Source organism: Billgrantia desiderata, from assembly GCF_900108215.1.
Classification (GTDB): Bacteria; Pseudomonadota; Gammaproteobacteria; order Pseudomonadales; family Halomonadaceae; genus Halomonas; species Halomonas desiderata.
Genome location: NZ_FNVC01000033.1, coordinates 1 through 50,907, shown reverse-complemented (window position 1 = coordinate 50,907; position 50,907 = coordinate 1). Strand labels below are relative to the sequence as shown.

General features: G+C 62.0%; 61 protein-coding genes and 2 pseudogenes. 16 read left to right on the top strand and 47 right to left on the bottom strand.

The window, feature by feature from the left end; translation table 11 throughout:
• Positions 1–121 precede the first annotated feature (121 nt).
• The 3 genes from C4S71_RS20910 (at position 122) to C4S71_RS22390 (ending at position 4,946) form a co-directional block, all read left to right on the top strand.
• Positions 122–1,477, top strand: a complete 1,356-nt coding sequence (locus tag C4S71_RS20910; protein WP_086511096.1) for a site-specific integrase — start codon at positions 122–124, stop codon at positions 1,475–1,477.
• Between the two features lie 95 nt (positions 1,478–1,572).
• Positions 1,573–4,482, top strand: a complete 2,910-nt coding sequence (locus tag C4S71_RS20905) for a site-specific integrase (RefSeq protein WP_160113392.1) — start codon at positions 1,573–1,575, stop codon at positions 4,480–4,482.
• Positions 4,479–4,946, top strand: coding sequence for a hypothetical protein (locus C4S71_RS22390; RefSeq protein ID WP_140162521.1), 468 nt, complete (start codon positions 4,479–4,481; stop codon positions 4,944–4,946). Before C4S71_RS20905 ends, C4S71_RS22390 begins: the two co-directional genes overlap by 4 nt.
• Positions 4,947–5,057: 111 nt before the next feature.
• On the opposite strand, the gene C4S71_RS22925 is transcribed toward C4S71_RS22390, so the two are convergent.
• The 6 genes from C4S71_RS22925 to merT all read right to left on the bottom strand — a co-directional run bounded on the left by C4S71_RS22925 (position 5,058) and on the right by merT (position 8,149).
• Positions 5,058–5,192 carry a hypothetical protein gene (locus C4S71_RS22925; RefSeq protein ID WP_255408533.1) on the bottom strand — a complete coding sequence of 45 codons (135 nt, stop codon included), beginning with the start codon at positions 5,190–5,192 and terminating at the stop codon, positions 5,058–5,060.
• A gap of 81 nt (positions 5,193–5,273) precedes the next feature.
• Entirely contained in the window at positions 5,274–6,923 is a 1,650-nt protein-coding gene (gene merA, locus C4S71_RS20900; protein ID WP_082051506.1) for a mercury(II) reductase, read from the bottom strand.
• A complete protein-coding gene (merF, locus tag C4S71_RS20895; protein WP_027965777.1) occupies positions 6,916–7,155 on the bottom strand; it encodes a mercury resistance system transport protein MerF in 240 nt (79 codons plus the stop codon). Before merF (C4S71_RS20895) ends, merA begins: the two co-directional genes overlap by 8 nt.
• Before the next feature lie 73 nt (positions 7,156–7,228).
• The gene (gene merF, locus C4S71_RS20890; RefSeq protein ID WP_033988342.1) at positions 7,229–7,486 is read right to left on the bottom strand and encodes a mercury resistance system transport protein MerF; all 258 of its coding nucleotides are present in this window, start codon (positions 7,484–7,486) and stop codon (positions 7,229–7,231) included.
• Between the two features lie 2 nt (positions 7,487–7,488).
• A complete protein-coding gene (gene merP / locus C4S71_RS20885) occupies positions 7,489–7,785 on the bottom strand; it encodes a mercury resistance system periplasmic binding protein MerP (protein ID WP_022519794.1) in 297 nt (98 codons plus the stop codon).
• A 13-nt stretch (positions 7,786–7,798) separates the two neighbouring features.
• Complete coding sequence (gene merT / locus C4S71_RS20880; protein WP_027965778.1) at positions 7,799–8,149, bottom strand: mercuric ion transporter MerT; 351 nt, start codon at positions 8,147–8,149, stop codon at positions 7,799–7,801.
• Positions 8,150–8,222: 73 nt separating this feature from the next.
• On the opposite strand from merT, the gene merR reads away from it, so the two are divergent.
• Together merR and C4S71_RS20870 are read left to right on the top strand one after the other, a co-directional pair.
• Complete coding sequence (gene merR / locus C4S71_RS20875) at positions 8,223–8,669, top strand: Hg(II)-responsive transcriptional regulator (protein WP_006911920.1); 447 nt, start codon at positions 8,223–8,225, stop codon at positions 8,667–8,669.
• 78 nt (positions 8,670–8,747) lie between these two features.
• A complete protein-coding gene (locus C4S71_RS20870) occupies positions 8,748–10,049 on the top strand; it encodes an ISL3 family transposase (protein ID WP_033988338.1) in 1,302 nt (433 codons plus the stop codon).
• A gap of 70 nt (positions 10,050–10,119) precedes the next feature.
• On the opposite strand, the gene C4S71_RS20865 is transcribed toward C4S71_RS20870, so the two are convergent.
• From C4S71_RS20865 to C4S71_RS20830, 8 genes are all read right to left on the bottom strand, one after another.
• Positions 10,120–10,578, bottom strand: coding sequence for a c-type cytochrome (locus tag C4S71_RS20865; protein WP_176342808.1), 459 nt, complete (start codon positions 10,576–10,578; stop codon positions 10,120–10,122).
• Positions 10,571–11,434: a beta propeller repeat protein gene (locus C4S71_RS20860; RefSeq protein WP_086509365.1), complete on the bottom strand. Its 864-nt coding sequence runs from the start codon at positions 11,432–11,434 to the stop codon at positions 10,571–10,573. Before C4S71_RS20860 ends, C4S71_RS20865 begins: the two co-directional genes overlap by 8 nt.
• A 23-nt stretch (positions 11,435–11,457) precedes the next feature.
• Complete coding sequence (locus C4S71_RS20855; protein WP_086509366.1) at positions 11,458–12,201, bottom strand: cytochrome c biogenesis CcdA family protein; 744 nt, start codon at positions 12,199–12,201, stop codon at positions 11,458–11,460.
• A gap of 29 nt (positions 12,202–12,230) precedes the next feature.
• Positions 12,231–12,524 (bottom strand): hypothetical protein, encoded by a 294-nt coding sequence (locus tag C4S71_RS20850; protein ID WP_086509367.1) that lies wholly within the window; start codon positions 12,522–12,524, stop codon positions 12,231–12,233.
• A 235-nt stretch (positions 12,525–12,759) separates the two neighbouring features.
• Entirely contained in the window at positions 12,760–13,776 is a 1,017-nt protein-coding gene (locus tag C4S71_RS20845; protein ID WP_235014438.1) for a L,D-transpeptidase family protein, read from the bottom strand.
• A 74-nt stretch (positions 13,777–13,850) separates the two neighbouring features.
• Positions 13,851–15,353, bottom strand: a complete 1,503-nt coding sequence (gene lnt / locus C4S71_RS20840; RefSeq protein WP_086509369.1) for an apolipoprotein N-acyltransferase — start codon at positions 15,351–15,353, stop codon at positions 13,851–13,853.
• Between the two features lie 4 nt (positions 15,354–15,357).
• Positions 15,358–15,861 (bottom strand): signal peptidase II, encoded by a 504-nt coding sequence (gene lspA, locus C4S71_RS20835; protein ID WP_086509370.1) that lies wholly within the window; start codon positions 15,859–15,861, stop codon positions 15,358–15,360.
• Entirely contained in the window at positions 15,858–18,053 is a 2,196-nt protein-coding gene (locus tag C4S71_RS20830; protein ID WP_086509371.1) for a heavy metal translocating P-type ATPase, read from the bottom strand. The genes lspA and C4S71_RS20830 overlap by 4 nt, the downstream gene beginning before the upstream one ends.
• 85 nt (positions 18,054–18,138) lie before the next feature.
• Between C4S71_RS20830 and C4S71_RS20825 the strand changes: the two genes are divergently transcribed.
• Positions 18,139–18,597 (top strand): MerR family transcriptional regulator, encoded by a 459-nt coding sequence (locus C4S71_RS20825; RefSeq protein ID WP_086509372.1) that lies wholly within the window; start codon positions 18,139–18,141, stop codon positions 18,595–18,597.
• Positions 18,598–18,618: 21 nt separating this feature from the next.
• On the opposite strand, the gene C4S71_RS20820 is transcribed toward C4S71_RS20825, so the two are convergent.
• The 4 genes and pseudogenes from C4S71_RS20820 to C4S71_RS20805 form a co-directional block, all read right to left on the bottom strand.
• The gene (locus C4S71_RS20820; RefSeq protein ID WP_086509373.1) at positions 18,619–19,401 is read right to left on the bottom strand and encodes a ZIP family metal transporter; all 783 of its coding nucleotides are present in this window, start codon (positions 19,399–19,401) and stop codon (positions 18,619–18,621) included.
• Positions 19,402–19,508: 107 nt separating this feature from the next.
• Complete coding sequence (locus tag C4S71_RS22650) at positions 19,509–20,768, bottom strand: M23 family metallopeptidase (protein ID WP_200825301.1); 1,260 nt, start codon at positions 20,766–20,768, stop codon at positions 19,509–19,511.
• Positions 20,765–21,442, bottom strand: a complete 678-nt coding sequence (locus C4S71_RS20810) for a DsbA family protein (RefSeq protein WP_086509374.1) — start codon at positions 21,440–21,442, stop codon at positions 20,765–20,767. The genes C4S71_RS22650 and C4S71_RS20810 overlap by 4 nt, the downstream gene beginning before the upstream one ends.
• Before the next feature lie 101 nt (positions 21,443–21,543).
• Positions 21,544–22,391, bottom strand: a pseudogene (locus tag C4S71_RS20805) (cation diffusion facilitator family transporter).
• Between the two features lie 224 nt (positions 22,392–22,615).
• Here C4S71_RS20805 and C4S71_RS20800 point away from each other — a divergent pair.
• Positions 22,616–22,849: a S1C family serine protease gene (locus C4S71_RS20800; RefSeq protein WP_086509375.1), complete on the top strand. Its 234-nt coding sequence runs from the start codon at positions 22,616–22,618 to the stop codon at positions 22,847–22,849.
• Positions 22,850–23,059: 210 nt separating this feature from the next.
• Here C4S71_RS20800 and C4S71_RS20795 read toward each other — a convergent pair.
• Positions 23,060–23,494: pseudogene (locus C4S71_RS20795) on the bottom strand (Y-family DNA polymerase); the annotation flags it as partial.
• Positions 23,495–23,496: 2 nt separating this feature from the next.
• Positions 23,497–23,937 carry a LexA family protein gene (locus tag C4S71_RS20790; protein WP_103970428.1) on the bottom strand — a complete coding sequence of 147 codons (441 nt, stop codon included), beginning with the start codon at positions 23,935–23,937 and terminating at the stop codon, positions 23,497–23,499.
• Positions 23,938–24,068: 131 nt separating this feature from the next.
• Here C4S71_RS20790 and C4S71_RS20785 point away from each other — a divergent pair, with 131 nt between their 5' ends.
• A complete protein-coding gene (locus C4S71_RS20785; protein ID WP_103970427.1) occupies positions 24,069–24,419 on the top strand; it encodes a S24 family peptidase in 351 nt (116 codons plus the stop codon).
• A gap of 164 nt (positions 24,420–24,583) precedes the next feature.
• Here C4S71_RS20785 and C4S71_RS20780 read toward each other — a convergent pair whose 3' ends face one another.
• Genes C4S71_RS20780 through C4S71_RS20750 form a run of 7 tightly spaced genes read right to left on the bottom strand, consistent with a single transcriptional unit; the run spans position 24,584 to position 30,888 of the window.
• The gene (locus C4S71_RS20780; RefSeq protein ID WP_103970426.1) at positions 24,584–25,612 is read right to left on the bottom strand and encodes a contractile injection system protein, VgrG/Pvc8 family; all 1,029 of its coding nucleotides are present in this window, start codon (positions 25,610–25,612) and stop codon (positions 24,584–24,586) included.
• 7 nt (positions 25,613–25,619) lie between these two features.
• Positions 25,620–26,063, bottom strand: a complete 444-nt coding sequence (locus C4S71_RS20775; RefSeq protein WP_103970425.1) for a phage tail protein — start codon at positions 26,061–26,063, stop codon at positions 25,620–25,622.
• A gap of 14 nt (positions 26,064–26,077) precedes the next feature.
• A complete protein-coding gene (locus tag C4S71_RS20770) occupies positions 26,078–28,681 on the bottom strand; it encodes a phage tail tape measure protein (protein WP_103970424.1) in 2,604 nt (867 codons plus the stop codon).
• A gap of 11 nt (positions 28,682–28,692) precedes the next feature.
• A complete protein-coding gene (locus C4S71_RS20765; RefSeq protein WP_103970423.1) occupies positions 28,693–28,812 on the bottom strand; it encodes a GpE family phage tail protein in 120 nt (39 codons plus the stop codon).
• A 26-nt stretch (positions 28,813–28,838) separates the two neighbouring features.
• Positions 28,839–29,135: a phage tail assembly protein gene (locus C4S71_RS20760; protein WP_103970422.1), complete on the bottom strand. Its 297-nt coding sequence runs from the start codon at positions 29,133–29,135 to the stop codon at positions 28,839–28,841.
• A gap of 39 nt (positions 29,136–29,174) precedes the next feature.
• Positions 29,175–29,684, bottom strand: coding sequence for a phage major tail tube protein (locus tag C4S71_RS20755; RefSeq protein WP_103970421.1), 510 nt, complete (start codon positions 29,682–29,684; stop codon positions 29,175–29,177).
• A 34-nt stretch (positions 29,685–29,718) separates the two neighbouring features.
• Positions 29,719–30,888 (bottom strand): phage tail sheath protein, encoded by a 1,170-nt coding sequence (locus C4S71_RS20750; protein ID WP_103970420.1) that lies wholly within the window; start codon positions 30,886–30,888, stop codon positions 29,719–29,721.
• A gap of 128 nt (positions 30,889–31,016) precedes the next feature.
• Here C4S71_RS20750 and C4S71_RS20745 point away from each other — a divergent pair, with 128 nt between their 5' ends.
• Both C4S71_RS20745 and C4S71_RS20735 read left to right on the top strand, forming a co-directional pair.
• Positions 31,017–31,808: a hypothetical protein gene (locus C4S71_RS20745; RefSeq protein WP_146064635.1), complete on the top strand. Its 792-nt coding sequence runs from the start codon at positions 31,017–31,019 to the stop codon at positions 31,806–31,808.
• A 734-nt stretch (positions 31,809–32,542) separates the two neighbouring features.
• Entirely contained in the window at positions 32,543–33,142 is a 600-nt protein-coding gene (locus C4S71_RS20735; RefSeq protein WP_103970417.1) for a hypothetical protein, read from the top strand.
• A 27-nt stretch (positions 33,143–33,169) separates the two neighbouring features.
• On the opposite strand, the gene C4S71_RS20730 is transcribed toward C4S71_RS20735, so the two are convergent.
• Genes C4S71_RS20730 through C4S71_RS20700 form a run of 7 tightly spaced genes read right to left on the bottom strand, consistent with a single transcriptional unit; the run spans position 33,170 to position 37,942 of the window.
• Positions 33,170–33,742, bottom strand: coding sequence for a DUF4376 domain-containing protein (locus C4S71_RS20730; protein ID WP_103970416.1), 573 nt, complete (start codon positions 33,740–33,742; stop codon positions 33,170–33,172).
• Complete coding sequence (locus C4S71_RS20725; RefSeq protein ID WP_103970415.1) at positions 33,742–35,346, bottom strand: tail fiber protein; 1,605 nt, start codon at positions 35,344–35,346, stop codon at positions 33,742–33,744. Before C4S71_RS20725 ends, C4S71_RS20730 begins: the two co-directional genes overlap by 1 nt.
• 1 nt (position 35,347) lies before the next feature.
• Positions 35,348–35,884: a phage tail protein I gene (locus C4S71_RS20720; protein WP_103970414.1), complete on the bottom strand. Its 537-nt coding sequence runs from the start codon at positions 35,882–35,884 to the stop codon at positions 35,348–35,350.
• A complete protein-coding gene (locus tag C4S71_RS20715) occupies positions 35,877–36,869 on the bottom strand; it encodes a baseplate assembly protein (protein WP_103970413.1) in 993 nt (330 codons plus the stop codon). Before C4S71_RS20715 ends, C4S71_RS20720 begins: the two co-directional genes overlap by 8 nt.
• The gene (locus C4S71_RS20710; protein WP_235014735.1) at positions 36,866–37,219 is read right to left on the bottom strand and encodes a GPW/gp25 family protein; all 354 of its coding nucleotides are present in this window, start codon (positions 37,217–37,219) and stop codon (positions 36,866–36,868) included. Before C4S71_RS20710 ends, C4S71_RS20715 begins: the two co-directional genes overlap by 4 nt.
• A 7-nt stretch (positions 37,220–37,226) precedes the next feature.
• Positions 37,227–37,424 (bottom strand): hypothetical protein, encoded by a 198-nt coding sequence (locus tag C4S71_RS20705; protein WP_103970411.1) that lies wholly within the window; start codon positions 37,422–37,424, stop codon positions 37,227–37,229.
• A 2-nt stretch (positions 37,425–37,426) separates the two neighbouring features.
• On the bottom strand, positions 37,427–37,942 hold the full coding sequence (locus C4S71_RS20700; RefSeq protein ID WP_103970410.1) for a phage baseplate assembly protein V: 516 nt from the start codon (positions 37,940–37,942) through the stop codon (positions 37,427–37,429).
• 115 nt (positions 37,943–38,057) lie between these two features.
• Here C4S71_RS20700 and C4S71_RS20695 point away from each other — a divergent pair, with 115 nt between their 5' ends.
• The gene (locus tag C4S71_RS20695; RefSeq protein WP_103970409.1) at positions 38,058–38,360 is read left to right on the top strand and encodes a type II toxin-antitoxin system RelE/ParE family toxin; all 303 of its coding nucleotides are present in this window, start codon (positions 38,058–38,060) and stop codon (positions 38,358–38,360) included.
• Complete coding sequence (locus C4S71_RS20690) at positions 38,357–38,638, top strand: addiction module antidote protein (RefSeq protein WP_103970408.1); 282 nt, start codon at positions 38,357–38,359, stop codon at positions 38,636–38,638. Before C4S71_RS20695 ends, C4S71_RS20690 begins: the two co-directional genes overlap by 4 nt.
• A gap of 61 nt (positions 38,639–38,699) precedes the next feature.
• Here the strand turns inward: C4S71_RS20690 and C4S71_RS20685 are convergent, their stop codons facing one another.
• The 12 genes from C4S71_RS20685 to C4S71_RS20635 all read right to left on the bottom strand — a co-directional run bounded on the left by C4S71_RS20685 (position 38,700) and on the right by C4S71_RS20635 (position 44,555).
• Positions 38,700–39,164, bottom strand: coding sequence for a phage virion morphogenesis protein (locus C4S71_RS20685; protein WP_103970407.1), 465 nt, complete (start codon positions 39,162–39,164; stop codon positions 38,700–38,702).
• Complete coding sequence (locus C4S71_RS20680) at positions 39,157–39,645, bottom strand: phage tail protein (RefSeq protein WP_103970406.1); 489 nt, start codon at positions 39,643–39,645, stop codon at positions 39,157–39,159. The genes C4S71_RS20685 and C4S71_RS20680 overlap by 8 nt, the downstream gene beginning before the upstream one ends.
• Positions 39,642–39,851 carry an Rz1-like lysis system protein LysC gene (gene lysC / locus C4S71_RS23080; RefSeq protein WP_479688562.1) on the bottom strand — a complete coding sequence of 70 codons (210 nt, stop codon included), beginning with the start codon at positions 39,849–39,851 and terminating at the stop codon, positions 39,642–39,644. Before lysC ends, C4S71_RS20680 begins: the two co-directional genes overlap by 4 nt.
• Positions 39,751–40,122 carry a hypothetical protein gene (locus C4S71_RS20675; RefSeq protein WP_103970405.1) on the bottom strand — a complete coding sequence of 124 codons (372 nt, stop codon included), beginning with the start codon at positions 40,120–40,122 and terminating at the stop codon, positions 39,751–39,753. Before C4S71_RS20675 ends, lysC begins: the two co-directional genes overlap by 101 nt.
• Positions 40,119–40,568, bottom strand: a complete 450-nt coding sequence (locus C4S71_RS20670; protein WP_103970404.1) for a D-Ala-D-Ala carboxypeptidase family metallohydrolase — start codon at positions 40,566–40,568, stop codon at positions 40,119–40,121. Before C4S71_RS20670 ends, C4S71_RS20675 begins: the two co-directional genes overlap by 4 nt.
• Positions 40,568–40,843 (bottom strand): phage holin family protein, encoded by a 276-nt coding sequence (locus tag C4S71_RS22540; protein ID WP_160113422.1) that lies wholly within the window; start codon positions 40,841–40,843, stop codon positions 40,568–40,570. Before C4S71_RS22540 ends, C4S71_RS20670 begins: the two co-directional genes overlap by 1 nt.
• Positions 40,840–41,226: a putative holin gene (locus C4S71_RS20660; protein ID WP_103970403.1), complete on the bottom strand. Its 387-nt coding sequence runs from the start codon at positions 41,224–41,226 to the stop codon at positions 40,840–40,842. Before C4S71_RS20660 ends, C4S71_RS22540 begins: the two co-directional genes overlap by 4 nt.
• 4 nt (positions 41,227–41,230) lie before the next feature.
• The gene (locus C4S71_RS20655; RefSeq protein WP_103970402.1) at positions 41,231–41,443 is read right to left on the bottom strand and encodes a tail protein X; all 213 of its coding nucleotides are present in this window, start codon (positions 41,441–41,443) and stop codon (positions 41,231–41,233) included.
• Positions 41,443–41,913, bottom strand: a complete 471-nt coding sequence (locus C4S71_RS20650) for a head completion/stabilization protein (protein ID WP_103970401.1) — start codon at positions 41,911–41,913, stop codon at positions 41,443–41,445. The genes C4S71_RS20655 and C4S71_RS20650 overlap by 1 nt, the downstream gene beginning before the upstream one ends.
• A 95-nt stretch (positions 41,914–42,008) precedes the next feature.
• Positions 42,009–42,689 (bottom strand): phage terminase small subunit, encoded by a 681-nt coding sequence (gpM, locus tag C4S71_RS20645; protein ID WP_103970400.1) that lies wholly within the window; start codon positions 42,687–42,689, stop codon positions 42,009–42,011.
• A 9-nt stretch (positions 42,690–42,698) separates the two neighbouring features.
• Positions 42,699–43,721: a phage major capsid protein, P2 family gene (locus tag C4S71_RS20640; RefSeq protein ID WP_103970399.1), complete on the bottom strand. Its 1,023-nt coding sequence runs from the start codon at positions 43,719–43,721 to the stop codon at positions 42,699–42,701.
• A 15-nt stretch (positions 43,722–43,736) separates the two neighbouring features.
• Positions 43,737–44,555: a GPO family capsid scaffolding protein gene (locus tag C4S71_RS20635; protein WP_103970398.1), complete on the bottom strand. Its 819-nt coding sequence runs from the start codon at positions 44,553–44,555 to the stop codon at positions 43,737–43,739.
• A gap of 122 nt (positions 44,556–44,677) precedes the next feature.
• Here C4S71_RS20635 and C4S71_RS20630 point away from each other — a divergent pair, with 122 nt between their 5' ends.
• The 3 genes from C4S71_RS20630 to C4S71_RS20620 all read left to right on the top strand — a co-directional run bounded on the left by C4S71_RS20630 (position 44,678) and on the right by C4S71_RS20620 (position 48,432).
• Complete coding sequence (locus C4S71_RS20630) at positions 44,678–46,495, top strand: terminase large subunit domain-containing protein (RefSeq protein ID WP_479688561.1); 1,818 nt, start codon at positions 44,678–44,680, stop codon at positions 46,493–46,495.
• Entirely contained in the window at positions 46,492–47,538 is a 1,047-nt protein-coding gene (locus C4S71_RS20625) for a phage portal protein (protein ID WP_103970397.1), read from the top strand. The genes C4S71_RS20630 and C4S71_RS20625 overlap by 4 nt, the downstream gene beginning before the upstream one ends.
• A gap of 132 nt (positions 47,539–47,670) precedes the next feature.
• Complete coding sequence (locus C4S71_RS20620; protein WP_103970396.1) at positions 47,671–48,432, top strand: DNA adenine methylase; 762 nt, start codon at positions 47,671–47,673, stop codon at positions 48,430–48,432.
• A gap of 977 nt (positions 48,433–49,409) precedes the next feature.
• Here C4S71_RS20620 and C4S71_RS20615 read toward each other — a convergent pair.
• Entirely contained in the window at positions 49,410–49,772 is a 363-nt protein-coding gene (locus C4S71_RS20615) for a VOC family protein (protein WP_103970395.1), read from the bottom strand.
• Between the two features lie 86 nt (positions 49,773–49,858).
• Here C4S71_RS20615 and C4S71_RS20610 point away from each other — a divergent pair, with 86 nt between their 5' ends.
• Complete coding sequence (locus tag C4S71_RS20610; protein WP_103970394.1) at positions 49,859–50,281, top strand: MarR family winged helix-turn-helix transcriptional regulator; 423 nt, start codon at positions 49,859–49,861, stop codon at positions 50,279–50,281.
• Positions 50,282–50,907 lie beyond the last annotated feature (626 nt).

Sequence of the window (50,907 nt, the reverse complement as noted above, 5' to 3'; positions counted from 1 at the left end):
CGGTTCGCCAGCTTGGCTCTATACTCCAGAGTGGACTCTTTCTCATCAAAGCTACTGTAGTACAGTCATCGGACATGTGCAGGTAGCAACAGTATTCTTGGCTCTGGGGAGGTAACCGTTTATGCCGGTTTATCGAGTCCTGCATGCCGAAGGTTGCTATCCCTTTCATGTGGTGGATCGCGATGGGTTACCGCACCCGGAGCTGACCCTCTATGCCTGCCTGTCCGTGCGTCATCATGCATCGCTGACGGCAAGAGCCTACACGAGGGAAGTGGTCTCCTTTGCTTCCTGGGCGGCAGATCATCCCGTCGTGCTTCGACAGGGTTGGCAGTTGCTTGGTCCACCTACTCAGGTGCGGGCACTGTTGGCTTTCTTCCTCGCTTCGGAAATGAAGTGCATCGTGGCGTTGGGTCGAGATCGCTGCGGATTCGAAACCCGTCGGATCGAACCGACTTGGCAGACTGGCCGGCGCCTGGAACGGCTCCTGGCGGCGCTGAGATCGTTCTACACGGTACTGCATGAGCACGGTCGCTATCACCATGGCAATCCGATGGATGCCGACGGTGCCCGCCGATACATCGAGGAGGAGCGCCGCCGGCAACTCCAGGTGTTTGTCGATGCCCATGGTCGAATGCCCATGCCGGCTGACAGTGGCGTAGACGGCGTTCGAGAGATGCGCCTTTCCGCCAGTTACTTCCGGCTGAAGGGGAATCAATGGTTACCCGAGATCCTGGATGAACCGGCCCTGATGAACAGGGTCATGTCAGCTGGTGAGCAGTGGGGGTGGACACTACGCGAAACCGGCCTGGTACGTATCCTTTTTGATACCGGCTGCCGTGTGCACGAGGCTTGTCAACTCAGCGTGGCGGACTGGGTGCAGAGTGGTTTTATGCGAGAGATGTTGTCGATCAGCAAGGGAAGTCATGGACGCCGAGTGAAAAGGCTGTTCATTACCGACCGCACGGCCAAGGTCCTGCGACACTATGTGGACGAGCAGCGTGCTCGGCTAGATCCCCGAGGGTATGGGCTGGCGGAACTCACTACACTGCCTGTGGAAGCTCTTCATCACCTTCCGCTGTTCCTGACTCGACGTGGCACATCAATGAACCCGGACCACTTCCGCCGCGACTATTGGGCACCGGCTCTCAACGCCGCCGGCCTACAAGTGCGTTGCCATCAGGTCCGCCACTGGTTCGTGACACAGGCGCTCAACGACATCCACCAGCGTGCCCGATCCGCTGAGGAACTGCTGAGCCTGCGTGGTGCCCTACGTGAACTCATGGCCTGGAAAAGCGACATGCTGCCAATCTATGACCAAGCTATCTGCCGACATAATCTGCCGGAGCTGGCTCATCGCATTCATGCTCGCATCGAACGTGAGCACCGGCATGATCGCGCTCGCCGTTCCCAGCCGGCTTCTCCCCCCGAGTCACTTACCGAGAGCCAGCGAATGTTAGATGAGATGCTGAAACCATGACGCCGCCGGCCCGGCAACACCGCGCCAATCCGGAGCATCGGCGGCTTACGATACGTGCCGAGCTTGATCGTCGACGCGAGCGGGGTGAGGCCTTCGTGAATCGGGAGGTGATGGCGGTTACCGGCTACGATCGCAAGACGATCAGTGGCGTTACCCAGCGTTATGTTCGTGACCTGGCAGCGGAGTTGCTGCAGACGGTGGTCGAGAACCGAGAGGCTCATGAACGCTGGGTACGTGACTACCGCACCTTTCGCCCCTTTATTACGCGCACAACAAGTGGTCCGGTGCTGTTCCGACGCTTTGTGCGGCTGGTCATCGAACAACTGCATCGCGAGAACACGTTGATGACGGTGAACGCAGTTGAAGCCATTACGGGAGGGCGAAGACGGATCCTCAATGAGGAGTTGGTTCTCTGGGAGCAGGAGACCGGTCATCAGGTAGCGCGCACGGTTGCCTGGAAATCTCTCGACACCTACGGTACCACCGTCCTCGTGGGCGAAAATCATGCGCTGAACCAGCGAAACGAATCGATCACGGCGGAACTGGACCGTCGTCGCCGGCTCGGCACTCCCTTCAAGCTGGCCGATATCAGCCGGTGCCTCGGGTACAGCGTAGCCACCGTGTCGGGGTATTCGCGCCATTACGTGGCAGCATTGGCCGATGAACTCCTGAGCACCCCGGTCGACAGTCGTGAGGCCTATGAGGGCTGGCGTCGGGACTTCAATACCTTTCGCTATTCGCTTCCCAATACGCGGCGTTCACGTGAAGTGCTCACGCGGCTCACACGTCTGACCATTGAGCACCTACACCGCGAGGGACATACGGTAGCCTACAGCGAGGTACTGCGGATTTCCGAGCACAATGATCGTCACATTAAACAAGAAATCCGGCGTTGGGAAGAAGAGACGGGGCATCAGGCCAGGCCATTGCGGGTATGGAAGGAGATCACTCTGGAGATGGTGCTTGACAGAGTAACACCGGCACTCCACCACCTGCCGCTGACCTTTCTGGAATCACCGACCATGGGGCGGCCCTTCAATGAGTCCCAGCGCCGAATGATCCACTCCATTTCGCAACCGAAACTACGGGATGTGGCATTCTTCGTCATGACCTTCGCCGATGGCAACCGACGTAACGACATCACCTTCTTTGCCAGCATGTCGCGCTATCTAAAACGGTTGGAACTTGCAGATATCGATGAGCTGGACCCCGAGGCGTTCTATCAAAGATACCATGATGGTGAGGTATTGCCGGAAGAGGGTACGCCCAAGCGCGGCCGATTTCTGCAGACCTATTTCCGCTTGCTGCGCAAACAAGAGGATTACCTACTCAAGTTGACACCCGAGCAGCGCCGGGCCGTAGCGCCTTGGAAACTCATTGCTCTGAAGGATGACCACTTCTGGCACCGCTCCACTATTCATAGAGAAGTAAGAGCCGAGCAGAGGATGCGCCGTAAGGCCGCTACCGCCGTTGTACATGATCGCTTCTATCTGCTCCGTGATATAGCCGAGCGTCGATGCATTCAGGTCGAGCGACTGTACACAGCCTTCCGAGATGCCATTGCCCATCATGAACGGAAGGGAGAGGCCCTGCCGATATCATTCTCGATCACCGATGAGACGGTATCGGCCTCAGGCCGCACTCGACCGACACAGCAGCATTTCAGGCTCTGGGACGCAGCGACATTGCGTTCTGTGCATGAGCCCGTGGCAGAAGACTTCTACTATCATCAGGATCAGCGTCAGCGCATGCGTGCGGCGGTATGCGACCAGGCAGGTTACTTCCTGAGCTATGAGGGCGGCCATGCCCGTGATGACGCTGATGCTGTAGAGCCCTATTGGTTCATCGAACTGCTGCAGGCGAATGTGCTGCGCTCTCAGGTTGTCGATCCTGATTTTCTGACGCGAAATGGCTACTCGAGAAGCTCATTTCAGCTCCCTCCACAATCGACTTGGGGAGCATCAACCAATAACTGGTTGGAACGTATCTCGCGAGATATTGGCATGCTCTTTATTCCACTTGATGCGCTCAAGCTTGGCGCTCTCGTCGGGCATGCGGCCATTCAGATCATGACCAAGACCGGGGCTCGCATGAACGAGTTCCTGCAAATCAGGTTGAGTCAGGAGCATCTATCACGAGTGCTGCTCGCCAAGGGCCGTGAAGCGATCGCCTTTCGCGCAATTCCCAAGGGACGCCGGGCAGAAGAGCCCTACTATATTGACGAGCGCTGCATGAGAGCGCTACACGCTTGGTGGAAGTTCCAGCGAGAGCGGGAGCAGAGCCTGGAGACCATCCCTGCTACTAGGAATTTGCGGCATAAACTTCGACCGGCGCCCTACTTATGGCAGCACGCCGGAAGACATTTCAGCCATAAGGACATCAATGCGACGATGTCCATCATGCTGCACGGTATCTCGCTGCAAACGCCTGACGGTGAGGCCGTGCGGGTCACTTCCCACCTGCTGCGTCACGGCTTTGCCACGGAGATGCGGGCGTTGAACACGCCTGTGGATGTGATCGCACTCCTCATGAAGCAGCGAGATATACGAGTGACCGAATACTATTCCCAGCCGACGCCGGCCAGGCTGGTGGAGCTGCAACGGAAGATCTTTGAAAGCCGTGTGGACCTGTCCCGTACCCACATACGATCCCCAGCGCAAATCCGGCGGCAGGTCGAAGCCGCGCAGGAGCAGGTGGGTGCACTGATCCCGGTTATCGGTGGACGTTGCACAGTGGCCAGTCAGTGTCCCATCAAGTTCGCCTGCATCGGCTGTGCCGGGAATGCGCCCGACTGGCGCAAGCGTGACCAAGTCATCATCTACCGGCAGGCCTGTGCGCAGATGGCGGAAATGGCGGAAGCACAGAATCTGCCCGCTGAAGAGCGCAAGGCAAAGGAAGCCATGGCGAGCTGCAATGATGTGCTGGCCGAGATGGAACTTCTTGAGCGAGCTGATCAGGCGGCAGCAGACCCCGTCATACTGACCATCGGGAGGAAGGAGGGATGACGCGACAATCCAGTAAGGCACGTTCCGAGGCTGCAATGGCCGGTTTGAAACGCAGTCATCAGCAACGTCGCAATCGAAGCGTGGCGATCGTGCGTCAAGCAATCAGCCGGCTACAGGAGACCGGCAGTCCTGTGACGCTGGGACGGATTGCGAGAATGTCGCGTGAACTCTCCGATACGGGAATGGGGATTTCCGAATCCACCATTCTTCGAAATCCTGAATGCTGCCAATTATACGAGGAAGCTGCTCAACCCGTTCGAAGGCGGCGTACCATTGGACGCCTACTGAACAGCGATGTGGAAAGACCCACCGATGCGGAGCGGCGACGTATGCATTATTTGATGCGCCTGACAAAGGCTGAGCTGGCCGCTCGCATTCTCGCTGTTGAGCGGAAGCTGGCTTTATCGGAAAAATCGAATGGCGTCCTGCGCGATCAGATTCTTCGGGAAAACTTGGGTCTATAATCACCTTTTCAATACGGGTATCCGGATTATCTGGTTGGTATGCGAGAGAGAAAGGTGGCCGACAAACTCAACCCACAACGGATTAGCTGGTTGATGGCTCGCTCAGTACGCTCACTTGCTAGAGAGCAGATACTTCACCAAACAGGCGATGCCCAGGACCAGCAGCAATAGTAGGGCAATTCCGATCACTGGCATTATCCAGCCCATCGCCCCCATCATCCCGCAATCGGGTAGTATCGTGTTCATCGTGACAGAGCTCCCTGTGGTGTCCATGCCCAAAACCCGTGGTGCCGCCGCCCAGTGGCACCACGGTCGCGCTCATATCGTTCACCCGGCACAGCAGGACAACTGCGTCACATCCTTGGTGAAAGTCTGGGCACAGAGCTTGAGCCCTTCCACCATGGTCAGGTAGGGAAATAGCTCATTGGCGATGTCGTGTACGGTCATGCGTGCGCGTAGCGCCATCACCGCCGTCTGGATCAGCTCACCGGCTTCCCCCGCCACCGCCTGCACCCCCAGCAACCGGCCCGAGTCGCGTTCGGCCACCAGCTTGATGAAACCACCGGTGTCGAAATTCACCAGCGCACGCGGCACGTTTTCCAGGTCCAGCTCGCGGGTATCGACGCTGAAGCCTTGCTCGATGGCCTCGGCTTCCGTCAGGCCGACGGTGGCCACCTGGGGGTCGGTGAAGATCACCGCCGGCATGGCGCTCAGGTCCAGGGTGGCTTCGCCCCCGGTCATGTTGACGGCAGCCCGGCTGCCCCCGGCGGCGGCGACATAGACGAACTCCGGCTGATCGGTGCAGTCACCGGCGGCATAGAGCCCCGGCACCGTGGTGTGCAGATGCTCATCGACCAGAATCGCCCCACGTGCGGTTTCCACGCCGAGGCTCGCCAGGTTCAGGGCCTCGGTATTGGGTGTCCGTCCGGTGGCCACCAGCAGTTGATCCGCCCGCAAGGTGCCGGCGTTGGTGTCGACAATGAATTCATTGTCGGTGTAGTCCACGCGGCTCGCCTGGGTCTGCTTGAGGACCTCGATGCTCTCGCGGCGAAACGCCGCCTCCACCGCATCCCCTACCGCCGGGTCTTCCTGGGAGAGCAGGCGGCTGCGGGCCAGCACCGTGACCCGGCTGCCCAGCCGGGCGAAGGCCTGGGCCAGTTCCAGGGCCACCACCGAGGCGCCGATCACAATCAGCCGCTCGGGAAGGGTGTCCAGGGCCAGCGCACTGGTAGAGGTCAGGTAGGGGGTGTCGGCAAGACCCGGGATCGGCGGTACTGCCGGTCGGGCGCCAGTACCGATTAAGGCGCGGTCGAAGTGGACGACCTGCTCGCCGCCCTCGTTCAGCTTGACCATCAGGCTATGGGCATCGATAAACCGGGCCTCGCCGTGCAGGACCGTGATGGCCGGGTGGTCGCGCAGAATCCCCTCGTACTTGGCGTCACGCAGTTCCTCGACACGTCGCTGCTGCTGCTCGAGCAGCTTGGCCCGATCCACCACCGGCGCCTGGGCGCTCAGGCCTGCATCGAAGGGACTTTCCGTACGCAAGTGGGCAATATGGGCCGCGCGAATCATGATCTTCGAAGGCACACAGCCTGTATTGACACAGGTACCGCCGACGGTGCCGCGTTCGATCAGGGTGATCCGGGCGCCGCGCTCGGCGGCTTTCAGGGCCGCCGCCATGGCGGCGCCGCCGCTGCCGATCACCGCGATGTGCGGGGCGTCTTCATCACGGCCCTTGGACACCGATGCGCCTGCCGGGGAAGTGGGCCCACTGTTGGCCAGTCGAGCTTGGTAGCCAAGTCGGGTCACGGCAAACGTCAACGCCGAGGCCGGTGTCTCCGGATCAACGGCTACCGATGCCGTCCCCTGAGGATAGGATACCTCCACCGACTGCACGCCGGGCAGCTTCTCCAGGGCTTCCCTGACATGATCCGCACAGCGGTCACAGGTCATGCCACTCACGTTGAGTTCAATCATCACGTTTCTCCGAGTCTTCATTAGTAAAGCCGGCATCCTGCTTCCGCTTGTGGTATCGCGCGTAGAGAGGTAAGCCGATGGCCAGGGCGGCAAACAGCAGGTAATCGAGATAGCCTGCCAACGCGGCCAGGCCCGCCGTACCGAATAGCACCAGGGCGATTGGCGCGGCGCAACACAGCACCATCAACCCGGTGCCAAGCACGACGCTTAAAAATTTCTGCGAATCTTTCACGCTTATTCCTTCACCGTGGCGGGCAAGCTCGTAAACAACTCACCCGATGACCGCGATGTGCAGCTGCTTGATGTCACTCAGGGGGCGTATTCCTTGATTTGATAGAGCCGTTGTCACAACAGGCGTCGAACTGCTTCTTACGCCAAATCGCATAAATGGTCAGGCCGATGAAGAAGGCCAGGGCCGGCAATAACACAACGTCGAGATAGCCCGTCAGCCCCGCCAGGCCCACCGTGCCAAGCAGGATCACCAGGATCGGCGTAAAGCAGCACAATGCCACCAGGACGGTGCCGATCACGCTCACGCGCAGCAGGGGCTTGGGATTCTTCATGATCACTCTCGATCCGCTTGCGAGGATGTCGGGGTTGATGGATACCCAGCGTTGATGGTGGCCTCGGTCAATGCCTCCACCGACGTTCGGGCGTCGTCAAAGGTGACCACGGCCTCGAGATCCGCGTAGCTCACGTCGACTTGCGAGACGCCGTCCACCTTGTTGAGGGCGGCCTTGACGGTGATCGGGCAGGCGGCACAGGTCATGCCCGGCACCGACAGCGTCACGGTCTGCAGGGCCGCTAAGGCGGGCGTGCTGAGCAGGGCGAGTAGCGCGATGAAGGCGAAACGAGCTTTCATGGTAGATCTCCTTTTAATAGAACAGGGGCAAGATGTAGGGGAATACCAGGGCGATTAGCACCAGCAGCGATACGAGCCAGAAGATCGCCTTGTAGCCCGTCCTGACCCGTGGCACGGCACACACCTCTCCCGGCTGGCACTTTTCCACTGGCCGAAAGACGCGACGCCAGGCGAAGAACATCGCCACCAGCGCGACGCCGATAAAGAGCGGGCGATAGGGCTCCAACGCCGCCAGATTGCTGATCCAGGCGCCGGAAACGCCCAGCGTGATCAGCACCAGCGGGCCGAGGCAACACGCCGAGGCCAGGAGGGCCGCGACTCCTCCGGCGGCCAGGGGCCCTCGCCCCGTTTTAGATGTCCGCATTGACGATTCTCCTTTCGGGATGGGGGGAGCTACGATAAGGTTACTTCCGTAGCTTGGTACGGAGTCAAGCATCATGAAGAGACATGCAGATAAAGTGGCGGACACCATGACCATTGGCGGCCTGGCCAAGGCGGCCGGCGTCAATGTCGAGACAATCCGCTATTACCAGCGACGAGGGCTATTATCGGAGCCCGAACGCCCTCCCGGAGGTATTCGACGCTATAGTGCCGCCGATATCGACAGGTTGACGTTCGTGAAAACGGCGCAGCAGCTGGGCTTTAGTCTGGATGAGATCAGTGACCTACTTCGGCTGGAAGATGGCGCCCACTGTCAAGAAGCCAGTGCTCTCGCAGAGCACAAGTTAGGGGACGTTCGCGAGAAGATCGACAGGCTTGAAAGAATTGAGAAGGTGCTGAGCGAAATGGTCGACAGATGCCATGCACAACAAGGCAATATCACTTGCCCGCTAATTGCGTCATTGCATGAAGGGCTCAGAGAAGCAGAAGACCCAAGGGAGTAACTCACCTTCAGTTCGTTGAAAACAACGCGGTCAAAGAGTCGCGATCATCTATGGACCATGTCGACAAGGAAAGTTTGCATGACTAGCTTGCCTGACAACATCCTTCACCTTCCCGAGTACCACGTCCTAGGCACCAAGATGGAAGAGCATGATCTCCACTACCAGGTCGAAGCTCCTGAGCCTCTAGCTTGCGAGGAATGCGGCGTTGAGAGTGAGTTTGTCAGGTTCGGCAAGCGCGATGTGGCCTATCGCGACCTACCCATCCACGGAAAGCGGGTCACCCTCTGGGTGGTCCGTCGCCGCTACACCTGCCGGGCGTGTGGAAGGACGTTCCGGCCAGCTCTTCCGGAAATGGTAGACGATCACCGCATGACGCGGAGGCTTTACAACCACGTCGAGAAGGAAGCCTTCAATCACCCCTACGCCTACGTGGCTGATACCACGGGCCTCGACGAGAAGACTGTCCGCGAGATATTCAAGAAGAAGGCTGAGTTCCTGGCAGCCTGGCATCGTTTCGAGACACCCCGCTGCCTGGGGATCGACGAGCTGTACCTGAACCGCCGCTACCGCTGCATCCTGACCAACCTGGAGGAGCGTACCCTACTGGACCTGCTGCCCGGTCGCCAGCAGGACGCGGTGACGAGGCGCCTCATGAGCATGACCGAGCGCCACCAGGTCGAGATCGTCAGCATGGATATGTGGAAACCCTACCGCCGTGCTGTCCAGGCGGTACTGCCGCAGGCTCGCATTGTGGTCGATAAGTTCCATGTGGTGCGGATGGCCAACGAAGCCCTGGAGAAGGTGCGTAAGGGACTCAGGAAGGATCTGAAGCCAAACCAGCGGCGGACCCTCAAGGGCGATAGGAAGATCCTGCTGAAGCGTGCCCACGACGTTTCAGATCGCGAGCGGCTTATCATGGAGACATGGACAGGGGCCTTCCCTCAGCTCCTGGCGGCCTACGAGCACAAGGAGCGGTTCTACCACATCTGGGACAGCACCACCCGGCGTGATGCCGAAAAGGCGCTGGCCCGCTGGATTGACGACATTCCACAGGGGCAGAAAGAGGTGTGGAAGGATCTCGTCAGCGCCGTCAGCGGATGGCGCGAGGAGGTGCTGGCCTACTTCGAAACCGACACCCCAATCACCAACGCCTTCACGGAGTCGATCAATCGGCTGGCCAAGGACAAGAACCGCGATGGCCGGGGCTACTCATTCGAGGTGATGCGGGCCCGGATGCTCTACACCACCAAGCACAAGAAGAAGGTGCCGCAGATCAAGGAATCCCCCTTCCTGGGCAAGGCCACCATGACCTACAGCATGGGTCTTCCCGAGCCTGAGAAAAACTACGGCGTCGATCTATCAACCTTCTGGGAGAGTTAAGGGTTCGAAGGAGCAAGGGGGCTCCATCTACCACTTAATCCGGATACCCTTCAATACTTAGACCCCACAGCTACTCACTTTGCATCGGAAATGAGGCTCCCTCGCTTTCTTCCGCCTGATGACGTTGTTGCTCTGGCGTCCATAGCGTCTTGAGGTAATTAATTACGGAGCGGATCTCGGCAGGGGTGAGCACGTCCTCGAAGGCCGGCATGGTCAGTCGTTCGGTCTCGTTCCAGGGGTCGCGCCACCCTTCGGAGACCATCCGATACAGCATGGCATCGGAGTGCTTCCAGGTATGCCCTTCTGGCCCATGTGGTGGGGCCGGCAACTCACCCATCGCATTGGGTCGCTGCCAGTTCGGCATCCCCTCGCCATCGATGCCGTGGCAGCTGGCACAATGCTGCTGGTAAATCTGCTCCCCCTCTATCGGCTGAGAGGCATCGTGCGAAAGAGGGGCATCATCCGCCATGGCCTGCCCGGCAGTACTTAACAGCAGCCAGGTTGTGACGAGGACCCCGCGGTTACGCATCGGGAATCGCCCTCCAGTTCCGGCCTTGGTCATTACTGCGCACGAGTTCCCCCACGCGATCCAAACCATAGAGGGTACCTTCTGGCGCCAGAGTGATCGCGACGAGTTCAGGAGCGTCGCCTTCTATCCGTAGCCACGCCTTGCCACCATTGTCGCTGACCCACAGGCCTCGATCCGTGGCCACATAGACACGTTCGGGCTCGTCGAACTCGTAGGCCACATCGTAGACGGTATCGGCATCGAGCTCTCCGGTCGGTCGCCAGCCGCAAAAGCAATCCATCGACAGGCGCACCGCATCGTCAGACACCGCATAGAGCCAACCGGTCTGCATGCTGCCCTCCATATCGGAGTGGACGAGCCGGCGAACAGGTTGGACAGGGCCGCTATCCTTCTTCCGCCATGATTCGCCGGCATCGTCACTTTGGTAGATGCCGTCGTCAGCGATCTTGGCGTAGAGCGTCTCGACTTGATGTCGGTGGGCACTGAAAGCGATGACGTTCCGGCTGGGCAGGCCCTCATCGACCCGGTACCAGCTGTCGCCATTGTCGTCGCTACGCTGCACTCCAATCGATGGGCCGGCGATATAAAGCGTCTGCTCAGCGGCAGCCGGCGCCACCACCAACTGCCCGGTCCTTACGGCCTCGGGCAACGGGATGGCCTGCCAGGAGTCGCCACCGTTCGTGCTTTCAAACAGCTGGCTGGAATTCACCTTGAGCAGACGAGCTCCGGTCAGGTCATACTCCAGCGCCGGCAAGACATCTTCGGCCGCTGCGGCCACGGAGGCGATGCCAAGGCCGATGATGGCCCCGCTCGTGATTGATAGGGTATGCCAGAAGCGACTCATCATTTTTTTCATATCACTATTTCCCTGGATAACGGTTAGCCGATGGCACCTAAGGCGGGAAAGGTGCGCAATAGCCAATACGAGAGCTCGGTCAGTTTTCCGGTCATCATCAAGATGCCCATCAGGATCATGATCAGTCCTGCCGCCAGGTGCATGGCTCGGCCCCAGCGGCGCAAGAATTTCTGGTGGTGCAAGAAGCGATCGAGCGAAACGGCGCTCAGCAGGAAGGGCACCCCCAGGCCTAGCGAATAAATGCCGAGTAACGCCATGCCGCTCGAAGCATTGGCCGTCGAGGCGCTGACGGTCAGGATGGCGCCCAGGATCGGGCCAATACAGGGGGTCCAGCCGAAGGCGAACGCCACGCCCAGCAGATACGCCGCACTACGCCCGCCACCCTCTGCCTTGAGCCGGCCGATAAAGCGCCACTCTCGCTGTAGCCCATGCAGCGGGATGAGGCCGGTCATGAAGGCACCAAACAGGATGACGATGATACCGCCGACCAGATTGGCTTCCTGGCGATAGGCCAGCAGCAAGCGACCGATGGCCGTGGCACTGGCGCCCAGCATCAGGAAGACCGTAGAGAACCCCAGCACGAACCATATCGACTGGGTCAACACCCGGAACCGTTCGCGCCGGTCCGCTTCCTGTAGCTGCCCCAGCGAGCGGCCGGCGACGAAGGAGAGGTACCCGGGTACGAGCGGCAAGACACAGGGCGACGCGAATGAGATCAGGCCTGCCAGAAACGCCGTGATCAGGCCGATGTTGGCGACTTCCCACATCCCTCCTTATCCCCCTCCTTATCCCGCGGCTAGGCTTGAAGCTTGGACAGGGGGTGCTCTGATGATGACACCTGCTGGTCAGCTTCGTGGGGAATAGCGGCTTCCGCTTGCTTGGGCGCTGCCGGATAGGCTTCTACCTCGGCTTGTATTTCAGAGGATTCCGCCTTGGCCTGTACGTTGGAGACTTCGCCCTGGTCGGTCGCTTTCCCTTTCTTGTCCTGGCATTTCATCATGCACAGCCCCAGCCCACACATGATGAGGCAGGGCAGTAGGCTCACCAGCAGGGGGGCGATACCCAACAGGACCAGTTGCTCCCAGCCCATGGCCAGGCCAGCGAGAACTCCCAAGGCAGTAGGTAGCCCAGAGCAACGTCGAGGTCAATAGCCCTTCCCTCCCCAGAATCGGTATGCCAAAAGCAAGCCTAGGAACCTACCGTTCCATGCGGCAAGGTGGGGCTATAAACGCAACGCCAATGGTCATGTAGAGCGCTATAGATCCTGGATCAGCCACGACCGAATACCCAGTGTCACGAGACCGACAAGACTCGCCTTGTCGTTGTCATAGTCTGCGCAGCGCGATTTCTGCGTAGATCCCCTTGTAATCAGTATCATGCGTTTTATCCGGCTCCGGCCTGGGATTCAGGGCTACTATTCGATCGCTGGGATCATTCAGCAGGCCGCGAAGCTGTTCATAATCGAAGCTCCAGCCCTCGGCCTTGCGCTGGTTGAGGCGTGTGACGGTCTCTACCAACGTGGACATGCTGTGCCCCTCTCCCTCCAGAGGCGAGAATGCCTGAATCAGCGGTTGCCCTTCATACCAGCCGATCTTGATGGGCTGGTTGACGATTTGGACCTGGGTGCCGGCGGGCACGCGGTCGAAAATCGACTCGATGTCCCCAGGGAACATGCGAATACAGCCACGGCTGGCACGCATGCCGATACCATCCGGCTGGTTGGTGCCATGGATCAAGTAGCCATCGAATCCAAGGATAATGGCATGGTCTCCCAGCGGATTGTCCGGGCCTGGGGGCACTACACTGGGTGCCTCTTCACCGCGTGCCCTGGCTTCACGCTGCACCGACTCGGGGGGATACCAGGCGGGGTTCTTGATATTCATGGTGGTCTTGGTCACCCCGAGGGGGGTATCGAAGCCCTCGCGACCGATGCCGATAGGATAGGTCTCGACACGTGGTGTCTCGTCGTCATCCACCTCGGGATAGTAATATAGGCGCAGCTCGGCGATGTTGATGACGATGCCAGTGCGCTCTCCGGCGGGCAGGATGAAGCGCCCGGGTATGGTCACCTCGGTACCCTCGCCGGGAATCCAGATGCTCACGTCCGGGTTGGCGCGCACGATCTCCCTGTACCCCAGGTTGTGTCGCCTGGCGATATCGAGCAGGGTATCTTCTCGATCCTCCACCGTTATGCGGTAGGTGTCGCCGATCACATTGCCTTCCTCAGGCAATGGATAGTGGCCGCGGGGCCACTCGTTCTCCTCCTGGGCCTGAGCAACGCCGATGAGCGCGAGCCAGCCTGCCAGCACTCCCACCAGTGTGCGTGTTCGGAGTTGCCACAACGAAGCTTCCCCCGCCGTACCTGAGTGAGGTTTCGACAACGCCATCATCCTCTCCCTTTTCGGCTGGACCCTTATCATCCAGACCGATGTGTGTTGAATCGCCATCCAAGCAGCACCAGTAAGGCGGCCAACAGCCAGGTCGGCCAGCTACCGGTTCGGGTGAACGGCGTGTTTCCCACCATGGGCATCACCTCGCCGCGAAGGCTCGTCGCCTGGAACTGTGGTGCGCGGGCCGTGACGCGGCCCTGAGGATCGACGATGGCGGTCACGCCGTTGCTGGTGGCGCGGATCAGGTACCGGCCGTTCTCCAGGGCGCGAAGGCGGGCCATCTGCAGATGCTGCAGGGGGCCGATGGAACGGCCGAACCAGGTGTCGTTGGAGACCGTCAGCAGTAGCTCAGCATCGCGCGCCTGCTCGGCGACCCGGTCGGCATAGATGATCTCGTAGCAGATGGCGTTGCCGATGGTGGTCCCGGCGGCGTGGATCGGCCCCTGAGCCTCGGGCCCGGGCGTCATGGTTGGCATGGGCAGGTCGAAGAAGGCAATGGTACCGGCGAGCAGACGATCAAGCGGCAAGTATTCGCCGAAGGGCACCAGGCGCGCCTTACGATACTGGCCCTCGGCGTTCCCCAGGCCGATCACGCTGTTGTAGTAGTCGCCTCCGTCGCGCTGCAGAATGCCGGTGAGCAGGGCGGTGTCGGGCGCGAGATTGGACTGCACCCGCTCGAGGATCGGTCGCGCCTCTTGCTCGAACATCGGCAGGGCCGCCTCGGGCCAGACAACCAGGTCGAGGTCGCCGGACTGGGCAAGGGTCAACACCGTGTAGATACTGGCCGCCTCGCGCTGGCCCTCGGGCGTCCATTTGATCGCCTGATCCAGGTTGCCCTGCAGCAAGGCGACCCGCAGCGGCTCGCCGGCCGGGGAGGTCCACTGGGCCGGCAGGGCCAGGGGAGTCAACCAAAGAGCGGCGATGGGCACTATGGCCCACCAGCGTCGGCGCAGAAACTCCACGCCCAGGGTGCCGGTCAGCGCAGTGATCAGCGATAGCAGGTAGACCCCACCGACCGGAGCCCAGGCCGCCAATGGCGAGTCTACCTGGGAGGTGCCCAGCAGCAGCCAGGGAAACCCGGTAAACAGCCAGGTGCGCAGCCATTCGCTCAGCACCCAGACGCCGGCGAAGCTGAGGAAGGCCAGCCGCCGGCCCGTTATGCGACGATAGAACCAGAAGGGCACGGCAAAGAACAGCGCCAGGCCGGCCACGAACAGACCGGTGAGGAAGAGCGCTAGGGGCGCCCCGGTATAGCCATAGTCGTGGATCGCGACGAAGACCCAGGAGGTCCCCGAGCCGAACAGGCCTACCCCATAGCACCAGCCGCGAAGGGCGGCCTGAGAGGGTGTCAGAGCATGGATGCCGACATAGACGAGGGCCACCGCTATCGGGCCCAGCCACCACAGCGCGAAGGGCGCGGCGCTCAGGGTGGTCAGCCCTCCGGCGACCAGGGCCAGCAAACAGCCGAGAGCCGGCGTGACCCGTCCGGCAAGCGTCTTGTGCGGGACTGACAGGTTGTCTGCAACCATGCCGTCACTCAGACAATCTGGAGGAGGGACGCTCACGCAAGGTCGTAATGGCGAAGGCCACTACGCCCAGGAACAGAGCGATATCCGCCAGGTTGAAGGCGGGCCAATGCCATTCACGCCAGTAAACGTCCAGGTAGTCCACCACATACCCTCGTGCCAGGCGGTCGATGCCATTACCCAACGCGCCACCCAGCATCAAGCTGTACCCCAGCGCCTCCAGACGGGGCCTGGGCCGGCACAACAGGATGGTCAGAACGATAGCCACCATCCCCGTCAGGCCCAGGAAAAGATAGCGCTGCCAGCCACCCGCATCGGCGAGGAAGCTGAAGGCTGCCCCCGTGTTCCACCAGTGACCCCAGTTGAAGAATGGGGTCAGCGGGACGGTCTGGCCATACGGCATCAGCGCCTGCACCAGCCACTTGATGACTTGGTCGGCCAGGCCGACCAGGCCCGCCAGGGCCAACCAGTACGGGCCCTGACGCGCCATCGCTATCCGTTTCGTTCTCATGACGTGGCTTCCTGGTAGCGCGGGCTTGCCGAGCCACTCGTGGCGGTGACGGGCGAGAAGCGATAGCCCAGCAGCCGCATGGCGTTCAGGGTCACCAACACGGTGGCGCCGGTATCCGCCATCACCGCGATCCACATGCCGGTAATGCCCAATGCCGTGGTCACCAGGAAGATGGCCTTCAGACCCAGCGCCAGGGCGACGTTGGTCTTGACGTTGCGCAGCGTGGCCCGAGACAGGTCAATCAGCTCGGCGATGCCGGTGACGCGGTTCTTGAGCAGGGCCGCATCCGCCGTTTCCAGTGCCACGTCGGTGCCGCCCCCCATGGCGATGCCGACATCGGCTGCTGCCAGCGCCGGGGCATCGTTGATCCCGTCACCCACCTTCCCTACAGGCCCCCGGCCGGCGGCCTGCCACGCCTGCACGCGCCGGGCCTTGTCCTCGGGCATCAGCTCGCCATACGCCTCGATGCCGAGAGAGCCACCGATGGCAGCGGCGGTACGTGCATTGTCACCGCTGAGCATCACCGCCTGCACGCCCAGGCGTGACAGCGCCGTCAGCCCCTCCTGGGCGTCCTCACGCGGCTCATCGCGTACTGCGATCAGCCCCAGCGGACGCTCGCTCTCGACCAGCAGGGCGAGACTCTTGCCGGCGTGTTCCAACTCGGCGATCCGGGCGCTCAGATCGTCATCGAGTGCAGCCTGCTCTGTCAGTTGCCGGGGGGAGACCAAGCTCAGCTCACGCCCCTCGACCTGACCAGCGACGCCACGTCCCGAAAGGGCTCGGTTGCCGTTCGTCTGGGGGATGGAAAGGCCCAGCTGCTGTGCATGCGAGAAGATGGCGGTGGCGATGGGATGACTGGAGTCACGTTCCAGCGCGGCGGCCAGCCTCAGGATCTCCTGCGCGCCCTGGCCGGTGGCCCAATCCTCCACGTCGGTGACCTTGGGGGTACCGGCGGTGAGGGTGCCGGTCTTGTCCAGCGCCACCGTTCGGAGCTTACCCAGCTGTTCGAGCACCGCGCCGCCCTTGATCAGCAGCCCACGGCGGGCGCCCGCCGAGAGGCCGGCAGCGATCGCCGCGGGGGTCGAGATCACCAGGGCACAAGGACAGGCGATCAACAGCAGGGCCAGGGCGCGATAGACCGATTCCGACCAGGCCATGGTCGAGACCAGCGGCGGCACCACCGCCATCAGCAGGGCGAGCCCCACCACCGCCGGCATGTAGTAGAAAGCGAAGCGATCGATGAAGCGGGCCACCGGTGCCTTGGCGGCCTGGGCCTCCTCCACCAGGCGGATGACCCGGGCGATGGTGTTGTCCTCGGCACCGCGGGTTACCTCCACTTCCAGGGCGGCATCGAGGTTGACCGTGCCGGCGAAGATGTCGTCACCCGGGGCACGCGAGCGGGGCACGGACTCCCCATTGATCGGTGACTCATCCACATCGGACTCGCCGGTCAGGATACGCCCATCGCAGGGGACGCGGTCGCCCGGTCGCACCAGGACTCGCTGCCCGGGCGTAAGCGTGGCGGCCGAGACCTCCCGGATTTCCCCATCCTCCATCAGCCTCGCCGTGGACGGGGTGAGGTCCGCGAGGGCCGAAATGCTGCGTCGCGCCCTTGAGGCGGCCACCCCCTCCAGCAATTCGCCCACGGCGAACAGGAAGACCACCACCGCCGCCTCGGCGGCGGCATCGATGGCCAGGGCGCCCAGGGCGGCGATGCTCATCAGCATCTCGATGGTGAAGGGGTTGCGCATCTTCAGCGCGCCCCAGGCACTCTGTGCGATGGGCACCAGCCCCACCAGGGTGGCGGCGACGAAGGGCCAGTTGCCCAGGGCCGGCCAGGTCAGGCGGAGAACGAAGGCCAGAGTCAGCAGGCCCCCGGTGACGATTACCAGGCGTCCCTTGGCGGTCTGCCACCAAGAGGCTGGGGAGGCATCCGACTTACCTCCCTCATCCTCGCCGGCAAGGCGGTAACCGAGCTCGTTAAGGGTCCGCTCGATCGCCTCATGAGAGGACCTCGTGCTCTGCTGAGGGTGAATCGTCACCGATCCGGTGACCGAGCTGGCCGACACCTCCTCGATGCCCTCCAGGCGGCCCAGCGCAGCTTCGACCTTGCGCTCGCACCCACCACAGTCCATGCCTTCCACCCGTAGCGTCGAGGCTGTGGCCGTGGCTATGGGTGCTGAATTCTTCATGGTGACACTCCTGGCGATGCGTTATCCTTTGCAGTATAAACCTTATAGCAACTATAGATTCAAGCCATACGGGAGGAACATCAGGATGCCGGAGATTAGCCCTGCCATCGGCATCGGCGAGCTGGCACGGCGCGCCGGCTGCAAGCCTGAAACGGTGCGCTACTATGAGCGCATCGGGTTGGTGGGCGATGCGTCGCGCACCGTGGGTGGGCAGCGACGCTACGGCGAGGAGGCTGTCAGGCGGTTGACCTTCATTCGCCATGCCCGGGACTTCGGCTTCTCGGTGGATGCGGTGCGTGAACTGCTGGCCATGTCAGACCAACCCGACATGCCGTGTCAGGAGGTCGACGCCATTGCCAAGCACCACCTGGAGGAGATCGAGGCGCGGCTGCAGCGGCTCTCCGCTCTGCGTGACGAGCTCAGACGGATGGTGAGCCAGTGTGCCGGGGGGAAGGTCGAAAGCTGCCGGATCATTGAAGTGTTGGGCGATCATCAGCTTTGTATCAGCGACCAGGCCCACGGAGGCGCTCACGATCTGGGGTAGGCGCCTGGACGGGTCGGCATGCTAGCCCAGCGAGACATCCAGGAACAGCATGAGTACCAATCCCACCGAGAGCCCCAGCGTCGCCTTGTTCTGGTGGCCGCTTCGGTGGGTCTCGGGAATGATCTCATGGCTGATGACATAGAGCATGGCGCCGGCGGCGAAGGCCAGCCCCCAGGGGAGCAGCACTTGCGACATGCTGACGACTCCCGCTCCCAGCAGGCCACCCAACGGCTCGACCAGCCCGGTGAGGGAGGCAATGGTCCAGGATCGCCAGCGTGAATACCCCTCACCCAGCAATGCCACTGCCACCGCCAGGCCTTCCGGCGCATTCTGCAGGCCGATACCGATAGCAAGGGGAAGTCCCCCTTCGCTTCCCCCTGCTCCGAAGGCCACACCCACCGCCAGACCCTCTGGCAGGTTGTGGATCGTGATGGCGAAGATGAATAACCAGATTCGGCGCAGCGATGCAGCCTCCGGCCCTTCACGCCCCTGTTCGAAATGTTCGTGGGGGAGTCGCTCATTCAGCAGGGCGACCAGTCCGATCCCCATCAGTATCGACGCGCAGGCAATGGCGGCAGGCAAGACGCTACCGCCATAGCGCAGTCCAGAGGCTTCCAGGGAGGGAATGATCAGTGAAAAGAAGGACGCCGCCAGCATGACACCGGCGGCGAATCCGAGTGCCAGGTCGCGAACGGCACGATCGGGCGCCTTGCTGATCAGGACAGGTAGCGCTCCGATGGCGGTCATCGAACCGGCGGCAAGACTACCCAGGAACCCCAGTGTGACCGGAGAGACACCTTCCATAGACCCTTCCCTTCTGGAGGATTGGTACTGCAGGGAATGTTGTGTCACACGACAATAGCCATTACATGGCCACCGATGCGTGTCATACAACAAGCCTGCCTGTCGGCCTATCGATTATCCAAGGCGACCAGACCGGACGTACCGATGGCTTTTTGCAGACGACCACGAGCCTCGAAGAGCACGCTTCGATAATCCTGGGGTGCCGGTGACTCCCCCAGAATGATGCGCTGCCCCTCCTCCAGAGGATCGACAGGTCGGTCACCCACTCTCACTTCGTAGTGCAGGTTGGGACCCGTGGTGAGTCCGGAGGCCCCGACTTCCCCCAGCGTGTCGCCGGCATTGATGACGTCCCCGACCGACAGACCGGAGGCGAAGCGGCTGAGATGCGTATAGCGGCTGAGGGTGCCCATCTCGTGCTCTACCTCCACGACACGACCATAACCTCCACGGCGACCGATGAAGGAGACCCGCCCCGGCGCCGTCGCCATGACCGGGGTGCCGCGAGGCGCGGCAAGGTCGACGCCGTCATGACGACGTACCCCCCCGTATACGGGATGGCGTCGATTGCCGAAGGCGGACGTCAGGCGTGCGCCGACCACCGGGAACCGCTTCGTCTCCACAAGGCTACCGTCCTTGTAGAGCATCACGGTGGCTCTCTGGTCCGCTGGCCATACCATCTCCAGTCGTGCCGACTGGTCAGCCAACCCCATATAGGTCAGACGGGGAGGCCCAACTCGCGTGCCATCCTCTCGGCGATCCTCTTCCCACAGTAACTGCAGGCGCTCCGCGCCCGAAATATCTCGGGCTGTGTCCATGAGTCCGCCTAACAGCACCTCGAGGTCCACGGCGAAACGCGTGGGTATCCCCTCTGCCGCCAAGGCGGCATAGAGTGACGTTTCGACGTCCACTTCACGGCCCAGAGTCAGGGTGTCGAGACGAGGCGGGACAATCCGCGTCGACGGCCGCTCCCCAAGCGTGACGACGTATTGAATACCCGAATCACGCTCGATGGTCACCGACACCGGCTGTCCGGTCGTCAGAGAGGTGAAAGTGAGACGGTCTCCAGGCCGCAAGCGTCTCGGGTCGAACCTCTCCGCCAGCGATTTCGACGCTTGGGTGCGCGTGTCGGAATCCGCGCCAAGCTGCTGCAGCAATGCATTCAGGGTATCCCCTGGTGCCACGGTTAGCTCTTGGGCGACGCGCTCGGGCGGCTGAACAGCCGAGGGTGATGATCCCTCCTGCGGGATAGCTTGTGCCCTGGCCGATGTCGGCTCGCTCGGTGATAGCGAGGCATTGTCTTGCCAATGGGCTTCGGCCAGCAGAGGGCCCAGCCCCATCAACCCTACCAGCATCCAGCGTCGCGTCATGACGCATCGTCCTCGCCAGAGGCCTCGGTCACCTCACGATTGACGGCGTCGACCAGCTCCTGCATGCCGAAGGGGTCCACCAGCTCGCCATTGACGAAAAAGGTCGGCGTCTGGCGGATCTGATTGGCCTTGACGTCAGCCTTGTCCTGGTCGAAGACCGCTTGTACCTCGGGTGAATCAAGTTGTTCCTCTGCTGCAGCTCTATCTAGACCGGCCTGGCTGGCGATATCCAGAATAGCAGCTTCATCGAAGCTGCCATGAGCCGCCCACTGGCTCTGGCGGGCCAGCAACGCCTCCAGCACCGGCTGGAAGACGTCCTGGTGCCTGGCGACTTCCAGCACGCGAATGGCGGTTTCGGACACTTCTCCGTGGAAGGGCGTGTAGCGCACCACCAGCCGCACCTGGTCGGGGTACTCTTCCAGGATGCGCTTGGTCAGCGGGTAGAAGGCACGGCAGGCCTCACAGGCCGGGTCGAAGAACTCCACGATGGTCACCGGTGCTTCTTCCGGCCCCAGAATAGGCGAGTGTGAGCGCACCAGAGAGTTTTCGACCTGAGCTCCATCCTGGTTGGCCGCCTCGGCGCCCATGCCCAACAGCGAGGGTCTCGATACGATCACGATGATGGCGATCAGCATCAACGCACCGGCCAGGATAAAAGTCGCTTTTTTGTACATTTACTTCTCCAATTCAAATGGTTAAGCGAAAAGCACGACGAGAGGACTGCTGAGTGGATCTCAACCGCTGATGGGTGCCCAAGTCGGCGAATAGTGGCGTGTTATCCATGCCCATAAAGATTGGCTCCCTGATGCGCATGATCAATATGCTCGAATTCCAAGCTGGAGTGGCCAATGTCAAAGCGTGCTTTGATATCCGCCTTGATCGCCTCGAGCTGCTGCCAGCCTTCTTCCGTCGTCACCACGTGGCAGTCAAGTGCGGCGGTATTCTCCTGCATTTGCCATAGGTGAACATGATGCACATCCTCAACCCCTTCGACGCTACGCAGGGCATCAATGACTGATTGACCATCGACATCGGGTGGCGAGCTCAGCATCAGTGTCCGGATGGGGCCACCTATCTCCGTAAAGGCAAGATAGAGAATATAGAGTGCAATACTGATCGTAATCGCGGGGTCTACCCAGCGCATGTCGTATAGCAGAATCAGCGAGCCGCCAATGATCACAGCGATGGACGCAAACGCATCAGACAGGTTGTGCAGGAAGAGAGCCCGAATGTTGACGCTATGTTTTTGCATCGACCAGGTGAGCAAGGCCGTTAGCGCATCGACAAGAAGAGCGACAATGCCGATGATGACGACTATCCAGCCCTGAATCTCTGGCGGGTCGATCATGCGCATCACGCCTTCATAAATTAGATAAAACCCAACGAGAATGAGGGTCGTGTAGTTGATCAGCGCTGCGACAATCTCGATTCGCCCATAGCCGAACGTCATCTGAGAGTCTGGCGGCCGTCTCGCGATCTTGCGGGCAGCAAATGCAATGATAAGGGCAGCCATGTCGGAAAGTTATGCAGCGCATCCGCGATCAGCGCGAGGCTTCCCGCCAGGATACCCCCAACGATCTGAGCAACAGTCAATATCCCGTTGGCCCAGATGGCGATGCTCATCCGACGGTCACCAGAGGTGGGGTCAAGATGGGGATGATCGTGATGATGTCCCATGCGTCATCCTAGTGTCACCTGATGACCCAGCAGTATAAAACCTATAGCAACTCAAGATTCAAGCCCGAATTCTAATGAAGACCGAGCCGGGGCTAGGCGTATGGAACTTTGCGTAGTGGGCGCCGTACCAAACACGGTTACCATGTTCCATGCCCCGGAAGGAGCCCATTTTGATACCCAAGCCGCACTCGCACGCCTGGCTGATGAGCCTAGCTTTACTATTGATGGTGACGCCAGCCCTCGCCGAGCCACGACTGCCAGACTTCACGGAGCTGGTCGACAAGGCCGCGCCGGCCGTCGTCAACATCTCGACCTCCCGGGAAGTCGAGATGTCCATGACGTCCTCTCGGCAGTTTGGGGGGCAGGAGATACCGGAGGTCTTCCGTGAGTTCAATGGTGACTGACCGCGACTGAGCAAGATCACTGTTTCCCTACCTGACCATGGTGGAGTGGCTCAATCTCTGCGCTCAGACTTTCCCCAAGGACGTGACGCAGTTGTCCTGCTGTGCCGGGTGAACGGCCAGGACAGGATACTCTATTGAATATCACTACTTGCACAAGTCAGGAAACAGACTTGATCGAGCTTCCAGCCAGGTTTGCTTTTCTACGGATAAGGCTAGGGTACGCGTCGGCGCAACACCTACGCAGACCGGTATGCCGGTGAATTGACGCACCTTGTGATGCAGCTGCCGGGCGTGCTCGAGCAGCTGCTCATGGGCGAAGCCATCGAATCTCACGAACATCTCGTCGATGGAGTAGGGCTCAACGGCGGGGGCGAACTCCTCGAGCACGGACTGCACTCGCTGGCTCATGTCGCCATAGAGTTCGTAGTTGCTCGAAAGGAGATGAATGCGCCCCTGACGCACCAGGTGCTGAATCTCGAACGCCGGCGTGCCCATGTTTATGCCAAGTGCCTTTAGCTCGTTGGAGAGCGCTATCACGCAGCCGTCGTTGTTCGACATCACACCCACCGGGAGGCCTCGCAGCCGCGGTTGAAATACGCGCTCGCAGCTGACGTAGAACGAGTTGCAGTCGACCAGACCGATCATGCTCATACCGGGTACTCGTGAATCACCGAGCGCACCACGCCCCAGACCTGGCACTCGATATCAACGAGCGGGATGGGGGCGTAGCGGGGGTTACCTGAGCAAAGGAACGGCACGTTGCCCTTCAGCTCGTAGCGCTTGATGGTGATTTCGCCGTCAACCATTGCGACCAGGATGTGGCCGGGGCGGGGCTCGAGTGAGCGATCGACCAACAGCAGGTCGCCTTCGTAGATGCCCAGGCGCTCCATGCTGTCGCCGGTCACGCTCATGAAGAACGTCGCCGAGGGTCGTTTGACCAGACGTTCGTTGAGATCGAGCGTGCGGCCTTCGTAGTCCTGCGCCGGGCTGGGGAAGCCGCTGAGGCCTGCTCGGCCCAGGGCCAGTGGGTAGGGAAGCGCAAGCGATGGCGGCTCGGGATGAGCCGCGATGAGGTTTGCCAGTGTCATAGTGAGTCCCTTTGTACTGCTGTAGTTTTTTACAGTATTCTCGACATCGCCGGTTTCAGGCAACAGGCAAACGCTAATGGAACTTAGCGGCTCGACGGTCAGATGAGAAAAATGTGAGGCGAGGCAGGGGCATGCGTGTGAACTATCTGGGTCCGCTGCGGGCGGGCATTCATCCGGCTATGGAGGGGCTCAACCTGAAGCAGTTCAAAGCTGGCTGCTACCTGGTCGAGGTGAGTTCGGAGGCAGGCGTGGATGGCCCGATCATCGAGGGCGATGTGCTGGTAGTGGATGAGTCCCGGCCGGTGGGGCATGCCGACCTGGTGGTGGCGGAACTGGACGGGGAGCAGCGGCTATTTCGTACCCACCGGATAGGCGGCGCCTACCGGCTGATGCCGACGGCGGGGCCACGGCACTCGGTGATCGCGCGGGTATCGGACCTGCGCGGTGTGGTGGTCAGCCAGGCGCGTCGGTATGCGGTGTGAATGGCAGATATCTTACAAGACGTCGCGTCAATCTCTCATTCCACGGCTACCGAGCGATTGGTAGGTTACAGAGACGTCTCGTGATGCGATCGATTCGCCGCGATCGCCAGGGATGAACAGAGGCGCACCTGCGAAGCCCCGGCCAGGGATGGTCGGGGCTTCGCTTATTCCTGCTCCTGATCGCGCTCGGCGCCGAGAACCTCGCACCTTGCCCGGGTGCCATAGCCGTTGTCGTCGAGGGTGTGTTCCACCTCGGTGACGAGCCAGGGAGTGGCATCGATCTCGGGCTTGAAGCCGCTGACCTGGAGCGGAGATTCCGGCAGCACGTCGGCACGGCCGTGGGCGAGTGTCAGCTCGAACTCGGCCAGGCCACGCTGAATGCGGCGCCACTCGGCGCGGGCTGCATCCAGGGCATCGGTCTCGCTGGCGTAAGTGGGGCGTAGCTGCTTGGCGTTCTCACCGTCGCCGGCGAGAACGATGCGCCGCCGGGCGCCGCTGGTGTCGTTCCAGTAGGCTTTCACACCACTGTAGGCGTCGCGATCGGTGATGCTGTAGCGATGCTGGTCGCCGTCGCGCCGGGTCAGGGTGATGGTGGGCATGGCTTGGCCGCTGGCGGTGAGTGCCTCGCCGGCAAGGGTGAAGAGCAGGCGGCCGGCCTTCACAGCGGCAATGGCGTCATAGCGCTGGCCGAGTCGGGTCAGGAAATTGAGGTCCGACTCCTCGGTCTGGTCGATATGGCCAACGCGAATACCGCTCAGGGTGTGACCGATGACCGGCTCGAGCTCGTGTCGGCGGGCGATGGTCTCGACGATCTCACTCAGGGCGAGGTTGTGCCAGCCGTGGGTGCGTTTGCCGGGCAGTTCGCCGCGCATGTCGGCGGAGCGCGCCCGGATGATGAGCTGATCCGGCGTGCCGGTGTGCTGGATCTCGTCGACGGTGAAGGTGCCTTTCTCGACCAGGCCTTCGTGCTGCCAGCCGAAGGCGAGAGTGAGTTCGGCGCCGCGGCGGGGCAAGGCCAGGGCGCCGTCGTGGTCGGCCAGGGTAATGTCGAGCTGGTCGGCCTCGAGGCCGCGCTGTTCGCGTAGGGTGAGGCTGACCAGGCGACCGTTGAGGCGTGGCGTGATGTCGGTACCGGCCAGGGTGAGGCGGTAGCTGGGCCGGCGATAGCGGTAGGGCGTGGCATTGGCGTTCATGGCGGGCTCACACGTAGGCGCCGGCAAGGCGGGCGACGGTGTAGGTGGTCAGGCTGCCGAGCAGATCGGTGCGGGTGTCGTCGACGTGCTCGAGCGTGAGCGTGAACTCGATTTTCTGGGGCATGCCGTCGCGGAAGAAGTGGCTGGCGGTTTCCTCGACCTGGGTCACGACCCACAGGCCGTACTGCCGGCCGGTGCCTTCCACCAGTGGCCAGGCCTGTCCCTGGTCGGCCATGTCGCGGATCTCATCCAGGTCGAGGCGGCCGCCGGTGAATTCCGGCAGTAGCGTGCCGGAGAGAGTGATGATGTCGGTACCGGGACCGACGAACTGATACGCCGGCCGATCGCCAACGCGGGACTGGTTGGCGTGGCGCCATTGGGTGATCCGCTTGAGCTCCTGATAGGGCACGGTGCGGGTCTGAAAAACGAACATGCCAAGGGCCATCAGCATTGGGGTTCTCCTGGTCAATCAATGTCGCGCAGTGAGGAGCGCTGACGGGCGGCGCGCTGTCGTTCGCGCTGCTCGAGCTGGCGGGCGACTTCCTGGGCGAGGGTGCGTTCGTCCATGCCTGGGGCGCCATAAACGTGAATCGTGATGGTGTCGCCTGCCGCCGGCGCGGCAGGCGCCGGGGCACTGAGGGCCGGCCGCCTGTCGATGGGAATATCCGCCACGGCGGGCAGGCCGGCGGTACCGATGGCGATGCCGGCGCCGGCGGTGGCTACGCGCCGGGCGATGTCCCGCACCCGCTTGGCAGGCTCGTCGCGCTGACGGTCTAGCCCGACGTTGAAGCCGTCCACCGTGAAGCCGCCGTACTCGGCGAACACGCGGCTGGGGGAGTTGATGCCCAGGGCGTCGCGGAACCAGCCGGTGACGCCGTCGGTGAGGCTGCCGACCTTGTCCTTGAGCGCCTGCCACTTGGCATCGATACCGGCCATCAAACCGTCAATCATGGCGTTGCCCAGGGTGGAGAAGCGCTCCGGGATCTCCACGCCCATGCTCTGCAGGCCTGTGGTGATGCCGCGCCAGAGAATGCCCATGGGCGACCAGTCGAGTAGCAGTCGCGAGACGCCGGCGATACCACCCGCGAAGGCTTCCTGGATGGCCTGCCAGGCGTTGCCGAACAGCTCCGTTACGCCGTTCCACAGGTTGCGGAAGAAGCCGCTGATCGGTTCCCAGTATTTGATGATGAGGAACACGGCGGCGGCGATCGCTGCGACGGCCAGGCCGATGGGGTTGGTGGCGAGGAATACGGCCATGCCTTTCACCGCGGCGAGTACGGCCGGGATGGCGGTACCGGCCAGCCGCACGAGAGTGCCGATCAGCCCGCCGCCGTTGATGGCGAGCAGGGCGAAGCCGTAGCGCAGCATGACCAGCGGCCCGAGGATCGAGGCCAGCGAGAGGGTGATGGCGCCGCCGATGGTGACCAGGGCGATGAGCCCGGCGGCGAGTTTGGCGATGGTGCCGGCCAGCTCCGGATTCGCTTTGATCCAGTCGCCCACGCCGCGCAGGATTCGCGTCACGGTTTGCACGAGCTCGCGCAGCGGGCCGTTGTTGGTATCTGTGACGCTGATGCCCACTTCTTCCCACGCCGAGCGCATGTTCTTCAGGTCGCCGCCGATGTTGTCGGCCATTACCCGGGCCATCTCGGCGTTCTCGCCGTAGCTATCGCCCAGGGCGGCAATCAGTTGATCGAGCTCGCCGGCGGCCATGGAGTTGACCAGCTCGGCCATGCCGCTGCCGGCCTCGGCGCCGAAGATCCGCTGCAGCACTTCCTTGCGCTCCACGTTGCCCAGCTCGGCCGTGGCAGCGTTGATATCGCGCAGGATGTCCGGCATGTCGCGCATGTTGCCGTTCACGTCGGCGACCTGGATGCCGTAGCTCTCCATCAGGCCGGCGGCGGTGGAGGTGGGCGCGGTGAGGCGGTTCATCATCGCCCGCATCGTGGTGCCGGCTTGGCTGCCCTGGATGCCGATGTTGCCGAGCAGGCCGGCCATGGCGGCCGCCTGTTCCATCGTGAGGTTGAGATCCTCGGCGCCACCGAGGTACTTCATCGTTTCCCCGAGCATCTCCAGGTTCACGTTCGCCCGGCTGGCAGCGCCCGAGAGAATGTCGGCGACCCGGCTCATCGAGCCTTCCTGCTCGAGGTCGATCTTGAACGCGCCGGCGATGTTCGATGCGATGTCGGCGGCGCGGCCGAGCTCGGTGTTGTTGGCCAGGGCGAGATCCAGCACGTCGCGCATTGATGCCTGGATGGCTTCCGCGCTCATGCCGGCGCGCAGCAGGAATTCCTGGCCGGCGCCGACTTCCGTGGCCGAGAAGGCCGTGGAGCCGCCGAGCTCCCTCGACTGCGCGCGCAGGGCCTGATAGCGCTCGTCGTCCGCCGAGAAGCGGCCTACCGCCTGGAGCGTACTCATCTGCTCGGCCCAGGAGACGCCGGGAGTGAGCAGGCGCGAGGCGGCGTAGCCTTTGGCCAGGCCGCTGCCCACGCCGGCGGCACCGACGCCGGCCATGCGATTCACGCGGCCCATGGATTGGCTGTAGGACTGACTGGCCTGGGCGGCGCGACGCTGTTGCTCGGCGACACGGCGCAGGCGGTTCTGGTGCTGCTCGAGCTGCTGGTTGGCGCTGCGCACTCGCTGGGCCAGCTCGCGCTGTTGAGTACCCAAGGTGCCTGTCACACCGCTGACGTCACGAATGCTGCCACGCAGCCGTTGCAGCTCGCGCTGCTCGCCTTCGTACTGCTGCTTGAGTTCGCGTGCCTTGCGGATCGCCGCGTCGCGCTGGCGTGTCAGCTGGCGAGTGGGGCCGTCGGCCTGTCGGATCTGCTGGGTGAGCTCACGAACCTGGCGCTGCTGCGCCTGCAGGGCGGTGGCGGTCTGCTCACTGGATCGCTTGAGGGCGGTGAAGCCGCGCATGTCGCGCTGGGTGCGCTCCAGGGTACGCAGCTCGTCGCGGCTGGCTCGCAGTGCGCGAGCGGTCTGGTCGCTGCCCTGGGTGATCTTGCGTAGCGGGCCGGTGGCCTGGTCGATCGCCCCCAGGAGAACCTGCATTCTGAGCGGCTTGGCCACCGGTGACTCCTTCAGTCAGCGTCGCGCTGGGTGCGGCGACGGGCGCGCTCGCGCCATTGCATGAGTTCGGCGAGGGTGAAGCCGGCGCAGTCGGCCGGCGTCCAGTGGAAGGTAATGGCGAGATCCGCCATAGCTTCTTCGACGTGTTCGGGCAGGCTCAGTTGCTCTCGCCCTTGGCCCGCTTCGTCAGCAAAAAACCGGCGATGGCGCCCCCGATCTGCACCAGGTCGGCGGGGTCGAGATTGCGCATCTCGGGTTCGGTCAGCGCCGGGCTCGAGAGGCGCGGGGTGAGTTTGACCAGGGCGTCGACCTGCATCTGCAGCACGTCGGAGAGGGCCAGGCCGCGCAGCTCGCCGGCGTTGGGCTTGCGCAGGAAGAGCTTCTCGATCTTCTGTTCGCCGCGCTGGATGGGGGTGTCGAGTACGATCTCTTCGGTGGTGGCGTTCTTGGGCATGCTTGGCGTTCCTGTGTCGCGGTGGAAAGGAGAGAGGGGTTACAGGCCCAGCGCGCGGCGGCGCTCGGCGTAGCGATCCTGGCCGTTGACCTTGAACACCAGGCCGGGCACGTCGATCTCGATGACGGTGGTGCCGTCGATCACGAGCTTGTAGTAGCTGCAGGTGGTGGTGACCTGGTGGGCGGTGTTCTCGCCGGCCTTGGCTTCGCCCATGGCAATGCGCTGGTGGCGGCCGCGCACGACGACGGTGACGGCGGAGGTCTGGCCGACGTCGTCGCGCTCATAGAAGCCTTCGAAGCGCAGCAGATCGGCATCCAGGCGGTTGGTGCCGAAGTTGTCGAAGATGGCCGGGACCAGGCCGCCGACGGTCCACTCGAAGGTGAGCTTCTCGCCGCCCAGGTCGATATCGACCGGGGCATCCATGCCGCCGCCGCGCCACTCTTCCATCTTGCGGGCGAGTTCGGGCAGGGTGAGGGTGTCGACCAGACCCTGCCAGTTATCGCCATTGCCAAACAGGTTCAGGTCCTTGAGTTTCTTGGGCAGTGCCATCGATCAGGCTCCTTGGGGTTCTCGGTGCCGACTGTCAGGCGGCGATGCGCGCGGCGAAATCCACCAGGTACTGATCGGTGATTCGCTGCTGGAACATGAGGTTTTCCAAGGGCGGCACGGGCGTGTAGTCGTAGTCGATGTACAACTTGCCGTCCTTGAGGGTGGTTTCGGAGTTGGCTTGTTCGTTGAACCAGGCGTTGCCGTCGATGATGTAGCCCAGCGCCTTCCACTCGCGAAACTTGGCATTGATGCCCTCGATGATGTCCCGCGCGAGGGAGGGGTGCATGGGCTTGTCCACGGCCCAGAGGTGAGCCTCGGCCATGGTGTCCGCCACGACTTGCGCGGTCCTGGTGTAGTTCTCGAACGGGAACAGGCCGTCGGTATCGCAGGTGCGCGAGCCCCAGAAGCGATAGCCGCCCTGGTTGATCAGCGTGGTGACGTCTGCCGCGTTGAGCACTCCGGCGTCGGTGGCCGGATCCTGAAGATCCCAGAACACGTCGCGGGAGATACCGGTGACGCCCTGCACCGGGACGTTCGAGATCGTCTTGTGCCAGCCGACGGTTTGGTCCAGGTAGGCGCGCAGGCCGAGTGCCCGAGCCACGGCGGAGAGGGTGACGGTTTCGCCGGCGTCGGTATCGAAGCCGGTGAACTCCGGCCACAGCACCATGACTTCGCGCTGGCCGAAGTTCTCGCGATACATCATCGCCTCTTCAACAGTTTCGCAGCCGTGTGCCGATACATAGGCGAAGGCGCGCAGCTGCCGGGCGGTGGCGATCAGCTCAGCGGCCACGTCGACATCGTCGAGCTCCGGCACGCCCAGGATCCTGGGCTTGATGCCGAAGCGCTGGTGGGCGGCAAGCAGTGCCTTGATGCCGGTCTTCTGGCCGCTGGCGGTAACAGTGCCGATGAGTTTGGCCTTGGTTTCGGCGGCATCGGCGCCTTCGGCCACGCGCACCACGACGATCAGCGGCTTGGCCTGGTCGGCGATGGCATCGAGCGAGCGCTTCAGCGTGCCGCTGGTACCGGCCTCGCCGATGGCGGCATAGACGTCGGTCACCAGCACCGGCGTATCGAGAGGGAAGGTGGCGGGGTCGGCATCCTCAGCGGTGGCCACCAGGCCGATCACCGCCGTGCTGGGGGTGCGGATCGGTCGGGTGCCTTCGTTGATCTCGATGACGCGCACGCCGTGGTGGTAATCGGCCATTTGGGGCTCCTGCGTGGGCTGAGAGGGTCAGCGGGTGTACGCAGGTATCGTGCGGGGGCGGGCGAGGTAGGCGAAGCTGCGCCGGGTGTGGGAAGAGTGATGTACACCAAATCTAACAGGGGGGGAAAGTGAAAAGAAATTCTCTTTACAGGCTTATGATCAGCTTTATCGTATTGGCAAGTGTAGCCCTTTTTCTTTTTTTTCTAAGGTTTCGTGGTTTGCCGTCAGATGACCTACAGGACTGGGCCCACTTTGGAAACTATTTAGCTGGCACGGTTGGGGTTGCGGCGCTGATAGCTACGTTAGATGCGCTTATCTTTACAATAAATCAGCAAGATAAAATGCTAGAGCAGCAAGAGAAGCAGCTTAAGAGCTATGATGAGCATCAGAGGAAGGTTGAGGCTTATAGTCGAGCAGAAAAAATTTTTCCAAAACTGTTAGAAGAGCGAAAGCGAGCGCTAGAAGGGAACGTTTACGAACACCTTAAGAAGTCAGGATTGGTTGGCGAATTCTTTACTGAGTTGCCCATGGATACGACATGGAAAGATTTGCTGACGGATAAGCAGCTAGCGGATAGAGTGGCTGGGCTTGAGCCAGGCTGGATACTTTCAATGCTGTCGTTGCATGCGCACTCAGGTAACTATCGTCTTGTTTGCTTTATGCGGGATTGTATCTTGGATGCTGAGGAGTTGAGAGATTATTTTTTCTCAATGCTGGATGAGTACGATTTTCTTGTTACTGTTACAATTGCTTTCTGTAGAGCTAAGGTTGGAGATGAGGAAGGTTATAAGCTCTCAAGAGTATTTGATGTGCCGGAGCTCTGGGCTCTGGATGGGTCGATTGAAAAAATCTGGGAGGGAATAGGGTTTAAAATTCAGTCGTCTGGTTTTAAAGTACGAATGTCTACTTACAAAGAATAGACTGACTTTGTTAGTTGGGGCAGTAGGACCTCTTAGGTCCACTGCCTACTCCACCTGCGTCGCCGCTGTACGGCGCATTCTACGATCAAACTTCACGACATCGGTCCAGCCACAGGCCTTGCATGCTACGACCCGATGGCTCCCTCGATCCGGCGCCTGAAACGCTGTCCACCGTTGATGGCGTGACATTTCTATATTGCCGCAGCTGCAGCTCAGAATATGGGAACCAAGAGTGGAATACTGATAGTAGATGGTTGGGGATGCCATGTCCCTGGCTCCTCTGGCTAGCTAGCGGTTGAGAGCGCCCACTTGGGACATAGACCGCGTGAGCCCAGCAGGTCTTTGGAGAGTTGTCGCTCCGCCCAATTGCGCGCTTCGTTCCAGGCCTGCTGCTCTGTCAGGTCGGGATCGCAGGGTGGCATGGTGTGAGTGGTCTGCTTTCCCTGGGTAAGGCTCCAGCGGGCCATGACAAGCCAGTACTGGCTTCTGCTATCGCGTAGCAGCGTCAGCTCAACGTCGACGCCATACACCTCAAGAGTCTCCTGCCTCATGCCCGTATCCCTGTGGTTTGAGAGATACAAAAGTTTACTCGTAGCGAGGCGAGTTATCTGTCAGCCGATGACGGCATGGCCTGTAAGCTAAGGCTTACGCTGTCTGACTTGCTATTTGTTTTTTAAAAAAATAGAAGTTTGAGCTAAAATACTTAATGGGGTCGAACAACAAAGGAAATAAAAATGAATTATGATGAGCAGATGCAGCAGGTTATTGAAAGTGCGAAATCAGACGTAGAGGGAATAGCTAGTGACGCGAGGTCGCGACTGATAGAAATGAATGAAAGACATAATGAAAAAGTATTAAGCATGCTGCAAGAGTTTCGGTCTAATGCGGATCAGTCTATGAAAGAAGCAATAAGTGCAATGGAGAAAACTAAGAAAAATATACTCACTGCAGCTGCAGGTGTGTTTGCTTTGATACTGCTAGGATTTATTATGTTTCTCTATTATGAGGCGAAAGATATTCATAGGGTCATAATTGATTTGCACGGCCAAATACAAAACTCACGAGAGTTTATGGATCGTGAAGTTGAAAAATTTCAGCTAAAAACGGCTGAATTCAATAGCCAAATCGATTCTGTTATGGAGGAGAATCAAGCTCTTATGACGAGCCTTGCTCGTACATCTAACCAGTACGAGAGCAGGCTTGTTGAAATGAATGCTGCCACAATTAATTTAAATACTAGATTGCAGGAGTTTGAAAGTATTGTTCCAGTGATTGAAGATTGGCAAGAAGCCTGGATGGAAGGAGGCTCTGGTCAGGGGTTGAGGCAAGAATAAGCGCGTGAAATCCACGCGCTTACTTGTTCACCACCCCATAGCCTCGATAGAAGATCGTTTTGTACCCTCTTCGAGACCATCATCGGCCAGGATCGCGTCGATGGCGTCCTTCCGGTCCCAGCTGCGCTGGTAAATGCTCTCGATGTGGGCCAGTGCAGCGAGGGCAAGCTCATCCATTTCTACCGCGGTCAGCTCGTGGTTGATGTTGCTCAGCCCGCGGAAGGTGAAGACGGCATCCGGGTGGCCGGTTGCGATCAGGCGCTGGGCTTTCGCGGAGAGCCCCAATAGATTGATCTGGTCCTGGGGGCGCGTCTGGATCACGTCGGGTTCACCGGCGATCTCGTACTCCAGCCCTGCCGCGAAGGCTTGGTCACGGGCCTGGTCGATCTCGGTGCGTTTGCGGGCAGTGAGCTGATCCAGCGGGATTGAAGGGGCAGGGGAAATTTCGATACCCGAAGTTAAAATGCGCTCGAATATTGTTCTCCCTTGCTCTTCAGTATCCTCGGGGTCAGCCGTGAAGGGTAGCCATCCGAAATCAGGATGCTCCAATTCGCAGTCTATGGTCCCGTGCACGTTATATCTAGGGTTTCTAATTTTCATCAGGATATTCTTAGCCATAATGTCGTTGCTGTCTCAAAGTTGGCATCATGGGTACGGCCCATGCATCGCCACGTCCCTGAAGGTCTATTGTTGAAGCCTGATAGGCCGCCACTTGCAGATGTGTAAATCAGGTTGCTACCTGCAGCAGTATCGCCAGGGATTTTATTGACGGGAGGGTCTGTTCGGCAAAAAGCAAAAGTTCCTACCTCTCCATGCCCCGCTCCGGACAAAGCAGACCTCACCTGGAAAGTCGAGCCTAGTTGGATATATTCACTGTTGTGGTCACCTCCACCGATGTGGTTGTTCATGGCAGCTGCTTGTAACAGCAAGGAGGTGCTGCCCGAGGTACGACTGGCAGTGGTACCCATAGTTGCCGCTGCGCCTAGGCCAAGGTTAGTTCGAGCGGCCGCCGCGTTATTGAGATCAGATAAGTTGTTCCCACGCTGAACATAACGCCCATCATGATCACCGCTGGTGCGGTGATTGTTCATTCCGGCAGCTTGCAGAAGAGTCGTGGTGCTGTTCGAAGTGCGACTGGCCGTGGTTCCCATGGTAGCCGCCGTGCCCAGGCCGAGGTTACTACGGGCATTAGCAGCACTGCCAAGATCCGAAAGGTTATTCGCGCGATGGGTATAGCGCGTGTCCGGCTGAGTAGCGGCACTGCCCAGGCCGAGGTTGCTTCGTGCCGTAGCAGCACTGCCGAGATCCGAGAGGTTATTCGCCCGATGGGTGTAGCGTGTGTCTGGCTGGGTAGCTGCGCTGCCAAGTCCTAAGTTGCTACGTGCAATACTGACATTACCGATATCGGCGAGATTTTGCCCGCGCTGAGCGTAGCGGCCATCCGCCTGGCTGGTGGTAGGCACGTTGCTCGAACCTGTACCGGTATTGGCTGTGGCGGCCGTGCCGAGGCCGAGGTTGCTGCGCGCGATGGCCGGCGCCGTCAGATCGGCGAGGTTGTTGCTTCGATGGGCGTAGCGGGCGTCGTCCTGCTGTGCGGCGGTGCCGAGACCGAGGTTATTGCGTGCCGTGCCGGCGTTGCCGAGGTCGGAGAGGTTGGCACTCTTGGCTAGCCGGCTGTTGGCGTTGTCGTTGGCCTGTTTTACGGCGTTGGGTGTCGCCGCGAGGTTCTGCGCGGTACTGTTGACTGCACTGCTGAGCCGCACCACGCCGGCTACGGTGGTGCTGGCCGGTGGGTTGCTGAAGGTGACATCGCCGAAAGTGAGGCTGGTGGCATCGATATCGGCGAACACGACATCGATGGTGAGCAGCAGTGTCGAGGGACTGGCTTTTTCAATGATGGGGTCGGCTTGCGAGTAGACGGCAAACAGGGTGCCGTGCTCGGTGATCAGGCCGAATCCGCGGACAGTGTAGGCGTCGCTGCCTTCATCCTTGGCGGTGACGCTGATGGTGTCGTCTGCGACCACCTCGCCAGCGATGCTGGAGACTCGCTTGATCTCGTTTTGCAGCGCGGTCTGCCCTGGATCAGGAGTGTAGCCGGCGGCTTCGAGGGCGACATGGGTGATTTTGACTGGAGCCGTGCCGGTGTTCTGGGCGTTGACGATCTCGGCGCGGCCGGCATCGGTGATGGTGATTTTCAGAGCCATGTCATTCCTCGGTCTGGATGCGGCGGTAGATGGCTGGACGGGCGGCGCCGTAGATGCCGATGCCACCCTCGGCAGCGACTCCAGCGATAAGCGTGAAATGGCTGCGCACCGGCTTGACGCGATTCACCTCCTGAATGATGTCTTGCTGCAGTTCGGCGGCGTTGTTGCTGTCGCGAACGGTGAGGATCAGCTCGAAGGTGTGCGGTATGCCGCGCGGTTCGCTTTGCCACCACTCGCGAATGGCTACCCCAGCGCCGAACGATTCGACGACGCGGCGCACCGATTGCACGGTGCCGCGGCGGCGGTGGATCTCGACGGCTTGCTTGATGCGCTGTCGCTTGATGGCTTCGGACCAGTAAGGCTTCCAGGCAGCGACGCCGAGCGACCATGCGAGCCAGGGCAGTAGCTCGGCGGGGCAGGTGTCGGGATTCCAGAGGTCGCGCAGTGGCGTGGCGACATCGGAGACACGAGCGGCTGTGTCGGCCAGGGCGCGCTCGTAGCGGGTGGCGTTGGGCGGTAGCAGGCTGCGATCACTCATGTACGCCACCGTCGGTCAGGGTGATGGAGGTACAGAATGCGGCCTGTTGCCGGCTAACCTCGATGGTGGCGGCGGGGCTGATCAGTTCGACTCGCTGCACGCCGGGGCGGTGCAGGGCGGCATAGAGCCCCGATAGGGTGATGTCGAGGCCGAGGCGATGCTGGGCATCGGCATAGGCTTGGGCCATAGCTAGGGCTTCGGCGAGTACGACCTGGCTGTCCGGGCCTGGGTAGAAATAAAGCGTTGCCTCGATGGTGTAGAGCAGGATTTCGGCACTCTGCACCGTGACGTAGTCGGTGAGGGGGCGTACGTGCTCGGCGCTAACGGCTGCATCGACCGCTTCGAGCAGTTCGACCGGTGCGGTACCGTCTCCCTCGCGGGAGAGCACAGTGAGGTCGACTTCTCCCGGCCATTTCGCGTTATTCAATGCTTCGTTCATCGCATCGATGAGGGCGTCACTGGCGTTGTGGTTTGCCAGCACTGCCATGACGAGCCCCTTTATGTCGTCAGGCTTGGGACTGGTAGCACTGGCGTCGAGCACGCTGCCATCGGCACTGAGGGCGTGGTAGATATAGGCGCCCTCGGGACCTGCCGTGCTGAGGCCCTCAAGCGAGAGCAGGATCCGGCGGCGGAATTCGTTGTCGCTTTCGTAGCTGGGCGGTACCGGAGGGATACTGATCGGATCGCCGGGGTCGGTTTGCAGCCGGGTGACGTTGAACAGGGCACCGAGGTTGTCGAGATCCTCACGCTCTGCGTAGGAGAGCATGACGGCGCGAGCGGCCTCGTTGACCCGCTGACGAACGAGCATCTCCCGGAAGGCGCAGACCTGGAGCACCTTAAAGGCCGGGTCGGATTCGGCCGGCACGTTGATGTAGGGATAGCGTTCGGCCAGATCCTCGAGCTGCTCGGCGAGGATTTCTTCGTAGTCGAGCGGTTCGACGACTCGCGGTGTGGGCAGCTGTGAAAGGTCGATAGCACGGCTCATGCGTTACCTCCCAGGCCTTGGCGTAGGGGCACGCTGAGGTCAATGGCTTCACCGGTGTCGGTGCGCTGGGCGGTCATGTCGAGAATGAGTGAGCCGGGCTGGTCGGCTGGGGCCAGCCGGGTGATCTGGCGCACGCGGATGCGAGGCTCCCACTTCATCAGGGCGACGACAGTTGCCGAGTAGGCGCGCAGCGCAGTGGCGCCGTTGAGGGGCTGGTCGATGAGCTCGGGCAGCAGCGAGCCGTAATCGCGCCGCATCACCCGGCTGCCGAGCGGCGTGGTGAGGATGTCGCGCACGGATTGTTGGATATGTTCGATACCTTCGAGCTGGCGGCCGGTCGCTGCGCTCATGCCCATGTCATTCCACCTTGTAGGTTCCCGACGAGCTGCCGCTCGTGACCTGCACTTCGGCGTTGGCCTGAATCTCATCGATCACGCCGTTGGCGATGGCCTGAGCCAGCCGATCTACCCAACTGTGGTCGCCCTGGCGGGAGGCGCCGAGGTTCACGAGCTCGCTGGCGATACGTTCCTTGAGGCCGGCTTTGTCGAGTGCCATGGCTACTTCCCTGCAGTGACCGTGGAGGAGCCGTCGCCGTGGGGCAGGCCGGTGAGGTGGCAGATGTGGTCCTGGGTGACGATGCCCTTGCCGCCGTTGTGGTGGATCTTGGCGGCCTCGAGGTTCACGGTGCCGCTGGCCTTCACCTGGATGTCGCCGACGCACTCGATCGTGAGCTTGTGGGCGGCATGGTCGTACTCCAGGCGTGTGCCGTCGGGCAGCCAGCGACCGATCAAATTGCCGTCGTCGGTGGGGGCCGGGTAGTCATCGCTAAAGACGCCGGTGAGCACTACGCCGGCGGCAGGATCGCCGCCAGGCGAGAGCACCAGGACCTGTTCGCCGACCGTGGGCGGGCTCCAGTCGCGGGTGGTGCCGGCGCGAGGTGAGAGCCAGGGCAGCCAGTCGGTGATGAGTTCGCCCGAGACGACGCGTACGCGGGCACGAGCGTGATCCACCTCGTGGACGGTGCCGAGGCGGATCAGGTTGTGCAGCAGGCGCAGGAGTTCGATGGGGTTCATGCCGCTATCGTGCGGCGGCAAGCTGGGTGGGCGAAGCGGTGGGGGGTGTGGTTGGCGGTTTCGACACTGATGGAATTGCTTGCCTTGGTGTGAACTGTGGTTCACACTTGCGGTCATGAAGAGTATCAGCCAAACGGAAACCTATGCCGCCTGGTTCGCCAAGCTGCGAGATCCGCGAGCGAAGGCCAAGATCCTGGCCAGGATACGCCGAGTCGAACTCGGCAATTTCGGTGATTGCGAGCCGGTGGGCGAGGGGGTGTCGGAGCTGCGCATTCACTACGGCCCCGGTTACCGGGTGTATTTCGTGCAGCGAGGATTCGAGCTGGTGATTCTCCTGGCCGGCGGCGACAAGGGCAGCCAGGCCAAGGATATCGAGATCGCGAAGCAGCTTGCCCGCGAGATGAAGGAGGTTCCATGAGCACACTACAGAAATGGGATGTCGTCGACCATCTGGGATCCGAAGAGGAGATGGCCCTGTACCTGGAGGCCTGCCTTGAGGAGAACGATCCTGCGCTGGTGGCCGCCGCCCTGGGCGACATCGCCCGGGCGCGAGGCATGGCTCAGTTGGCTCGCGACACAGGGCTGACCCGCGAGGGCCTGTACAAGGCGCTCTCCGCCGATGGCAACCCCAGCTTTGCCACGATCATGAAGGTCATGAACGCCCTCGGGTTCAAGCTCCACGCCGAGGCGTCCTGAGCCAAAGATCCCATCACGGTCAACGCCCTGGCACATTGCGCCAGGGCGTTTTTCATTGCACTCACTGGCTAGGGCGGGTCAGGTGATCGATCAGCAGGTCGCGGATGCGCGTGCGATCCTGCGCGGTGAAACCGAACAGTTCGCGCTGCGGGTACTCGACGGTGGGGCCGTTCCGACTGACGCGATCACGTAGGCCAAGTTGGTGGGTACGGGCGATGCGCGCGACGCTGCCGAAGAAGCCGAGCACTGCGGTATCGCCCTGGGTGGTGGCCTTGAGCCACTTGGCGGTGGAGAGCTTGGCGAACATGGCACGCCGGCGGATGGCACCCTGCCGGCCGCGCAGCCGCTGCGGCTGGCGGGGAGCGAAGGGTGTGCCATCTGGGTTGCGCTGGGCGCGGATGCGGGCGCGTTGGCTGCGGCGCAGGTCCTGGGCGATGGTGCGGGCCAGGGCGCGCCGCTCTCGGGCTTCGAGTTTGGCCAGCAGCGGCGCGGCCCAGTCAGCGAGCTGCTGCAGGTCGTCAGCCACGGGGGGCGTCCCATTCGGCCGCCAGGCTCCACTCCTGGTCGGTGTTTTCCCGGACAAGTAGCTGCCAGTTCGTAGCCATGCAGGTATGGCTGGGGAAGTGGGGCAGGGAATGCTCGGCCTGGATCATTCCCGTATCGCAGTCGACGCGGGCGATGACGCGCTCCGTGAGAGGAATGCGCATGCCAAGATCCACGGCGCGGTTGGCCAGGATCTCGGCTTCGAAGGTGAGGGCCTCGCCGGGGTCGAGATCCGGCTGGTACTCGGCGAGCCACTGCAGGAGCGGCAGCATGACGGTATCGAGATCGCCGGTGAAGTCGGTCAGCACCAGTTGAGCGACGAAGCGGTATTCGTGGGTGAGGTCGCGGCCGCGGCGAAACTCGATGCTGCCTTCCTCGACGAAGGTGAGCAGGCGGTCGGGATCCCGGTCGAGCCCGGGCACAGCCGCCACGAGGTGTTCGCGGAGCCGGTGCAGTTTCTTCATTGGCGTGCCTCGAGCAGTTCGACGAGTCCGTTATGCCGCGTGGCGCAGCCGTGGTACTGGCTGGCCCAGCTTGCCATGGTGAGGGCGACGTCTTGCCCGGTACCGTCAGTCAGGGGCGGGAGCGTGACGGGACAAGGGCGCAGCAGGGACTGCTGGATCGGGTCGGCGCCCGGCGGCGGCGTCGTTGAGCAGGCGGATAGCGTCATCGCCAAGACAAACGCGCTGGTAAATCGGTTTCTGCACTTCACGAATGATCCCTCGGTCGATGATGCGTTCGTTCGCCTCGAGCTCAGCCAGGCGCGCCTCGACGGCTTGGGCAATGCGCGACTCTCGGGAGAGCGCGGCGTCGATGGCCTGTTGAGCGGCCCGCTCGGCGGTGAGGCGGCGGCTGTCCTCGTGCCAGCCCCGGGCCTGCCAGCCGGCGAGCAGAGCGCTGGCCAGCAGCAGGGCAGCGATGGGCAGCTTGAAGCGGCTCATGCCCTGGCCCTGTCGAGCCCGAGACGGGTGCCGCGGTTGTCGATGGTGAGCAGCTGGCGACGATCGCCTGCCTGACGCAGACCCAGATGAATCCAGCGGTCGTACTCGTTGATGAGCTGGTCGAAGCAGAGTCCGGGCGCATCGGCGATGGCCTGGCAGGTGGCCAGCACGCTTCCAAAGCGAGGCACGGTGAAGTCGGCGGCGAGTCCCAGGCGGTGGGCGCTGTTGGGTACGCCGCCTACGGTACGGTTGACCCGTTCGTTACGAAAGCCCGAGGTGATGATGATCGGGTGTCCGCCCAGATGGGCGCGCACCTGCTCGAGGCATTCGGCCAGGCGCTTGAGGTTGGCCAACTCCTGGGCGTCGGGTTGGTTGGCGTCGCCGAGGCGCTGGGCGGTGCTCGAGCGGGTGAACTCGGAAAGCTGGAAATGGGGTGTGAGCTGCATCAGGGTCTCCGGATCGGTAGGAGGTGAGCGACGTTGCCGCGTGCGCGCAGCAGCAGTGCGGCGACGATGACCAGGGCGAGGGCCAGGACGATGGCGGCCGGCTCGGGAATTGCCAGGGCCGGGAGCTTGAAGATCAGCACCACGTGGGCGCAGGCCAGCAGCCAGGCGAGGAACGAGACGCCTCGGCGGAAGCGGCTGCCTCGACGCTGGAAGGTGAGGATGCGCAGCAGGCTGACGATGGCGGCGAGAATCGCGATCTCGATGAATACGTTCACTGTTTCCCTCCAGGACCTAGCCAGGCTTTCAAGTCGAAGTGCTTGACCGCGTCGATGATCCGGAGCCCGGCGGTAACGGAAATGGCGGCGGCAATGAAGGCCGAGACGGCGGTGTGCTCGAAGAGGTGGCTCAGCTGTGAGGGGCCGCCGAGATAGCCGATCAGAAACGAGATGACCAGATAGATCAGCCGCTCGAGCAGGGTGAGGCCCTTGGCGCTGACGACGAATAGCGCCGCACCGCAAAGGGCGCCGACGATGGCGTTGGCGTCGACGCCGGGAATCAGCCCGAAGAGGGTGGCGCCGAGTGTGACGATGCCGGTGAAGGTGGCGGTGCTGGGTTCGGCCATGAGGTCCTCGGCGTTTTGGCGCGGGTGGCGCGTCATGTGTTCAGTCCCACAGCTGCACGGCAGGCGGGCGCTGGGGAGTCGGTGTGAGGTCGGGTAGGCGCACCGCGGTGCCTTGGGGTAGCACGGGGCCGAGCGTGGCCAAGCCGGGGTTGAGCTCGAGTACTTGCTCCGTGATGCCCTGGGTGCGGCCGAAGTGGCGGTAGCAGAGGGCATCGACCGTGTCGTGCTGGTGGGCGTGGACAGTGCGCGGCATTAGATCAACTCGACGGTGCTGTGTGGCCGGCCTTCGATCTCGGCGATGGCCCAGACGGCGTCGCGGCGATAGCTCTCGGCAGGGTCCACCAGACGCTCGGCGCGGTCCCGGCCGCTGTTGGTGGCATCGAAGTCGGCGTAGCGCTCGATCAGGCTGGCGTGGGCCATGGAGTAGACGGCGCGCTGGTAGAGGCCAAGGTAGACGCCAGGCGCCTGCCAGATCGGCACCGGTACCTCGGCTACCGTGGCGTGGCTGGCCGCGACCTGACTCGCCTGCCAGTCGCGCAGGGTGCGGTTGACCGTGGCAACGGCGGCGAGCAGGGCGCCTTCCAGCCGATCGGCGGTGACGGTGCCGTCCAGGCGGTGTCGGGCGCGAAAGTCCGCCGGCACGATATCGGGCCAGAAGCCGTTGTTGGCAATGGCCTCGGAATCCTGACTGCTGGCGGTACCGGTGGAAACGAAGCTGTTCATCGGCACTCCTGGTTAAGAAGGGGGTGGGCGGCTTGCACCTCGAGGTGGAACCTTCGGCGCCGGCCGCGCCCCCTTGGCGTCGGCGGTCGACTCGGTCAGCCGCTGGGCTGTTCGGTGGTGGTCTTCTTGATCTCTCGGGCGATCTGCTCGAGGTCGCGCTTCACGCCCACGCGCTCGTTCAGTTCGATCGCTCGCGTGAGGTGCTGCTGGGCCAGTTCGAGCTGGCCGGCGTCGCGAGCGGCATAGCCCAGCGATTTGTGGAGCTTGGCGCGGATCTGGTCGTGCATGTCCGCGCTGGCGGAGAGGGTTTCCACTTCGCTGAGCAGGTGGAGCAGGATAGTGGCATCGCTGCTTTCGGCCTCGAGCTGCTTGAGTGCCTGGTCGGCGACTTCCTCGGCGATGACGGCCGCCGTGCCACGCTCGAACTGGTCGGGCGGGTTGAGGCCATGGGCGAGGGCGTAGCGGGCGATCTCGACGGCGCCGGCCAGGTCGCCGGCGTCGATGCGCCAAAGCATGACGCGCATCAGCACGTCGTCCTGGGCGCCCTGACCGCGCTCGAGCACGCCGGCGACGTAGTCGGCGTACTGAGGCAGGATCTCGCGCTTGATTTCGGCCTTGCGTTCCATGGACTGAGTCGCCTTGAGGCGGCGGTAGTCCTCGAACAGGGCGGCCTGCATCAGTTCAAAGGCGTCGCCCTGCATGGGCTGTTCGCCGGCGTCAGCCGCGGCGAGGGCCGCGGTGACGCGCTGAAAGTGTCGGCGGGCTGGGCTGGTCATGGCGCTTCCTTACTCCCCGCTGGTGAAGTCGCCGAGCTCGATGTTCTCCACCAGGCAGCCAGCACCGAAGTCCTCGACCACGTAGGCGTCGTTCGAGCTCTCGTAGTTCTCGATGCGGTTGCGCTTGGGGTTCTCGCTGACGTGGCGGCGACGGGCTCCGTTCTGCCAGTAGATCGAGAGGTTATCCAGCGTGGTGACCATGAGGGCGTTTTCGGGGAAGAAGGGCACGTCCATGCCCTGCTGACCGCCGATGCGCCGCTGGCTGATGACCACGTCGGCGGCCATCTGCTCGCTGGGCGGCTGCTCGGTGTTGATCAGCGGGAAGTACTTGTCGGACATGAGGTTGCGACCGACCAGCACGACCAGGCCCGGCACGCGGCGATACCAAGGCTCGATCAGGCTGTGCACCGCGTCGTAAACCAGGGCGTCGAGGTTGAGATAGTCGCCGCCCTTGCCCACGCGCACCTTGCCGGCGACGTTGCCCGCCTTCATAACACGAGCCTCGGCGTGCAGGCGGTACTGTTGCAGCCAGCCGATGTTCACGTCCTGAAGCATGGGGTTGGTAGCACGGTTGGTCTGGACCGCGGCGGTGGTGCCGTTGAAGCCGATCGCCATGCGGTCCAGTGCCTGCTGACGCACGATGGCGTCGCGGATCAAGGCCTGGAAGTTGGGGAACTTGGCCCAGGCGTCGATCTTGTTGTAGCCGAGATGGGTGTCGAACTCGGTGAAGCGGCACTCGTAGCCGTGCGGGTCGAGGGTGGTCAGATCGCGAGTCTCGCGGTCCTTCTGGCTGACGTCGGTACGCCCGGCGATCGGTCCGGAGATGCCGAGGCCGAGCTTCTCGCCTTTCAGCTCGTCGACGCCGATGATGTTGATCCGCGAGAGGAAGTCGCTCGATTCCTGGATACGCTTCTCCAGACGCTGCTGGATGGTCGGATCCACGGCGAACTTCTGGGTGGCATCCGGCACGCCATTGAGCTTGGCCACCTGGGCGGTGAATTGGTTGAACAGTACGCGAGTGTCGTTGCGCATGAGCGGGTCGGTTCCTTAGCAGTCGGTGACCATGCCGCCGTCGGTGCCGGTGGCGCGGGAGCGGTGGTGCTGGGGGGCGGGTTCGTTGTCGAGTCGGGTGAACAGCTCGTCGAAGCGCTGTTTCAGCTCGTCGTGAGCGGCCTGCAGGGTGCTGAAGGCATCGCCGGTGGGGCGTTTCGCCAGCTCGCCTTCGAGCGCAGTGTGCTTCTCGACGAAGAGCGCAAGGGTCTGCTGCAGGTCGGCCTGGAAGGCCGCGAGCTCATGCTTGTGCTTGCCGCTGTGTTTGCTGAACAGCGCCTTCACGGTGTCGAGCAGGCTGGCACCGGTCTCTTCCGGCTGCTCTTCGGTGAAGTCGAGCGTGGTCTCGATGGCGGCGGAGAACAGGTTGTCAGGGCGCTGCTTGCGAGCGGCCAGCGGGGAGTTTTGGCCCTGCTCGGCGCTGAACTTGAGCATCGAGGTGCCGAGCGAGGCGGGAGTATCGGTGACGGCCAGGCCTACCAGGTAGGCTTCGCCGCTGTCGGCGAAGTCGGGGTCGATCTCCATCGACGTGTAAACCTTCTGGCGCTTCTGAACCATGGCCTTGAGTTCGTCGGTGGGGTCGATCTCGGCGAACAGGGCCAACTTGCCGTCGTCGTCTTTCTCCGCTTTCAGCGCGGTGACATCGCCGTAGGCCTTGAAGGGGCTGTCTGGCAACACGCCCTTGATGTGTTCCAGATTGATCCGGCAGCCGTATTTCGCCGGATTGAAGTTGTTGGCCATCTGCGTGAGCCACTCGGCGCTGATGGTGCGGCCATCCGTGGTGGCGCCTTCGGTTGCGATGCGATGCCAGGGCATGAGGGGTCCTCGGCGGGAGTTGTCTGGGTGCGGTGCGCTAGTGCCGTCAGGTTCCGCGCCCGGGGGGCGAGGCTCAACGCGCGACGGGTGTGAGAGGTGGGACTTACACCAGGCCCGCCGATATGGGCTTCGCGCGCGCGGGTACGCTGGGCGGCATGACGACAGCCGCCCCCGACCTGGACAATCTCGACGCTTCGCGCCTCTCCGCTCGGCACCTCTACTGGATGGGCTGGCGGATCGCGCGTATCGCCGAGCACCTGGACATTCCTCGGGCCACCATCGACAGCTGGAAGAAGCGCGATGGCTGGGACGAGGCCTCGCCGAGCCAGCGGGTGGAAGGTGCGCTCGAGGCGCGCATGGTCCAGCTGATCTGGAAGGAGCGGAAGGAAGGGAAGGACTTCAAGGAGCTGGATTTGCTCGGTCGTCAGATCGAGCGCCTGGCCCGGGTCCACAAGTACGAGCGCACGGGCAAGGAGACCGATCTCAACCCCAACATCGAGCGGCGCAATGCCGGCGAGAAGCGCAAGCCGGCGCGCAACGATGTGGGCGACGAGGGAGTGATCCAGATCGTCGAGGCCTTCGAGGCCTCGCTGTTCGACTACCAGCGCGCCTGGTACCGGGCCGGCCAGCATGAGCGGATCCGCAACCTGCTCAAGAGCCGCCAGATCGGGGCCACTTGGTACTTCGCCAGGGAAGCGATTGCCGACGCAATGGAGACCGGCAAGAACAAGATTTTCATGAGCGCCTCAAAGGCCCAGGCGCATATCTTCAGGCACTACATCGTGCAGTTCGTGAAGGAGATCACCGGCGTCGAGCTGAAGGGTGATCCGATCATCCTGGCCAACGGTGCAGAGCTCCACTTCCTCGGCACGAATGCCAAGACGGCTCAGGGCTATCACGGCGACACGTACTTGGACGAATACTTCTGGATTCATGGCTTCGAGCAGTTCCGGAAGGTGACCAGCGGCATGGCCATGCACAAGCGCTGGAAGCAAACCTACTTCTCGACGCCCTCGAGCGTGGCCCACGAAGCCTATCCGTTCTGGACCGGTGACCGCTTCAACAAGCGGCGCAAGAAGTCCGAGCGCGTGACGATCGACGTCAGTCACGTCGCGCTGAAGGGCGGGGCGCGCGGTCCGGATGGCCAGTGGCGCCAGATCGTGACGATCGAGGATGCGATCGCTGGCGGATGCGACCTGTTCGATATCGACCAGCTGCGGCTGGAGTACTCCGACGACGAGTTCGCGAACCTCTTGATGTGCGAGTTCGTGGACGACACCCAGAGCGCCTTCCCGCTGGCCATGATGCAGAAGTGCATGGTCGACAGCTGGGACGTATGGCGGGACATCAAGCCGTTCGCACCGCGGCCCTATGGGGAGTTTCCGGTCTGGGTCGGCTATGACCCGGCCGGCGATGGTGAGGAAGGCGATGGGGCGGGGCTCGTCGTCATCGCTCCGCCACGCACGGCCGAGGGCAAGCATCGCGTACTCGAACGGCACCGCATCAAGGGGCGTGACTACGAGGCACAGGCGGAGTTCATCCGCGGCGTGACGCGCCGCTACAACGTCACCTTCATCGGCATCGACACCTCGGGGCTGGGCGAGGCCGTGGCCCAACTGGTCGCTAAGTTTTTCCCCACCGTCACGCGGTACCGCTACACGCCCGAGGTCAAGGCGCGCCTGGTGATGCAGGCGCAGCAGATCATCAACAAGGGGCGACTGGAGTTCGATGCCGGCTGGGCGGATCTCGCTCAATCCTTCATGGCGATCCGGCGCGAGCTCACCGCCTCGGGCCGCCACCTGACCTACACCGCAGGGCGCAACAGCCAAACGGGGCACGCCGATCTGGCGTGGGCCACGATGCACGCCCTGCACAACGAACCGCTGGACGGGCCGGTTTCCCTCGGTACCGGGCGATCAATGATGGAGATGTACGGATGAGCGAAACGCTTGTCGAGAAGCCCCGGGTGCGCGTGCCGGCCTATCGTATCGAGGAGCCGGCTGCAGCGGCACCGGCCCGAGTGGAGGCTTTCAGCTTCGGCGATCCGGTACCGGTCATCGATGGCTATGATTTCTTCTACACCGGCTGCTGGATGATGGGCACCGAGTGGTATGAGCCGCCGGTGGACTTCCCCGCATTGGCGCAGACCTATCGCGCCACGGCGCACCACGGATCGGCGATCCAGGTGAAGCGCAACATCCTGGTGCGTTCATTCATCCCGCATCGGCTGCTCAGCCGGCAGGCCTTCAGCGCGCTGGTAACCGACTACCTGGTCTTCGGCAATTGCTACCTCGAACGGATCTGGGGTCGCCTGGGCAAGCTGCTCGAGCTGCGTCCGGCCCGGGCCAAGTACGTGCGTCGTGGCGCTGACCTGGAGCGTTACTTCTGGGTGCCCAACTGGTCGGATCGCAGCGAGTTCGCCGCCGGCAGTGTGATCCACCTGCTCGAGCCGGATCTCAACCAGGAGGTCTACGGCGTGCCGGACTACCTGGGCGCGCTGCAGTCGATCTATCTCAACGAGAATGCCACGCTGTTCCGCCGCAAGTACTACCTCAACGGCTCTCACGCCGGCTTCATCATGTACGTCTCGGACGCGGCGCAGAACCAGGAAGACATCGATGCCATGCGCACCGCTCTGAAGGAGAGCAAGGGCGTCGGCAACTTCCGCAACCTGTTCCTCTACTCGCCGAACGGCAAGAAGGACGGCATCCAGATCATTCCCATCTCGGAAGTCGCCGCCAAGGATGAATTCGCCGCGATCAAGAACCTGACGCGCGATGACCAGCTCGCCGGCCACCGCACGCCGCCGCAGCTCATGGGCATCATTCCCAACAATACCGGTGGCTTCGGCGACGTGGAGAAGGCGGCGCGGGTGTTCGTGACCAACGAGCTCGAGCCGGTGCAGGCCATCTTCACCGAGATCAACGATCGCCTGGGGGAGGAAGTGGTGCGGTTCCGGCCGTACTCGCTCGAACCGACCTGAAAAGAAAGCGCTCGCAGCCGAAGCTGCAAGCGCCTGTCGCTCATGAATCGTCCCTGATCCTGTGGAGCTTCCTACTCCCTGACCGACAACGAGAGGATAACCAAAAACTGGATAAATGAACAGGTATCAAGGATGCAATCGAAACCGATTCTCCCATGGATGGGAGGCAAGCGACGCCTGGCCAAGCAGATCATCCCGCTGTTCCAGGAGCACACCGCCTACGTCGAGCCCTTCTGCGGTGGCGCCGCGGTGTTCTTCATGAAGTCCCCTAGCCAGGTCGAAGTGATCAACGACGTGCACGGTGAACTAGTCAACCTGTACCGCGTGGTCAAGCATCACCCCGACGAGCTTGTGCGGCAGTTCCGCTGGGGGCTGGTGAGCCGTGAGGAGTACCTCACCCAACGTCAGATCGATCCTCGCCACCTGACCGACATCCAACGCGCGGCCCGGTTCTTCTACCTGCAGAAGCTGGCTTTCGGTGGCAAGGTTTCAGGTCAGACCTTCGGCACTTCAGCTACCAGCCCACCGCGCCTGAACCTGATGCGGATCGAGGAGGATCTCAGCATGGCGCACCTGCGCCTGGCCCGCACCGTGGTGGAGCACCTGGACTGGGCCGAGTGCATGCGGCGCTACGACCGGCCGGGTACGCTTTTCTACCTCGATCCGCCCTACTGGGGCACCGCTGGGTACGGCAACGACTTCGGGCTCGAGCAGTATCACCTCATGGCCAGCCTGACGCGCGAGGCCAAAGGGCAAGTCGTCATCAGCGTAAACGACGTGCCGGAGATGCGAGAGGCCTTCGAGGGCCTGACGATCCACACCACCAGCATCCGCTACACCGTCGGCCGGGAAGCAACCGACCAGCGGGGGGAGCTGATCATCACCAACCGCTGACCAGCGCCTACCTCTCCCAACAGCCGCCCAACCGGGCGGCTTTCTCATGCCAATCCGATCAGCCAGACAGGCGGAGCACGCCCCCTGGCGCGCCGTCGACTCCCCGCCCCGCCTGCGCGCTAAACCTGTTGCTTTTTGGGCACCCATGCAGCGGAGCGGAAGCCGCACGGATCCTGGGCGCTCTGGCGGTTGCAGCTGGTCCTGAAGTCTTGCGGAATCATGCGAAATTGAACGACCTGCCAGGACTTCGAAAAGCACGAAGAGATGAGAGTGGCTCTCAGGAAGGTGGGGGGTGTTCGGAAAAAGGTAATAACGGTTAGGTCGGTGGAAGTCGTCTTTAAGTCACTGTTTAAAAAAGAGTCTGTCATTACCTCTCAGGGGTTAGAAAAGGTAATGAAAAAGGTAATGGATTTCTAAGTGACTGAAAAATAGTGGTTTCTTCATAGTCCGAAATCACCCAAGGCAGGGGTAATGTCATTACCTCATCATTACCTTTTCATTACCTTTTTGGGATGGCATATTTCCTTTCCGATTCAATTGCTTGCGCCAGGTTCGTGGAGTTCATTACCTTTCTTACCCTTTTCCAGACCCCCCACCAATTTTAGCGGTAGGCCAAATACGCGCCCATGCATGCGCGCGTCACGCACGTGTTCTGCCTGTTTATGGGAACAGCTTGGGAATGTTCTCAGGCAGGAGACTAGGGCTGTACAACGAAAAATCAGCACGTTAGGCTGATATCAGCCGCTGAGGATGGGTTCGAATCCCTCCCTCTCCGCCACAGATTCCGAGAAACCAGTCGCTTGCGGCTGGTTTTTTGCGTTATCCGTCATCCCACCTATCATCCGGCCAATCGCGCCCTGACTGGCGCGGGGCTTGTCATCGTGGCACATTCCTGTGCCGTTGCGGTCCTTATCCTGATCAGTCAACTAAGCGGGCTGATTGTGATTTGTCGTTTCCTCGGTCGCTGAATCAGGACTTCACGACTGTGTGGCCGTGATGGAGTAGCCGAACGGATCGCGGAACGCGAAATAACGGCCGAACGGCCCGTCCTTCGGAGCAAATTCGACGTCGACGCCTTGACCAATGAGATGGTCGTGCAGTGCATCAGCGTCATCACAGCCGAACCAGATGGCAATGCCCCAGCCCAGCTTATCGGTCGCCACCAGGTCGATGACAGGCGTACGGACGGCAAACGGCACCGGCTTGGTGTCGAACACGACGGCTCCCGGCGGGCTCACGGGCGCGGGGGGGAGCCCGACGACGTCGGCGTAGAAGGTGCGCGCGGCTTCAATGTCTTTGACTTGAATGCCAATGAAATCGGGTCCGATGAGATGCGGCATGACGGGTTTCCTTGTATTGCCGAATTTGATAGTATCAGGGTGCTTATATCATATAAGGGCCCTGATATGTCAACACGAGTTTGCTGATGGACGACCCCTATGCAACGATCGGCTTCGCGCTGAAGCAGGCCCAACAGGCGCTTCGGACGCGTATGGATGCTGAATTGCGTCAGATCGGTCTGACCACGCCGCAATATGCGGTGCTTGCCTACTTGAAGGTCGAGCCAGGAGCTTCAAACGCCGCGCTGGCGCGTCAAGCCTTCGTCACGCCGCAGACAATGCAGGCGATCCTCGTCACGCTCGAGAAGTCGGGCTTCATCAAACGTACTCCGCATCCGGAGCACGGACGCGTTCAGAAGACCGAGTTGACGACTGCGGGCGCTCAGGCCCTGGTGGCAGCCTCGGCAATCGTTGCCGATGTCGAAAAGCGCCTTGTCGATGCCGCAGCGCCGCTCGGTCATGAGGTTGTTGCAACTATGCTAAAGCGGCTGGCAAGTGCCCTCCGATAGAGCAGCATGCCTGGAAGTCAGTGAGATGGGTTGGAGCGCAGCCACCCTCTGTTGTGGCGCATCTATTACATCCTCTGTCCGTCATCTCCTACGAGCCCTCTTATCTCAGGTTAAATACAGAGGGCTGCTTGACTGTCAGACTGCACTCGTGGGCCAGGAAGGCTCAGCAGGGACGACCGAGTCAGGAAGACTCACCTCCAGGGATGCTTGGGCACAGGACGCTCGAGGTGGAAGTAGGGAAGCGTAGATTCAGCCCGGCCGAGAGGCCGGGCTTTCTTGGTGCGCCAGGCATGGCGCGCAGCGCCCGACGGGCGCTGTTTCCGAGGGTGGTGCCTCGGAATGACTTGGGGGTGAAAGTCCCCTACGGACCCTGATAGCGGGAACCGTTAGCCGAACAGCAAGGGTGTCCGTCGCGAGACGGAATCTGAAGGAAGTTGGAGGCAAACTCCCGGCCCGACGAACAGAAATCGCATACGAGGCTGTCGCCACCTGGGCGAGAGGGCCAAGAAACTCGAAGCCCAATAGCTATCCGGAAGGGGCGGCAGTAGATGCGGCGGGTGTATGGGAGGAAGGTCGCGCGTCTTACCCTGGGAGGTCTGATGGTCTGCCACAGTGCTACCGGCGTC

Bases quoted from the DNA above. Each gene is read 5' to 3' on its own strand.
- C4S71_RS20910 (WP_086511096.1), top strand. From the start codon at position 122: ATGCCGGTTTATCGAGTCCTGCATGCCGAAGGTTGCTATCCCTTTCAT.
- C4S71_RS22390 (WP_140162521.1), top strand. From the start codon at position 4,479: ATGACGCGACAATCCAGTAAGGCACGTTCCGAGGCTGCAATGGCCGGT.
- C4S71_RS22925 (WP_255408533.1), bottom strand. From the start codon at position 5,192: ATGAACACGATACTACCCGATTGCGGGATGATGGGGGCGATGGGCTGG.
- merA (WP_082051506.1), bottom strand. From the start codon at position 6,923: ATGATTGAACTCAACGTGAGTGGCATGACCTGTGACCGCTGTGCGGAT.
- merF (WP_033988342.1), bottom strand. From the start codon at position 7,486: ATGAAGAATCCCAAGCCCCTGCTGCGCGTGAGCGTGATCGGCACCGTC.
- merP (WP_022519794.1), bottom strand. From the start codon at position 7,785: ATGAAAGCTCGTTTCGCCTTCATCGCGCTACTCGCCCTGCTCAGCACG.
- merT (WP_027965778.1), bottom strand. From the start codon at position 8,149: ATGCGGACATCTAAAACGGGGCGAGGGCCCCTGGCCGCCGGAGGAGTC.
- merR (WP_006911920.1), top strand. From the start codon at position 8,223: ATGAAGAGACATGCAGATAAAGTGGCGGACACCATGACCATTGGCGGC.
- C4S71_RS20870 (WP_033988338.1), top strand. From the start codon at position 8,748: ATGACTAGCTTGCCTGACAACATCCTTCACCTTCCCGAGTACCACGTC.
- C4S71_RS20865 (WP_176342808.1), bottom strand. From the start codon at position 10,578: ATGCGTAACCGCGGGGTCCTCGTCACAACCTGGCTGCTGTTAAGTACT.
- C4S71_RS20860 (WP_086509365.1), bottom strand. From the start codon at position 11,434: ATGAAAAAAATGATGAGTCGCTTCTGGCATACCCTATCAATCACGAGC.
- C4S71_RS20855 (WP_086509366.1), bottom strand. From the start codon at position 12,201: ATGTGGGAAGTCGCCAACATCGGCCTGATCACGGCGTTTCTGGCAGGC.
- C4S71_RS20850 (WP_086509367.1), bottom strand. From the start codon at position 12,524: ATGGGCTGGGAGCAACTGGTCCTGTTGGGTATCGCCCCCCTGCTGGTG.
- lnt (WP_086509369.1), bottom strand. From the start codon at position 15,353: ATGGTTGCAGACAACCTGTCAGTCCCGCACAAGACGCTTGCCGGACGG.
- lspA (WP_086509370.1), bottom strand. From the start codon at position 15,861: ATGAGAACGAAACGGATAGCGATGGCGCGTCAGGGCCCGTACTGGTTG.
- C4S71_RS20830 (WP_086509371.1), bottom strand. From the start codon at position 18,053: ATGAAGAATTCAGCACCCATAGCCACGGCCACAGCCTCGACGCTACGG.
- C4S71_RS20825 (WP_086509372.1), top strand. From the start codon at position 18,139: ATGCCGGAGATTAGCCCTGCCATCGGCATCGGCGAGCTGGCACGGCGC.
- C4S71_RS20820 (WP_086509373.1), bottom strand. From the start codon at position 19,401: ATGGAAGGTGTCTCTCCGGTCACACTGGGGTTCCTGGGTAGTCTTGCC.
- C4S71_RS22650 (WP_200825301.1), bottom strand. From the start codon at position 20,768: ATGACGCGACGCTGGATGCTGGTAGGGTTGATGGGGCTGGGCCCTCTG.
- C4S71_RS20810 (WP_086509374.1), bottom strand. From the start codon at position 21,442: ATGTACAAAAAAGCGACTTTTATCCTGGCCGGTGCGTTGATGCTGATC.
- C4S71_RS20790 (WP_103970428.1), bottom strand. From the start codon at position 23,937: ATGACACTGGCAAACCTCATCGCGGCTCATCCCGAGCCGCCATCGCTT.
- C4S71_RS20785 (WP_103970427.1), top strand. From the start codon at position 24,069: ATGCGTGTGAACTATCTGGGTCCGCTGCGGGCGGGCATTCATCCGGCT.
- C4S71_RS20780 (WP_103970426.1), bottom strand. From the start codon at position 25,612: ATGAACGCCAATGCCACGCCCTACCGCTATCGCCGGCCCAGCTACCGC.
- C4S71_RS20775 (WP_103970425.1), bottom strand. From the start codon at position 26,063: ATGCTGATGGCCCTTGGCATGTTCGTTTTTCAGACCCGCACCGTGCCC.
- C4S71_RS20765 (WP_103970423.1), bottom strand. From the start codon at position 28,812: ATGGCGGATCTCGCCATTACCTTCCACTGGACGCCGGCCGACTGCGCC.
- C4S71_RS20760 (WP_103970422.1), bottom strand. From the start codon at position 29,135: ATGCCCAAGAACGCCACCACCGAAGAGATCGTACTCGACACCCCCATC.
- C4S71_RS20755 (WP_103970421.1), bottom strand. From the start codon at position 29,684: ATGGCACTGCCCAAGAAACTCAAGGACCTGAACCTGTTTGGCAATGGC.
- C4S71_RS20750 (WP_103970420.1), bottom strand. From the start codon at position 30,888: ATGGCCGATTACCACCACGGCGTGCGCGTCATCGAGATCAACGAAGGC.
- C4S71_RS20735 (WP_103970417.1), top strand. From the start codon at position 32,543: ATGAATTATGATGAGCAGATGCAGCAGGTTATTGAAAGTGCGAAATCA.
- C4S71_RS20730 (WP_103970416.1), bottom strand. From the start codon at position 33,742: ATGAAAATTAGAAACCCTAGATATAACGTGCACGGGACCATAGACTGC.
- C4S71_RS20725 (WP_103970415.1), bottom strand. From the start codon at position 35,346: ATGGCTCTGAAAATCACCATCACCGATGCCGGCCGCGCCGAGATCGTC.
- C4S71_RS20720 (WP_103970414.1), bottom strand. From the start codon at position 35,884: ATGAGTGATCGCAGCCTGCTACCGCCCAACGCCACCCGCTACGAGCGC.
- C4S71_RS20715 (WP_103970413.1), bottom strand. From the start codon at position 36,869: ATGAGCCGTGCTATCGACCTTTCACAGCTGCCCACACCGCGAGTCGTC.
- C4S71_RS20710 (WP_235014735.1), bottom strand. From the start codon at position 37,219: ATGAGCGCAGCGACCGGCCGCCAGCTCGAAGGTATCGAACATATCCAA.
- C4S71_RS20705 (WP_103970411.1), bottom strand. From the start codon at position 37,424: ATGGCACTCGACAAAGCCGGCCTCAAGGAACGTATCGCCAGCGAGCTC.
- C4S71_RS20700 (WP_103970410.1), bottom strand. From the start codon at position 37,942: ATGAACCCCATCGAACTCCTGCGCCTGCTGCACAACCTGATCCGCCTC.
- C4S71_RS20695 (WP_103970409.1), top strand. From the start codon at position 38,058: ATGAAGAGTATCAGCCAAACGGAAACCTATGCCGCCTGGTTCGCCAAG.
- C4S71_RS20690 (WP_103970408.1), top strand. From the start codon at position 38,357: ATGAGCACACTACAGAAATGGGATGTCGTCGACCATCTGGGATCCGAA.
- C4S71_RS20680 (WP_103970406.1), bottom strand. From the start codon at position 39,645: ATGAAGAAACTGCACCGGCTCCGCGAACACCTCGTGGCGGCTGTGCCC.
- lysC (WP_479688562.1), bottom strand. From the start codon at position 39,851: ATGACGCTATCCGCCTGCTCAACGACGCCGCCGCCGGGCGCCGACCCG.
- C4S71_RS20675 (WP_103970405.1), bottom strand. From the start codon at position 40,122: ATGAGCCGCTTCAAGCTGCCCATCGCTGCCCTGCTGCTGGCCAGCGCT.
- C4S71_RS20670 (WP_103970404.1), bottom strand. From the start codon at position 40,568: ATGCAGCTCACACCCCATTTCCAGCTTTCCGAGTTCACCCGCTCGAGC.
- C4S71_RS20660 (WP_103970403.1), bottom strand. From the start codon at position 41,226: ATGACGCGCCACCCGCGCCAAAACGCCGAGGACCTCATGGCCGAACCC.
- C4S71_RS20655 (WP_103970402.1), bottom strand. From the start codon at position 41,443: ATGCCGCGCACTGTCCACGCCCACCAGCACGACACGGTCGATGCCCTC.
- C4S71_RS20650 (WP_103970401.1), bottom strand. From the start codon at position 41,913: ATGAACAGCTTCGTTTCCACCGGTACCGCCAGCAGTCAGGATTCCGAG.
- gpM (WP_103970400.1), bottom strand. From the start codon at position 42,689: ATGACCAGCCCAGCCCGCCGACACTTTCAGCGCGTCACCGCGGCCCTC.
- C4S71_RS20640 (WP_103970399.1), bottom strand. From the start codon at position 43,721: ATGCGCAACGACACTCGCGTACTGTTCAACCAATTCACCGCCCAGGTG.
- C4S71_RS20635 (WP_103970398.1), bottom strand. From the start codon at position 44,555: ATGCCCTGGCATCGCATCGCAACCGAAGGCGCCACCACGGATGGCCGC.
- C4S71_RS20630 (WP_479688561.1), top strand. From the start codon at position 44,678: ATGGGCTTCGCGCGCGCGGGTACGCTGGGCGGCATGACGACAGCCGCC.
- C4S71_RS20625 (WP_103970397.1), top strand. From the start codon at position 46,492: ATGAGCGAAACGCTTGTCGAGAAGCCCCGGGTGCGCGTGCCGGCCTAT.
- C4S71_RS20620 (WP_103970396.1), top strand. From the start codon at position 47,671: ATGCAATCGAAACCGATTCTCCCATGGATGGGAGGCAAGCGACGCCTG.
- C4S71_RS20615 (WP_103970395.1), bottom strand. From the start codon at position 49,772: ATGCCGCATCTCATCGGACCCGATTTCATTGGCATTCAAGTCAAAGAC.
- C4S71_RS20610 (WP_103970394.1), top strand. From the start codon at position 49,859: ATGGACGACCCCTATGCAACGATCGGCTTCGCGCTGAAGCAGGCCCAA.